General features: G+C 72.8%; 49 protein-coding genes (2 of these 49 cut by a window edge). 30 read left to right on the top strand and 19 right to left on the bottom strand.

The genetic code is table 11. The annotated features are described in order from the left end of the window. Positions 1-570 carry the 3' portion of a hypothetical protein gene (locus tag ACWDRB_RS28590; protein ID WP_449898657.1) on the top strand. 261 nt of this gene lie to the left of the window's left edge, so the window shows 570 of its 831 coding nt (coding positions 262-831); the start codon falls outside the window, past its left edge; the stop codon is at positions 568-570. Between the two features lie 97 nt (positions 571-667). Here ACWDRB_RS28590 and fabI read toward each other — a convergent pair whose 3' ends face one another. Both fabI and ACWDRB_RS28600 read right to left on the bottom strand, forming a co-directional pair. Beyond that, positions 668-1432, bottom strand: coding sequence for an enoyl-ACP reductase FabI (gene fabI / locus ACWDRB_RS28595; RefSeq protein ID WP_449898659.1), 765 nt, complete (start codon positions 1430-1432; stop codon positions 668-670). A gap of 1 nt (position 1433) precedes the next feature. Continuing rightward, the gene (locus ACWDRB_RS28600) at positions 1434-2129 is read right to left on the bottom strand and encodes a beta-ketoacyl-ACP reductase (RefSeq protein ID WP_350735304.1); all 696 of its coding nucleotides are present in this window, start codon (positions 2127-2129) and stop codon (positions 1434-1436) included. Positions 2130-2206: 77 nt separating this feature from the next. Between ACWDRB_RS28600 and ACWDRB_RS28605 the strand changes: the two genes are divergently transcribed. Together ACWDRB_RS28605 and ACWDRB_RS28610 are read left to right on the top strand one after the other, a co-directional pair. Beyond that, entirely contained in the window at positions 2207-3703 is a 1497-nt protein-coding gene (locus tag ACWDRB_RS28605; RefSeq protein WP_397370045.1) for a TldD/PmbA family protein, read from the top strand. Beyond that, entirely contained in the window at positions 3700-5070 is a 1371-nt protein-coding gene (locus ACWDRB_RS28610) for a metallopeptidase TldD-related protein (RefSeq protein ID WP_449898663.1), read from the top strand. Before ACWDRB_RS28605 ends, ACWDRB_RS28610 begins: the two co-directional genes overlap by 4 nt. Before the next feature lie 54 nt (positions 5071-5124). Here ACWDRB_RS28610 and ACWDRB_RS28615 read toward each other — a convergent pair whose 3' ends face one another. Together ACWDRB_RS28615 and ACWDRB_RS28620 are read right to left on the bottom strand one after the other, a co-directional pair. After that, positions 5125-5682, bottom strand: a complete 558-nt coding sequence (locus ACWDRB_RS28615; RefSeq protein ID WP_397370043.1) for an arsenate reductase/protein-tyrosine-phosphatase family protein — start codon at positions 5680-5682, stop codon at positions 5125-5127. Between the two features lie 124 nt (positions 5683-5806). Then, a complete protein-coding gene (locus tag ACWDRB_RS28620; RefSeq protein WP_350735297.1) occupies positions 5807-6019 on the bottom strand; it encodes a dodecin in 213 nt (70 codons plus the stop codon). A gap of 99 nt (positions 6020-6118) precedes the next feature. On the opposite strand from ACWDRB_RS28620, the gene ACWDRB_RS28625 reads away from it, so the two are divergent. Then, positions 6119-6433, top strand: a complete 315-nt coding sequence (locus ACWDRB_RS28625; protein WP_350735295.1) for a DUF3099 domain-containing protein — start codon at positions 6119-6121, stop codon at positions 6431-6433. 303 nt (positions 6434-6736) lie between these two features. Here ACWDRB_RS28625 and ACWDRB_RS28630 read toward each other — a convergent pair whose 3' ends face one another. From ACWDRB_RS28630 to ACWDRB_RS28640, 3 genes are all read right to left on the bottom strand, one after another. Next, entirely contained in the window at positions 6737-7714 is a 978-nt protein-coding gene (locus ACWDRB_RS28630; RefSeq protein ID WP_449898667.1) for an NTP transferase domain-containing protein, read from the bottom strand. A gap of 4 nt (positions 7715-7718) precedes the next feature. Next, the gene (gene moaA, locus ACWDRB_RS28635) at positions 7719-8708 is read right to left on the bottom strand and encodes a GTP 3',8-cyclase MoaA (protein WP_449898669.1); all 990 of its coding nucleotides are present in this window, start codon (positions 8706-8708) and stop codon (positions 7719-7721) included. Between the two features lie 166 nt (positions 8709-8874). Further along, the gene (locus ACWDRB_RS28640; RefSeq protein WP_449898672.1) at positions 8875-9243 is read right to left on the bottom strand and encodes a winged helix-turn-helix transcriptional regulator; all 369 of its coding nucleotides are present in this window, start codon (positions 9241-9243) and stop codon (positions 8875-8877) included. A gap of 105 nt (positions 9244-9348) precedes the next feature. Between ACWDRB_RS28640 and ACWDRB_RS28645 the strand changes: the two genes are divergently transcribed. Beyond that, on the top strand, positions 9349-10011 hold the full coding sequence (locus ACWDRB_RS28645) for an NAD(P)-dependent oxidoreductase (RefSeq protein ID WP_449898675.1): 663 nt from the start codon (positions 9349-9351) through the stop codon (positions 10009-10011). 325 nt (positions 10012-10336) lie between these two features. On the opposite strand, the gene ACWDRB_RS28650 is transcribed toward ACWDRB_RS28645, so the two are convergent. The 3 genes from ACWDRB_RS28650 to ACWDRB_RS28660 all read right to left on the bottom strand — a co-directional run bounded on the left by ACWDRB_RS28650 (position 10337) and on the right by ACWDRB_RS28660 (position 14132). Next, positions 10337-10825: a hypothetical protein gene (locus ACWDRB_RS28650; RefSeq protein WP_350735288.1), complete on the bottom strand. Its 489-nt coding sequence runs from the start codon at positions 10823-10825 to the stop codon at positions 10337-10339. Positions 10826-10977: 152 nt separating this feature from the next. Then, on the bottom strand, positions 10978-12186 hold the full coding sequence (locus ACWDRB_RS28655) for a hypothetical protein (protein ID WP_449898678.1): 1209 nt from the start codon (positions 12184-12186) through the stop codon (positions 10978-10980). A gap of 104 nt (positions 12187-12290) precedes the next feature. Continuing rightward, entirely contained in the window at positions 12291-14132 is a 1842-nt protein-coding gene (locus tag ACWDRB_RS28660) for an AMP-dependent synthetase/ligase (protein ID WP_449898681.1), read from the bottom strand. Positions 14133-14272: 140 nt separating this feature from the next. On the opposite strand from ACWDRB_RS28660, the gene ACWDRB_RS28665 reads away from it, so the two are divergent. Beyond that, complete coding sequence (locus ACWDRB_RS28665; RefSeq protein WP_449898684.1) at positions 14273-15730, top strand: peptide MFS transporter; 1458 nt, start codon at positions 14273-14275, stop codon at positions 15728-15730. Between the two features lie 10 nt (positions 15731-15740). Then, positions 15741-16349, top strand: coding sequence for a trimeric intracellular cation channel family protein (locus tag ACWDRB_RS28670; protein ID WP_449898686.1), 609 nt, complete (start codon positions 15741-15743; stop codon positions 16347-16349). 3 nt (positions 16350-16352) lie between these two features. On the opposite strand, the gene yczR is transcribed toward ACWDRB_RS28670, so the two are convergent. Continuing rightward, complete coding sequence (gene yczR, locus ACWDRB_RS28675) at positions 16353-17783, bottom strand: MocR-like transcription factor YczR (RefSeq protein ID WP_350735272.1); 1431 nt, start codon at positions 17781-17783, stop codon at positions 16353-16355. Between the two features lie 63 nt (positions 17784-17846). Here yczR and yczE point away from each other — a divergent pair, with 63 nt between their 5' ends. Next, positions 17847-18452 carry a membrane protein YczE gene (gene yczE / locus ACWDRB_RS28680; protein WP_449898689.1) on the top strand — a complete coding sequence of 202 codons (606 nt, stop codon included), beginning with the start codon at positions 17847-17849 and terminating at the stop codon, positions 18450-18452. 80 nt (positions 18453-18532) lie between these two features. After that, a complete protein-coding gene (locus tag ACWDRB_RS28685) occupies positions 18533-20287 on the top strand; it encodes a glycoside hydrolase family 15 protein (RefSeq protein WP_363969844.1) in 1755 nt (584 codons plus the stop codon). Positions 20288-20305: 18 nt separating this feature from the next. Here ACWDRB_RS28685 and ACWDRB_RS28690 read toward each other — a convergent pair whose 3' ends face one another. Together ACWDRB_RS28690 and ACWDRB_RS28695 are read right to left on the bottom strand one after the other, a co-directional pair. Then, positions 20306-21238: a transglycosylase SLT domain-containing protein gene (locus ACWDRB_RS28690; protein WP_449898691.1), complete on the bottom strand. Its 933-nt coding sequence runs from the start codon at positions 21236-21238 to the stop codon at positions 20306-20308. A 65-nt stretch (positions 21239-21303) separates the two neighbouring features. Then, a complete protein-coding gene (locus ACWDRB_RS28695) occupies positions 21304-22116 on the bottom strand; it encodes a helix-turn-helix transcriptional regulator (RefSeq protein ID WP_449898694.1) in 813 nt (270 codons plus the stop codon). A gap of 92 nt (positions 22117-22208) precedes the next feature. Here ACWDRB_RS28695 and ACWDRB_RS28700 point away from each other — a divergent pair, with 92 nt between their 5' ends. Genes ACWDRB_RS28700 through ACWDRB_RS28710 form a run of 3 tightly spaced genes read left to right on the top strand, consistent with a single transcriptional unit; the run spans position 22209 to position 25672 of the window. After that, positions 22209-23015 carry a phytanoyl-CoA dioxygenase family protein gene (locus ACWDRB_RS28700; protein ID WP_449898696.1) on the top strand — a complete coding sequence of 269 codons (807 nt, stop codon included), beginning with the start codon at positions 22209-22211 and terminating at the stop codon, positions 23013-23015. Then, positions 23012-23272 carry a hypothetical protein gene (locus tag ACWDRB_RS28705; protein ID WP_350735260.1) on the top strand — a complete coding sequence of 87 codons (261 nt, stop codon included), beginning with the start codon at positions 23012-23014 and terminating at the stop codon, positions 23270-23272. Before ACWDRB_RS28700 ends, ACWDRB_RS28705 begins: the two co-directional genes overlap by 4 nt. A gap of 57 nt (positions 23273-23329) precedes the next feature. Beyond that, positions 23330-25672, top strand: a complete 2343-nt coding sequence (locus tag ACWDRB_RS28710) for a protein kinase domain-containing protein (RefSeq protein WP_449898699.1) — start codon at positions 23330-23332, stop codon at positions 25670-25672. Between the two features lie 203 nt (positions 25673-25875). Here ACWDRB_RS28710 and ACWDRB_RS28715 read toward each other — a convergent pair whose 3' ends face one another. From ACWDRB_RS28715 to ACWDRB_RS28725, 3 genes are all read right to left on the bottom strand, one after another. Further along, a complete protein-coding gene (locus ACWDRB_RS28715) occupies positions 25876-29181 on the bottom strand; it encodes a PQQ-dependent sugar dehydrogenase (RefSeq protein WP_449898702.1) in 3306 nt (1101 codons plus the stop codon). A 100-nt stretch (positions 29182-29281) separates the two neighbouring features. Further along, a complete protein-coding gene (locus ACWDRB_RS28720) occupies positions 29282-30409 on the bottom strand; it encodes a sugar phosphate isomerase/epimerase family protein (RefSeq protein ID WP_449898704.1) in 1128 nt (375 codons plus the stop codon). Positions 30410-30537: 128 nt separating this feature from the next. After that, entirely contained in the window at positions 30538-31716 is a 1179-nt protein-coding gene (locus ACWDRB_RS28725; RefSeq protein WP_350735253.1) for an ROK family transcriptional regulator, read from the bottom strand. Between the two features lie 667 nt (positions 31717-32383). On the opposite strand from ACWDRB_RS28725, the gene ACWDRB_RS28730 reads away from it, so the two are divergent. Genes ACWDRB_RS28730 through ACWDRB_RS28760 form a run of 7 tightly spaced genes read left to right on the top strand, consistent with a single transcriptional unit; the run spans position 32384 to position 38909 of the window. Continuing rightward, the gene (locus ACWDRB_RS28730; RefSeq protein WP_355200773.1) at positions 32384-33061 is read left to right on the top strand and encodes a hypothetical protein; all 678 of its coding nucleotides are present in this window, start codon (positions 32384-32386) and stop codon (positions 33059-33061) included. A 3-nt stretch (positions 33062-33064) separates the two neighbouring features. Continuing rightward, positions 33065-33841 carry a glycosyltransferase family 2 protein gene (locus tag ACWDRB_RS28735; protein ID WP_449898708.1) on the top strand — a complete coding sequence of 259 codons (777 nt, stop codon included), beginning with the start codon at positions 33065-33067 and terminating at the stop codon, positions 33839-33841. Next, positions 33838-34962: a 2-phospho-L-lactate transferase CofD family protein gene (locus tag ACWDRB_RS28740; protein ID WP_449898711.1), complete on the top strand. Its 1125-nt coding sequence runs from the start codon at positions 33838-33840 to the stop codon at positions 34960-34962. The genes ACWDRB_RS28735 and ACWDRB_RS28740 overlap by 4 nt, the downstream gene beginning before the upstream one ends. Beyond that, a complete protein-coding gene (locus ACWDRB_RS28745) occupies positions 34959-35708 on the top strand; it encodes an HAD family hydrolase (RefSeq protein ID WP_449898714.1) in 750 nt (249 codons plus the stop codon). Before ACWDRB_RS28740 ends, ACWDRB_RS28745 begins: the two co-directional genes overlap by 4 nt. Further along, positions 35705-36451, top strand: a complete 747-nt coding sequence (locus ACWDRB_RS28750) for an NTP transferase domain-containing protein (RefSeq protein ID WP_449898716.1) — start codon at positions 35705-35707, stop codon at positions 36449-36451. Before ACWDRB_RS28745 ends, ACWDRB_RS28750 begins: the two co-directional genes overlap by 4 nt. Further along, complete coding sequence (locus ACWDRB_RS28755; RefSeq protein WP_449898718.1) at positions 36439-37677, top strand: lipopolysaccharide biosynthesis protein; 1239 nt, start codon at positions 36439-36441, stop codon at positions 37675-37677. The genes ACWDRB_RS28750 and ACWDRB_RS28755 overlap by 13 nt, the downstream gene beginning before the upstream one ends. Then, entirely contained in the window at positions 37674-38909 is a 1236-nt protein-coding gene (locus tag ACWDRB_RS28760) for a glycosyltransferase family 4 protein (RefSeq protein ID WP_449898721.1), read from the top strand. The genes ACWDRB_RS28755 and ACWDRB_RS28760 overlap by 4 nt, the downstream gene beginning before the upstream one ends. 40 nt (positions 38910-38949) lie before the next feature. Here ACWDRB_RS28760 and ACWDRB_RS28765 read toward each other — a convergent pair whose 3' ends face one another. The 3 genes from ACWDRB_RS28765 to ACWDRB_RS28775 form a co-directional block, all read right to left on the bottom strand. Then, the gene (locus ACWDRB_RS28765; RefSeq protein WP_449898723.1) at positions 38950-39921 is read right to left on the bottom strand and encodes a glycosyltransferase family 2 protein; all 972 of its coding nucleotides are present in this window, start codon (positions 39919-39921) and stop codon (positions 38950-38952) included. A 66-nt stretch (positions 39922-39987) separates the two neighbouring features. Further along, a complete protein-coding gene (locus ACWDRB_RS28770; protein ID WP_449898726.1) occupies positions 39988-41547 on the bottom strand; it encodes a carboxylesterase/lipase family protein in 1560 nt (519 codons plus the stop codon). Then, entirely contained in the window at positions 41544-44030 is a 2487-nt protein-coding gene (locus ACWDRB_RS28775; RefSeq protein WP_449898728.1) for a beta-glucosidase, read from the bottom strand. The genes ACWDRB_RS28770 and ACWDRB_RS28775 overlap by 4 nt, the downstream gene beginning before the upstream one ends. A gap of 265 nt (positions 44031-44295) precedes the next feature. Here ACWDRB_RS28775 and ACWDRB_RS28780 point away from each other — a divergent pair, with 265 nt between their 5' ends. The 11 genes from ACWDRB_RS28780 to ACWDRB_RS28830 all read left to right on the top strand — a co-directional run. Then, positions 44296-45171 carry an IclR family transcriptional regulator gene (locus ACWDRB_RS28780; protein WP_449898730.1) on the top strand — a complete coding sequence of 292 codons (876 nt, stop codon included), beginning with the start codon at positions 44296-44298 and terminating at the stop codon, positions 45169-45171. Positions 45172-45243: 72 nt separating this feature from the next. Then, on the top strand, positions 45244-47022 hold the full coding sequence (locus tag ACWDRB_RS28785; RefSeq protein ID WP_449898732.1) for an aldehyde ferredoxin oxidoreductase C-terminal domain-containing protein: 1779 nt from the start codon (positions 45244-45246) through the stop codon (positions 47020-47022). Positions 47023-47109: 87 nt separating this feature from the next. Beyond that, entirely contained in the window at positions 47110-47868 is a 759-nt protein-coding gene (locus tag ACWDRB_RS28790; RefSeq protein ID WP_449898734.1) for an SDR family NAD(P)-dependent oxidoreductase, read from the top strand. 2 nt (positions 47869-47870) lie between these two features. Next, a complete protein-coding gene (locus ACWDRB_RS28795; RefSeq protein WP_355200749.1) occupies positions 47871-49211 on the top strand; it encodes a class-II fumarase/aspartase family protein in 1341 nt (446 codons plus the stop codon). Next, positions 49204-50151 (top strand): thiamine pyrophosphate-dependent dehydrogenase E1 component subunit alpha, encoded by a 948-nt coding sequence (locus tag ACWDRB_RS28800; protein ID WP_355200747.1) that lies wholly within the window; start codon positions 49204-49206, stop codon positions 50149-50151. Before ACWDRB_RS28795 ends, ACWDRB_RS28800 begins: the two co-directional genes overlap by 8 nt. Continuing rightward, positions 50144-51127, top strand: coding sequence for an alpha-ketoacid dehydrogenase subunit beta (locus ACWDRB_RS28805; protein WP_449898738.1), 984 nt, complete (start codon positions 50144-50146; stop codon positions 51125-51127). The genes ACWDRB_RS28800 and ACWDRB_RS28805 overlap by 8 nt, the downstream gene beginning before the upstream one ends. Next, positions 51124-52092, top strand: a complete 969-nt coding sequence (locus ACWDRB_RS28810) for a sugar ABC transporter substrate-binding protein (RefSeq protein WP_449898740.1) — start codon at positions 51124-51126, stop codon at positions 52090-52092. Before ACWDRB_RS28805 ends, ACWDRB_RS28810 begins: the two co-directional genes overlap by 4 nt. Then, complete coding sequence (locus ACWDRB_RS28815; RefSeq protein WP_449898742.1) at positions 52074-53621, top strand: sugar ABC transporter ATP-binding protein; 1548 nt, start codon at positions 52074-52076, stop codon at positions 53619-53621. The genes ACWDRB_RS28810 and ACWDRB_RS28815 overlap by 19 nt, the downstream gene beginning before the upstream one ends. Further along, a complete protein-coding gene (locus ACWDRB_RS28820; RefSeq protein ID WP_449898745.1) occupies positions 53608-54804 on the top strand; it encodes an ABC transporter permease in 1197 nt (398 codons plus the stop codon). Before ACWDRB_RS28815 ends, ACWDRB_RS28820 begins: the two co-directional genes overlap by 14 nt. Next, complete coding sequence (locus tag ACWDRB_RS28825) at positions 54801-55262, top strand: VOC family protein (protein ID WP_449898747.1); 462 nt, start codon at positions 54801-54803, stop codon at positions 55260-55262. The genes ACWDRB_RS28820 and ACWDRB_RS28825 overlap by 4 nt, the downstream gene beginning before the upstream one ends. 40 nt (positions 55263-55302) lie before the next feature. Continuing rightward, on the top strand, positions 55303-55907 hold the 5' portion of the coding sequence (locus ACWDRB_RS28830) for an amidohydrolase family protein (protein ID WP_449898750.1). 244 nt of this gene lie beyond the right edge of the window; 605 of the gene's 849 nt are visible here — the first part of the coding sequence; its start codon is at positions 55303-55305; its stop codon lies off the right edge, out of view.

Raw genomic sequence — 55907 nt, forward strand, 5'->3', positions numbered from 1 at the left:
GCGCCGACCACCAAGGCCACGCCTGACACCAAGTCCTCGGCGTCGCCCTCCACCCCCGGGACGGGGCAGGAGGACGACCCTCAGGACAGCGCCTGCCGGCCGGGGCAGGCCTGCGTGGACGAGGAGGACATGCAGAAGCTCTCCCCCTCACCCGTCCCCTCTCCCTCGCGTACGTCGCGGCCCCGCGAATGGGGCGTGGAATCCCTGCCCAGCAAGAGGCCCACGGCGCCGGAGCAGCGCCCGCAGACCGTGGACACGGGGCGGCCGGTGATCGAGAAGGAGACGAAGGCCGACACGGACGAGCCGCGGGTGGACCTGCTGTGGCCCAATCCGTTCGCCCATGAGCTGACCCTGCCGATGCAGGACAAGCGGGTGGTACGGCCCAGCCCGCCCGCCTCGGACGTGCTGGGGACGGCGCTGACGATCGCGCTGCTGGGGTCGGCGGTGCTGGCCACGCGGATCGTCCAGCAGCGGCGCCAGCGCACGGAGCCGGTGGAGTCGATCCCCTTCGAACCGGCGCGCGCCGGCAGCGGCCCCGGCGCCGGCAACGGCCGTCACCGCGTGGCCTGAGCGGCCGCGCACCCAAGAGCGGGCCCGCGCCCGGTGGAACCCCCGCGCATCGAAAAGCGGGGCCCCGCGACCCGCGAGACCCCGCAACAGCCTCGGATCAGGAGCCGACGGCGTGGACGCCGCCGTCCACGTGGACGATGTCGCCGGTGGTCGCCGGGAACCAGTCCGACATGAGCGCCACGCACGCCTTGGCCGCCGGAATCGTGTCCGACAGGTCCCAGCCCAGCGGGGCCTTCGCCGGCCAGCTGTCCTCGAACTCCTTGAAGCCCGGGATCGACTTGGCCGCCATGGTGCGCAGCGGACCGGCCGCCACCAGGTTGACGCGGATGTTGTGCGGCCCCAGGTCGCGGGCGAGATAGCGGCTGCACGACTCCAGGCCCGCCTTGGCCACGCCCATCCAGTCGTAGACGGGCCACGCCTTCGTGGCGTCGAAGTCGAGGCCCACGACCGCCCCGCCCTCCTTCATGAGGGGCAGGCAGGCCACGGCGAGGGACTTGAACGAGTAGGTCGACACGTGCAGGGCCGTGGCGACGTCCTCCCACGTGGTGTTGAGGAAGTTGCCGCCCAGCGCCGTCTGCGGGGCGAAGCCGATCGAGTGGACCACGCCGTCGAGGCCGTCCACGTGCTCGCCCACCCGCGCCGCGAGCGTGTCGAGCTGCTCGTTGTTCTGGACGTCGAGCTCCAGCACCGGCGCCGGCTCCGGCAGCCGCTTGGCGATGCGCTCGACCAGGCTCAGCCGGCCGAACCCGGTGAGCACCACCGTGGCGCCCTCCTCCTGGGCCAGCTTGGCCACCGAGAAGGCGATCGAGGCGTCGGTGAGCACGCCCGTCACGAGGATCCGCTTGCCTTCGAGAATTCCCACGTCAGTGCCCCATTCCGAGTCCGCCGTCGACCGGGATCACGGCCCCGGTGATGTAAGAGGCGTCGTCGCCGGCCAGGAAGCGTACGACGCGTGCCACCTCCTCGGGCGCCGCCTGGCGGCCGAGGGGGATGCGGGAGACGATCGCCTCCTGGTCGAGGTCGGCCGTCATGTCGGTGGCCACGAAGCCGGGCGCGACCACGTTGACCGTGATGTTGCGCGAGCCGTACTCGCGGGCCAGGGAGCGGGCGAAGCCGACCAGCCCGGCCTTGGAGGCGGCGTAGTTGGCCTGGCCGGCCTGGCCGGACAGGCCGACCACCGAGGAGATGAGGACGATCCGGCCGCGCTTGAGCTTCATCATCGGGCGGATGGCCCGCTTGGCCACGCGGTAGGCGCCCGTCAGGTTGGCGTCGATGACGTCGGTGAAGGTGTCTTCCTTCATCATCGCCAGCAGCGTGTCCTTGGTGATGCCGGCGTTGGAGACGAGGACCTCGACCGGGCCCTGCTCCGCCTCGACCTTGTCGAACGCGGCCTCGACGTCGGCCATGCTGGTGACGTCGCAGCGCACGCCGAACAGGCCCTCGGGCGGCTCCCCCGATCGGTAGGTGACCGCGACGGCGTCGCCGGCCGCGGCGAGTTCACGGGCGATCGCGAGGCCTATGCCGCGATTGCCCCCGGTGACGAGTACAGAGCGTGCCATGGCACCAGACGCTATCTCCTACCGGCGGGTATGCGGTTGTCCGGGTGGCACAAGATCACAGGGTTAGGATCGTGGACATGCGCCAGATCGATCCCGACTTCCTGGAGCTGCCGCTGCGGCAGCTGGCGGACGCCGCCCTGCAACGCGCCCGCGAACTCGGCGCCGAGCACGCCGACTTCCGGCTCGAACGCGTCAGAGCCGAGACGCTCAGCCTTTATGACGCCCGGCTCGAAGGCGCCATGGACGCCGACGACCTGGGCTACGCCGTGCGTGTCGTCAAGGGCGGCACGTGGGGGTTCGCGGCGGGCATCCACCTGACGCCGCAGGCCGCCGCGGCCGTGGCCGAGCAGGCCGTGCGGGTGGCGGAGGTGAGTGCCCCGATCAACCGCGAGCCCATCGAGCTGGCGCCCGAGCCGGTGCACGCCGAGGCCGTGTGGGTGTCAGAGTACGACGTCGACCCGTTCGAGGTCTCCTCGGCCGACAAGGTGAGCCTGCTGGCCGACTGGTCGGCCGGCCTGCTGAAGGGCGCCGACCACGTGTCGGCGCGGCTGCTGCAGGTCAAGGAGCAGAAGTTCTACGCCGACACGGCCGGCACGGTCACCACGCAGCAGCGGGTGCGGGTGCACCCGAAGCTCAACGCGATGAAGGCGCACGAGAGCGGCTTCGACGACATGTCGACGCTCGCGCCGCCGGTCGGGCGCGGCTACGAATACCTGACGGGCACGGGCTGGGACTGGCAGGGCGAGCTGGCCAGGCTGCCCGAGCTGCTGGCCGAGAAGCTGGCGGCGCCCTCCGTCGAGGCGGGCGACTACGACCTGGTCATCGACCCGTCCAACCTGTGGCTGACGATCCACGAGTCGATCGGCCACGCGACCGAGCTGGACCGGGCGCTCGGCTACGAGGCGGCCTACGCGGGCACCAGCTTCGCCACGTTCGACCAGCTGGGCGAGCTGGTCTACGGCTCGCCGCTGATGAACGTGACCGGCGACCGCACGGTCACGCACGGCCTGTCCACGATCGGCTACGACGACGAGGGCGTGCAGGGGCAGAGCTTCGACATCGTCAAGGACGGCATCCTGGTCGGCTACCAGCTCGACCGGCGGATGGCTCTGATGAAGGGGCTCGGGCGGTCCAACGGGTGCGCGTTCGCCGACTCGCCGGGGCACATGCCGATCCAGCGCATGGCCAACGTGTCGCTGGCGCCCGCGCCGGACGGGCCCTCCACCGACGAGCTGATCTCGGGCGTCGAGCGGGGCGTCTACATCGTCGGCGACAAGAGCTGGTCGATCGACATGCAGCGCTACAACTTCCAGTTCACCGGGCAGCGGGCGTACCGGATCTCCCACGGGAAGCTGGCCGGGCAGGTCAGGGACTTCGCCTACCAGGCGACCACGACGGACTTCTGGCAGTCGATGGAGGCCGTCGGCGGGCCTCAGACGTACGTGCTCGGGGGCGCCTTCAACTGCGGCAAGGGTCAGCCGGGCCAGGTCGCGCCGGTCAGCCACGGCTGCCCGTCGGCGCTGTTCAGGGGCGTGCGGATCCTCAACACCGTTCAGGAGGGTGGCAAAGCATGAGGCCGCAGGAGATGGTCGAGAAGGCTCTGGAGCTCTCGGCGAACGACGACTGCGTGGTGCTGGTGGACGAGGAGTCCACGGCCAACCTGCGGTTCGCGGGCAACACGCTCACCACGAACGGCGTCGCCCGCTCCGCCCGGCTGACCGTGATCTCGATCGCGGGGCAGAGCGTCGGGGTCGTGTCGCGGGCCGCCGTACGCGAGGATCAGCTCGCGGACGTGGTGGCGGCGGCCGACGCGGCCGCGCGGGAGGCCCAGCCCGCGGAGGACGCCCGCTCCCTCGTCGAGGGCGTGCCGCAGTCGCCGCACTGGGGCTCCGCCGTCGAGCCGACCGACATCGGGGTGTTCGAGGGGTTCGCGCCCGCGCTCGGCGACGCGTTCGCGGCGGCGGAGGCGGGCGGCAGGAAGCTGTACGGGTTCGCGGAGCACTCGCTGACCTCGACGTTCCTCGGCACGTCCGCGGGCCTGCGGCTGCGCCACGACCAGCCGACCGGGCGCCTGGAGCTCAACGCCAAGTCGGCCGACCTGAAGCGCTCGGCGTGGACGGGCGTGTCCACCGAGGACTTCAGAGACGTGGACGTCGCGGCGCTCGACGCCTCGCTGACGCAGCGGCTGGAGTGGGCCAAGACCCGGGTCGACCTGCCGGCCGGGCGCTACGAGACGCTCCTGCCGCCGAGCGCGGTGGCCGACCTGATGATCTACCTGTTCTGGTCGGCGGGGGCCAGGGACGCGCTCGACGGGCGCTCGGTGTTCTCCAAGCCCGGCGGCGGCACGCGGGTGGGCGAGCGGCTGGGCACGCTGCCCGTCACGCTGTCGAGCGACCCGTCGGCGCCGGGCATCGCGTGCGCGCCGTTCGTCACGGCGCACGCCTCCAGCCGGGAGAGCTCGGTCTTCGACAACGGGCTCCCGCTGGGGCCGACCGGCTGGATCAAGGACGGGACCCTGGAGGCCCTGCTGCAGACCCGCTACTCGGCGGAGCTGAGCGGCCTGCCGGTGACGCCCGGGATCTCCAACCTGATCATGTCGGGCCCCGAGGGCGGCCGGTCCATGGAGGAGATGATCGCCTCCACGGAGCGCGGTCTCCTCGTCACCTGCCTGTGGTACATCCGCGAGGTCGACCCGCAGACGCTGCTGGTGACCGGGTTGACCCGGGACGGGGTCTACCTGGTCGAGCACGGGGAGGTCGTGGGCGAGGTGAACAACTTCCGCTTCAACGAGAGCCCGGTAGACCTGCTCGGGCGGTTGACGGAGGTGGGCGCCACCGGGCGCACGCTGCCCCGGGAGTGGAACGACTACTTCCAGCGCACGATCATGCCGGCGGTGCGGGTGCCGGACTTCAACATGTCCACGGTCAGCCAGGCCAGCTGACCTTCCCGATGGCCGCGCCCAATCCCGGGCGCGGCCCCCATGATCAGCCCGTGATCAGCGGGGGCCCAGGAGTGCGCCCAGGGCGTGGCTGAGAGCCTCGCCGAGGGTCTTGGTGCACGCCTCGTAGCCTTCGTACGGGCCGCCGTACGGGTCGTACACCTCGGGCGCCCGCCGCGCGTCGCGCCGTTCGGCGGCCGACTCGACGATCGCCCGCGCCCGTTCGGCCGTGTCCGAGCGATAACGGCGGTGCCCCGCCCCGGTCGCCAGTTCGGCGAACTCCGGCAGCGTGAACGTCCTGCGCTCCGCCTCGGGGGCGATCCCGACGGCCACGGCCCGGTGCCCGGCCTCCATCGTCAGCAGCAGATCGGCCGAGCTGACCAGGTCGTGGTCCAGCATCCGGGCACGGTGCGCCCGGCCGTCCAGGCCCAGCCGGTCGAGGGCCGTGATCGCGTGGGGGGCCATCGGCCGGCCGACCAGCGCGCGAACCCCCGCGCTCCCCGTCGCCACGGGCAGGTGCGCGGAGTTGAGCATCGCCTCGGCGATCACCTGCGCCATGGCGGAACGGCAGATGTTCGCCGTGCACACCAGCAGGATCCGGAACTCAACACTCACACCGGCCAATCTAACCTCTCACCTCCGGCGAGGGGCGGGCGGACGGCTCTCCGATCCCCGGGGCCTGCACGGGCCCCCTACGGCCGTCAGGGAGCCGTACGCGGCCCGTTGAGGTGTTTTCGAGTCAGGCGTCCTCGAGGCGGAAGCCCACCTTCATGCCGACCTGGAAGTGCGCGACCTCTCCCGCGTCGATGTACCCGCGAATCTCCGTCACCTCGAACCAGTCGAGGTGACGGAGCGTCTGCGAGGCCCGTCTGATGCCGTTGCGGATGGCCTCGTCGACGCTCTCCCCCGACGTTCCGACGATCTCGGTCACCCGGTACGTTCGATCCGTCATCTCCACATCCTCCTTACTCAAAGGCCATGATCGCATGACCCCTGTTCCCGCACCGGGGCGCTGTCGCACCCGGCCTGTTCCAGGTCTACGGTGGAAGACATGAAGGGGTGGCGCAGGAGACCAGACGTCCACCAGGTCACGGACGCCAAGCCGTCGCTGACGGACGACATCCGCAAGCGCGAGATCGGCTACCTCATCAAGATGGGCATCCGGACGATCTGCCTGATCCTGGCGGTCGTGGTGCCGGTGCCGTGGCCGTACCGGCTGCTGTTCATCGCCGCTGCAGTCTTTTTGCCATACATAGCCGTAATCGGGGCCAATGAGAGAGGGAAGGCTGCCCCTCCGCCTACCTTTGACACCCCTGAAGCTAACCAAACCGAGATACCGCTGCATCGACGCGAGATCGGGTCGTGACTAAGTCTTGACGCATCCCACGGGTTGTAGGTGTACGCTTTAGGCAAGCGCTCCGGTCCCCCGTCGGAGTGCTGGTGCCGGCGTTCCGGGCCCCCGTCGGAACGCCGATGACGCGACGCCGGGTGGTTTGCCCCCGTAACCACCCGGCGTCGCCCTTTCCCGGAAGTTTTTGATCAGCTGGCGACGCCGACCGCAGTCGGATAGGGCCGCTTTCCCGAAACCGTTTGCACTCCCTCCCGCCTCGTTATTCACAGGAAATCTTCAGGCGGGAGGGCGGCTTGACTTCAAGAGTTCGTTCGAGTGTCAGCTGTCTGTCAGCGTCTCGGCTGTGGCCTGTCCCCAGTTCTTCGCCAATGTGATCAATTTCGCCGCCGCGTCGTCGGGGGCGGTCCCGGCGCCCTGGGCGAGGCCGAGCAGATACGCCGTCAGGGGCGCGGCCGGTCTCGCGACGCCGTGGGCGACCTCCTTGGTGAGATCGAGAATCAGGTCGCGGTCCACGGTGGCCGGGTCGATGCCCAGCTCCTCGCAGGCCAGGACAGTCCATTCGTTGAGCACGTTCATACGAGCCTCCTCCAGGTCGTCCATTGTGTCGCAGTCGAACCACGGCCTTCCCGGCAACGCCAGCCGTACGGCCGTGAGGGGGCCGAGCAGGCCCTTGAGCGAGCGGCCCGGGTAGGCGGCCAGGGCCCGCTTGAGCCGCGCCGTCGGCCACACCCCGGCCAGCCACTGCTCCCGCCCGCCGTCATCCACCATCACCACCCCACCGACCTGCCCCTCCTCGGGGGCCGGTTCCCGGGCATCTCCGGACGCCGACGCCACGACACCCCGCGACGTCGGCCGTGCGGGGGCGGCGGGCGGCTGGGGCGCTGGGTCTCCGGCCGTGGCGGTCGGCGGGGCGGGGTCGGCCGTGGTGTTGGGTGGCTGGGTTGTGGCGGCGTTCAGGAGGGCTGTGACGTGGGGGGCGGTGATGAGCGGCAGGTCGCCCGCGAGCAGGACCACCCATGGGGCGGTGACCCCGTTCAGTCCTGCCGCCAGAGCCGGGACGGGGCCGCTTCTCGGCGGGTCCTCGCGGACGAACACCACGCCGGGGATCGGGCGCTCGGGGCCGACGACGATCGTCGTGCGGGCGTCCGCGACGGCCGTCACCACGTGCTCGACCAGGGATCTGCCGCCCACGGTGAGGCCGGGTTTGTCCGCCCCGCCGAGCCGGCGCGCCTCTCCCCCGGCCAGGATCACCGCGTCGAAGGCCGGCTGACCCGGGCTCTCGGCCGAGGGCGCCACGCCGTCAGCCGCCGATGGCGGACATGGGCCGGGCCGGCTGGAGGAAGGACGGGTCGTCGATGCCGTGGCCGGCGCGCTTGCCTGCCACGGCGGCGACCCAGCGTTCGGCCAGTTCCTCGTCGGAGGCCCCCTCGCGCATGCGCGTCTTCAGATCTGACTCCTCCCTCGCGAAGAGGCAGTTGCGCACCTGGCCGTCGGCGGTGAGCCGTACCCGATCGCAGGACCCGCAGAACGGGCGCGTCACCGACCCGATCACCCCGACCCGGCCGGGCCCCCCGTCCACGAGGAACCGCTCGGCCGGCGCGCTGCCGCGCTCCTCCTGGTCGTCCACCGTGAGGTCGAACCCGCCCGACAACCGGTCGAGGATCTCGTCGGCGGTGACCATGCCCTCGCGGGTCCAGCCGTGCTGGGCGTCGAGGGGCATCTGCTCGATGAAGCGCAGCTCGTAGCCCCGGTCGAGGCACCACTGCAGCAGAGGTACGGCCTCGTGGTCGTTGAGGTCGCGCATGAGCACTGCGTTGACCTTGACGGGACGCAGGCCCGCGTCGTCGGCGGCGGCGAGACCGGCGATCACGTCGGCGTGCCGGTCCCGGTGGGCGAGCCGCTTGAACGTGTCGCGGTCGAGCGTGTCGAGCGAGACGTTGACCCGGTCCAGCCCGGCGGCGGCCAGCGGCTCGGCCAGCCGGGCCAGCCCGATGCCGTTGGTCGTCAGCGAGACCTGCGGCCTGGGGCTCAGGGCGGTGGTACGGGCGACGATGTCGACCAGCTCGCGCCTGATGAGCGGTTCGCCGCCGGTGTAGCGGACTTCGGTGATGCCCAGGCGTTCGACGCCTATGGTCACGAGGCGGACGATCTCGTCGGCGGTGAGGAGCTGCGCGTTGGGGAGCCAGTCGAGGCCCTCGGGCGGCATGCAGTACGTGCAGCGCAGATTGCACTTGTCCGTGAGGGACACCCGCAGATCCGTCGCCACCCGTCCGAACGAGTCTCGCAACATGGGGCGTCACCTCCTGTTCGTTCGCCAGAGGGCCAGACTACGACGCCTGTCCGGCGACGCTCAAAATCACTCCTTCACCGCACGACAACACTTTGCGCCCTAGATCGATTCCACACGAACAGGCCAGAACCGCGAGAAACGCCGCACGCGGTCGGTGTCAGCGGGGTCATCCCGCCGCCTCGTACCATGCCTCGCGGGCGTTCATCAGTTCGGCCAGGTGGTTCCTCGACCACTCGCAGCCGGCGTTCATGGGTTCGATGAGGCTGCGGCCGAGCTCGGTCAGCTCGTACTCGACGCGCGGCGGGATCTCGTCGTACGCGGTGCGGGTGAGGAAGCCGTCGCGCTCCATGGCGCGCAGGGACTCGGTGAGGACCTTCGGGGTGATGCCGCGCAGCGTGACCTGGAGTTCCTTGAAGCGGCGCGGGCCCGATTCCAGGCAGCGGATGAGCTTCGCGGTCCACTTGTCGCCGATGCGGATCGGCGCGACTACCGGAGGACATCCGGTGAACATGTCCGGATCGAGTGGCTCGGCCATCCCGACATCGTAGGTAACTATCGTTGCGGAAAGCGATATCTCGCCCTTTACCGTCTCCGCTGAGTGGCCGGAGATGCCGGCCCAGGCAGAAGGGGTGTGGTGAAGGTGAGCAAGATCGTGGTGTTCGGCGCCGGTGGGCGGGCCGGGGTGCGGGTGGTCGCGGAGGCGGTCGGGCGGGGGCACGAGGTGACGGCCGTCGTCCGGGATCCCGGGAAGTACGCGGGTGTGTGGGGGTCTTCCGGGGCGAGTTCGTCCGGGGCGCGGGTGCGGGTGGTGGCCGGGGATGTCACCGACCTTGCGGGCGTGGCGGAGGTCGCGGCGGGGCACGACGCGGCCGTTCAGGTGGCGGCGCGGCTGGACATGTCGTCGGAGGAGTTCTACACGGCGGCGGCTCGGGCGCTGGTCGGCGGGCTGGGGCAGGCCGGGGTGTCCCGGCTGGTGGCGGTCGGGATAGGGAGCCTGCTGGAGGTCTCGCCGGGGGTGCGCCTCGTGGACACGCCGGACTTCCCGGCCGAGGCGCGGGCGTTCTCACTGGGGCATGCGGCGGAGTTGGAGGTGTTCGAGAAGTCGGGGCTCGACTGGGTGGTGCTCGCGCCGCCGCCCGTGCTCCTCGACGAGTCGGCGTCCCGGACCGGGCGTTATCGGATCGGGGGCGGGGAGGTGCCGGCGTTGGAGCCCGCGTTCTCGTTCGCCGATCTGGGGGTGGCGGTGGTGGACGAGGTCGAGCGGCCCCGGCACCACCGCGTCCAGGTTGCCGTGTCGTACTAGCCGCCGCCGGGTTGTCGTGCTTCCGGGACGTCTTCGCCGCGCCGCCGCTTACGGAACGCGCGGGTGGTGGGGCGTCCTGGGACAGCCCCGGGCGATGGAGCGTTCTGGGGACGTGAGGTGCGGCACGTGTGGCATGCAGGACAGGCTCGGGCACACGGCGCACGCTGGGCGTCGGGTGCGCCGGGCGCTGGGTGCCGCCGGGCTCAGGGCGCGGGAGGTGAGGCGTGCCCGGGACGTGAGGTCTTGCGGCGGGGAGTGTGGGGCGGTGGGAGGTTGGGGAAATGGGAAACGCCCGGCCGGGAAAGGCCGGGCGTTTCGGGGTGGATCAGCGGCGGCCGACGACCTTGACCCAGTCCTTGCCCTCCGCCGGGGAGAGCGAGCGGGAGCCCTCGAAGACCGCGCGCCACGTACCCGACGTACGGGCCGGAACCCGCGTCGAGAAGTAGCCCTTGCCGCTGGTCCTGATGGTGTCCACGTACTCCCAGCGGCCGCTGCCGTCAGGCTGGAAGAGGATCACGATCCGCTTCCAGGCAAGACGGTGCCAGCGCTCCGAGTCCTTGCAGTAGTCGGCCTTGTGCACCGACACGAAGCCACTGATGTAGTCCTCGTCGCACTGCACGGAGAGCTTGCCCTCGAGAGTGATGGGCCGGCCCCGCCACGCGGGCTCGGGGTTCGCGTCGAACTGCAGGCTCGTGTAGCCCGCGACATCCGGGTCCAGGCCCGGGTCCGGGTCCGCGAGCGCGGGCGAGGCGGCGGTCGCCACCATCGTCGCGCCCAGGGCGGCAGCCGCCAGGCCGGCGGCTAGACGTCGCATCTTCAAAATGGAATTCCTTCCCCGTCTCGGACACGGCCCCAAGCCGGGGCCATGTCAACGCCAATGACGCGTAAGGGTAAGGAAAAGTTGTAGTAAAGCTGATCACAATTCCGCAACGGCGGTTTAAGGCCGTGCTATAGGCATCTTTTCGGCTATTGCGTAATTTGTCGGGACTTGGAGGCGTCTGAGGCGTAGTGTCCCGTTCCGGGATAGCGGACGCGCCAGAGGCCACCCGAGCGGCCCGCGACCGTCGCCTCGAAGGTCCCAGAGGCGTCCGTCGTCGTCTGCCCGATTCGCTCCCAGGCCGTGGACTCGTCGCCGCGCCACAGGATCTCCAGCCCCTGCCTGGCGAACGGGCCGTAGTCGGTGTAGCCGCGCGGGTCCACCCGCCTGAGCGAGCCGCGCAGGCGTACCAGGTCGGAGCCCTCCAGCTTGTCGGCCCGGACCGACGAGAGCTTCGTGTCCCGCCTGAACTGGAACGACGCGTACTCGGTGACCGTCGTCCCGCCTGCCCCCCTGGCGGTGGCGGTGATCGTCCAGGTGCCGGTCGGGTAGTAGCGGTTCAGCTGCTTGTCGGGGAGGAAGCGCCAGGTCTCCCAGCCGTTCGCCATGCGGGCCGGCGAGCCGGATCCCGGTCCCGCGGTGCGCCAGGTCAGCTGCGGAGGGGTTCCCTCCAGAGCGTCCTCGGCCAGTTGCGGTGGTTGCGCCGCCGGAGCGACAGCGGGCGCCTGAACGGGAGCGGGTGCGGGGGCCTGAACGGGTGCAGGGGCCTGAACGGGTGCGGGCGCCGGGGCGGGTGCCACGGGCCGGGCGCCCGGTCGGGGCTGGTTCGGCAGTGCGGGCCGGATGCCCGGTCGGGGCTGGTTCGGCAGTGCGGGCCGGACGCCTGGCCGGGGCTGGTTCGGCAGTGCGGGCCGGGCCACCGGTGCCGGACGGGGCGCCGTGCCCGGTGCGGGCCGGGCCACCGGTGCCGGACGGGGGGCGGTGCCCGGTGCGGGGCGGGTGCCGACGGAGCCGCTGGTGGGGGCGGGGCCGGAGCCCACTGAGCCGGGGGCGGGGGCGGGGGCCGGTGCCGGTGCCGGTGCCGGTGCCGGTGCCGGTGCCGGTGCCGGGATCGGTAGCTTGTCGGTCAGTACGGGGCCAGGTGGGGCGCCGGGTTCGACTTTGACGGTGACGCCGCCCTGGCCGCGCACGCCTTTGGCGACGACGTCGACCACCAGGCGTACAGAGTCGTTCGCCCCCACGATGGGTTCGGCCGGACGGACGGTGATCGCGCGGATGACAGGCTCGGTCGCGACCGGGGGGGCGGGCACGGTGAGCGGCCCGGCCGCGAGCGAGACGAGAAGAAGGCTTCTGGTCATGATCGAGACGGTAGGAACCGCCCGGTAATGGCCAGGACCTCGACACACGCCACGAATGGCAAAACCGGGATCAGCCGGAGCAGGCGAACCCCACCAAAAGTGCCCTAACGCGGCCCGCTGTAAAGGCCCTCGATGACGTCGGCGTATTTCGCGTGGATGATCCGCCGCTTGAGCTTCAGGCTCGGGGTGAGCTCCTCGGTCTCGGCCGTCCACTCGGTGCCCAGCAGCGCCCACTTCTTCACCTGCTGCACCCTGGCCAGCTTGGCGTTGGCGGCCTCGACCGCCGCCTCCACCTCCTTCATCACCTCCGGGTGCTCGGCCAGCTCCGCCAGCGAGGCGAACGCGATGCCGCGCGCCTGCGCCCAGCCCGGCGCCACCTCCCCGTCGAGCGTCAGCAGGGCCACCGGGTGCGGCCGGTTGTCGCCGTAGGCGAGGGCCTGGCCGACGAGCCTGTGCTCCTTGAGGTGGTTCTCGATCTCGGCCGGGGAGATGTTCTCGCCGCCCGCCGTGATGATCAGCTCCTTCTTCCGGTCGACCACCCGGTAGAAGCCGTCCTCGTCGACCGTGCCGATGTCGCCGGTGTGCAGCCAGCCGCCGTCGTCGATGAGCTCGGCGGTGGCCTCGGGCCGGTTGACGTAGCCGCGGGTGTTGAGCGGGCTGCGGGTGAGGATCTCGCCGTCCTCGGCGATGCGGATCTCGACGCCGGGCTCGGCCCTGCCGACGGTGCCCAGGCGGTAGCAGGAGGGGCTGTTGCCGGTGAACGCGCCGGTCGTCTCCGTCATGCCGTACACGTCGATGACCTTGAGCCCGAGCCCGGCGTAGAAGTGCTGCACCTCGGCGGGCAGCGGCGCGGCGCCCGTGGCGGTCCACTCGGCGCGGTCGAAGCCGATCATGCCGCGGATGATCGACAGCAGGGACGCGTCCGCCTGCTCGTAGGCCGCCTGGATCTCGGGGGTGATCGTGCGCCCGTACTGGCCGGCCTCCACGTACGCGGCGCCCGCCCGCATCGCCTGGCGTACGGCGGCCTGCTGCTCCTCCGGCTGGGTGGCGAGCACGGCGAGCAGGCGGGCCATCATCTTCTCCCACACGCGCGGCACCCCGAAGAACATCATCGGCCTGACCTGCCCCAGCGTCTTGCCCAGGTTGGCCAGGTCGGTGCAGAAGTGCACGTGGGAGACCTTGACCAGGGGCAGGTAGAGGCTGAGGATGCGCTCGGCGATGTGCGCGTACGTGAGGTAGGAGATCTGCGTGCCCCGGACGGGCAGGTTCGTGATGCGGTCGGTGGCGGCGACCTCGTAGAAGACGTTCGCGTGGGTGAGGGGGACGCCCTTGGGCATGCCGGTGGTGCCCGAGGTGTAGAGGACGGTGACCATGTCGCCGGGGGTGACCGCGCTCATGCGGGCCTCGACCTCGGCCGGGGCCGCGGCCAGGCGCGTGCGGCCCAGCTCCAGGAAGTCCTCCCACGACATGAACCGGTCGTCCGCGGGCGTCCCCTCCAGCATGATGATCCTGCGGAGCCCGTCGAGCCGGGACAGGACGGGCTGCCAGCGGGCCAGCTCGGCCGGGCCGCCCAGCACCGCGTACCTGGCGGCCACGTCCCCGGCCACGAACGCGATCTGCTCGGGCGCGAACGTCGAGTACACCGTGCAGCCGACCCCGCCGGCGTGCACGGCCCCCAGGTCGGCGAGCACGTGCTCGCTGCGGTTGACCATCATCACCGCCACCGACTCCCCGGGTTCCAGCCCGAGCGCGACGAAACCCGCGGCGATCTCCAGGACCCGCTGCCGCGCCTGCGCGTAGGTCAGCGTGGTCCAGCCGTCCCCGTCGGGGTCGGAGTAGGCGGGGGCGTCGGGGTGCTGCTCGGCGGCGTGCCTGAGCCGTTCGCAGACGGTACGGCCGGCGATCTGCCGCTCGATCTCGGCCCGGACTTCGAGGTCTTCGGCCATGGCACGCGCCTCCAGTCAGTGTTCACTTGCGTGAGTGGCCTGCATCGCACCACACCAAGGGGGTAGCGGCAAGAGCCTGAGGAGAAAGACCCGCGTCCTTCACGTAGAGTAATCGACCGGGTGCACAGAGGGGGCGGCACATGAGCGGCAGGACGTTCTTCGGGCATCCCTGGGCACTGGCCACGCTGTTCGGCACCGAGATGTGGGAGCGGTTCAGCTGGTACGGGCTGCGGGCGATCCTCGCCACGTTCCTGGCCGCGTCCCCGGCGCAGCACGGCCTGGGCCTGTCGCAGGAGACGGCGCAGGCGGTCGTCGGCGTCTACGGCGCGCTCATCTACCTGGTGGCGCTGCCCGGCGGGTGGATCGCGGACCGGATCCTGGGGGCGCGCAGGTCGGTGTTCTGGGGCGGGTTCGTCATCATGCTGGGGCACATCAGCATGGCCCTCCCGGTGTCGTCGCCGTACTTCGTGTGGCAGGGCCTGCTGCTGATCATCGCCGGCACCGGCCTGCTCAAGCCGAACATGTCCGTCATGGTCGGACGGCTCTACCCCGAGGGGGACGACGCGCGCAGGGACGCCGGATTCTCCCTGTTCTACATGAGCATCAACCTGGGCGCGTTCTTCGCGCCCATCGTGGTCGGCTGGCTGGCCACCGGCGACCGGTGGCACCTGGGGTTCGGCGCGGCGGCCGTCGGGATGGCGTTCGGCCTGGCCCAGTACATCCGGGGCGGCCGCCACCTGCGGGGCATCGGTGAGCGGCCGGTCCACGTGCAGCACCGCCTGTTCTGGCGGGGGGCGGGGATCGCGGCGGCGGCGGCGATCGCGCTGGGCGCGTGGGCGGCGACCGGCACGCTCACGGTCGACCGGCTCACCGTGGCGATCACCGTGCTCATCCTCATCGTGCCGGTGGCGTACTTCGCCTACCTCCTGCTCGGCAGCCACGACCTGACCGAGGACGAGCGGATCCGGATGAAGGCCTACATCTGGCTGTTCGTGGCCGCGTCCGTCTTCTGGATGATCTACGACCTGGCGCCGAGCAAGCTGCTGTTCTTCGCCAGGGACCACACCGACCTGTCGTTGTTCGGCATCCCGATCCAGCCGGCCACGACGCAGTCCTTCAACCCGCTGTTCATCATGATCTTCGTGCCGGTCTTCGCCGCGTTGTGGGTGCGGCTCGGGACGCGGGTGAGCACGCCGCAGAAGTTCGCGTTCGCGCTGATCGTCATAGGGTTGAGCTTCGTGGTCATGGCCGTCGCGGCGGCGCTGGCGGGGCCCGGCAGGGTGTCGGTGTGGTGGCTGGTGCTCGTCTACCTCATCCAGGTGTTCGGGGAGCTGTCGCTGAGCCCGGTCGGGCTGTCGGTGACGACGAAGCTGGCGCCCGAGGCGTTCAAGGGGCAGATGCTCGGGGTCTGGTTCATCTCGCTGTCGGTGGGCGACGCGGTCGGCGGGCAGACGGGGCGGCTCGGCCGGGTGCTGTCGGATCCGATGTACTACCTGGTGCTGGCGGCGATGGCGATCGTGGCCGGGATCGCGTTGTTCATGTTCGCGCGGAGGTTGCGGGTGATGATGGCCGAGCATCACGAACCGGTCATACGGTAAATATTCCGACGTGTCTGAAATTCTCGACCTTGTCGGCATCTTCGTCTTCGCGTTGACGGGCGCGCTCATGGGCGTGCGCAAACGGCTCGACGTGGTCGGGATGGTGGTGCTGGCCGAGATGACCGCCCTGGGCGGCGGCGTCGTACGCGACCTGATCCTCAACGTCCGGCCCGCCGCCTTCCAGAGCCTCGGGTACGTGCTGGTGCCGGTGGTCGCGACGGTGATCGTGTTCTTCTGGCATCCGCACGTGGCGCGGGTGATGCCGCTCATCCTGGTGCTGGACGCGGCGGGGCTCGGGCTGTTCTGCGCGGTGGGGACGGAGAAGGCCCTGGAGTACGGCCTCGCCCCGCTGCACGCGGCGCTGCTGGGGGTGGTGACGGGCATCGGCGGCGGCATGCTGCGCGACGTGCTGGCCGGGGAGATCCCGACCTTGCTGTACGACCGCCAGCTGTACGCGGTGCCCGCGCTGCTGGGGTCGGGGGTGATGGCGGCGCTGTCGGCGTACGGGCTGCACGGCTGGCCGGCCACGCTGGCGGCGGCGGTGCTGGCGTTCGGGCTGCGGATCATGGCGATGCGCCGCAAATGGCGCGCCCCCTTGGCCCGCGGCTCCGGCGAATGACCCTCACACCATCGCGATGAGCGCGTCCACGGGGCGGCGGGGGCCGGTGGGGCCGTGGTCGCGGGCGGCGCGGATGCGGGTGAGCGCTTCCGTAAGGACCTGGGGCGGCTGGGTGTAGGGCAGGCGGAGGTAGCCCTCCAGGGTGCCCTCCAGGCCGAACCACGGGCCGGGCGCGAGGCGTACGCCGTGGTGGGCGGCCGCCTCCGCGAGCGGCGTGGCGCCCGGGCCGTTCAGGCGCACCCACAGGGTGCCGCCCCCACGCGGCACCGTGAACGTCCACTCGGGCAGGTGCTCGCGCAGCCCCGACACCAGCGCGTCGCGTGAGGCGCGCAGCGTGCGGCGGCGCTCGGCGCGCGTCTCCTCCAGCCGGTCGAACAGCCGCGCCACCACGAGCTGTTCCAGCACCGGGCTGGCGATGTCCACGGCCGCCCGGAACATCGCCAGCCGCCGGGCCAGCGCGGCGGTGGTGCGGACCCAGCCGATGCGCAGCCCGCCCCACCACAGCTTGGAGGCCGAGCCGATGCTGATCACCCGGCTGTCGGTGTCGAACGCCGCCGCCGGCGAGGTCCGGGGCACCTCGTCCAGCGCCAGCTCCGACCAGGTCTCGTCCACCAGCAGCACCGTGTCCGTACGCCGGGCCGCGCCCACGACGGCGGCGCGGGTGGCGTCGTCCATGAGGGCGCCGGTCGGGTTCTGGAAGTCGGGCATGAGGTACGCCAGCCGGGCCCCCGACTGGCGCATGGCCCCCGTCACCAGGTCGGCCTGCCAGCCCTCGTGCGAGATGCCGACCGGGACGATCCTGGCGCCACGCTGCCGGGCCACGTCGATGGCGTGCGGGTACGTCGGCGACTCCACGAGCACCGGGTCGCCCGCGCCGACGAGCAGGCCGAGCACGAGCTGGATGGCGTGCTGGGAGCCGGTCGTGACGAGGATCTGCTCGGGCCGGGTGGCCAGGCCCCTGGCGGTGTAGTGGGCGGCGATGCGCTCCCTGAGCACGGGCAGGCCGATGGGGTCGTAGCCGTTGCCCATGCCGTACACGGACAGGTCGTCCACCGCCTCCAGCATCGCCTGGCGCAGGGCCGACGGCGCGGGCGGGGCGGCGCACTGGAGCTGGACGAGGCCGTCGCCGTCGGTGCTGAGCCACGGGTTGTCGGCCGTGGTGGCCGGGTCCGGCAGGGCGGTCCAGCTGCCGGAGCCCTGGCGGCTCTCCAGGTAGCCGCGTTCGCGCAGCAGGTCGTAGGCCGAGGTCACGGTGGTGCGGCTGACCTTGAGGGTCTCGGCCAGGTGGCGTTCGGCGGGCATGCGGACGCGTACCGGGATCTGGCCGTCCATGATGAGGACGCGCACGCCGTCGGCGAGCGCGCGGTAGTACGGACGCGCCGCCGGGTCGATCTTGATGAGCCGCGCCACCTGGGCCGCCGACAGATGCCTCATAAGGCCACTTTTCGTGATTGGCTCTGTTTTGGCAAGTCGGTTGGATGCCAATCTGTGGCCACTATGAGTGAAGCGACCGTCCCCCGGCTCAGTTCGTCCCTTCCCGCGCGCCTCGTCAGGCTGTACGGCGGGCTCGCGCTCTACGGCGCCGGCATCGGCCTCCAGGTCGAGTCCGGGCTGGGCAACGACCCGTGGGACGTGTTCCACCAGGGCCTGGCCCTGCGGACCGATCTGTCCATCGGGACCGTCATCATCGGCATCGGCGCCCTGGTGCTGCTGCTGTGGATCCCGCTGAAGCAGAAGCCCGGACTGGGCACGGTCAGCAACGTCGTCTTCCTGGGCCTGTTCGCCGACGGCGCGATCTTCCTGCTGCCCACCCCGTCGCACCTGGTCCTGCAGGCCCTGTACGTGGTGCTCGGCGTCGTCGCCATCGCCCTGGCCACCGTGCTCTACATCGGCGCCGGGATGGGCCCGGGCCCCCGCGACGGCATCATGACCGGGCTGATGCGGCTCGGCCTGTCGGTGCGGCTGGGCCGGTTCCTCATCGAAATCACGGTCCTGGCCGCCGGCTGGCTGCTCGGCGGCACCGTGGGCGTGGGAACGCTGGTGTTCGCGCTGGCCATCGGGCCGTTGACCCAGCTGTTCACCCGCTGGTTCCCCCTGACGTGATCCCGTGAGGGGGTCCGGGCATGACGCGACATGATCGGACCCCCTCACGGGATCACCCCTGATCCGAGTAGCGTCTAGGCATGCGGATCGAGGACTACGCCCTCATCGGGGACATGCAGTCGGCGGCTCTGGTGGGCCGCGACGGTTCGATCGACTGGCTGTGCCTGCCCAGATTCGACTCTCCGTCCTGTTTCGCGTCGCTGCTCGGCAGCGAGCGCAACGGACACTGGTGGCTCGGCCCCACGGGCCGCAGACCGGCCACCCGCCGCCGCTACCGGCCCGAGACGCTCATTCTGGAGAGTGAGTGGGACACCCCGACGGGCACGGTCCGCGTGATCGACTTCATGCCGCCGCGCGACCGCAACCCCGACGTCGTGCGCATCGTGGAGGGCGTCTCCGGGACCGTGGAGATGTCCACGCAGCTGCGGGTGCGCTTCGACTACGGCCGGATCGTGCCGTGGGTGCGCCAGAGCGACGGCCACCTGCAGGCCATCGGCGGGCCCGACTCGGTGTGGCTGCACTCCCCCGTGCCGCTGAAGGGCGGCGACTACGCGCACCGGGCCACGTTCACGGTCAAGGAGGGCGACCGGTTTCCGTTCGTCTTCACCTGGCACCCCTCGCACGAGCCGATGCCGCCGCAGATCGAGGCCGACACCCAGCTGCGCGAGAGCGAGGCCATGTGGGCGGAGTGGGTCGCGCGGTGCACCTACCAGGGCCCGTACCGGGACGCCGTGGTGCGGTCGCTGATCACGCTCAAGGGCCTCACCTACGCCCCCACCGGCGGCATCGTCGCCGCGCCCACCACGTCGCTCCCCGAGGACGTGGGCGGGGTGCGCAACTGGGACTACCGCTTCTGCTGGCTGCGCGACGCGACGCTGACGCTCGACGCGCTGATCAGCTCCGGCTACCTGGAGGAGGCCGCCGACTGGCGCGCGTGGCTGCTGCGGGCCATCGCGGGCCGGCCCCAGGACCTGCAGATCATGTACGGCGTCGCGGGCGAGCGCCGGCTGCCCGAGCTGCGCCTCGACTGGCTCGACGGCTACGAGGACTCCCGGCCCGTCCGCATCGGGAACGAGGCCGTCAAGCAGCTCCAGCTCGACGTGTACGGCGAGGTGATGAACTGCCTGTTCGTCTCGCGCACGCGCGGCCTGTCACCCGACGACCGCGCGTGGACCATCCAGCGGGAGCTCCTCGACTACGTGGAGGACCACTGGGACGAGCCCGACGAGGGCCTGTGGGAGGTGCGCGGGCCCCGGCGGCACTTCGTGCACTCGAAGGTGATGTGCTGGGCGGCGCTGGACCGGGCGGTCAAGTACGTGGAACGGTTCGGCCGCACCGGCCCGGTCGACAAGTGGCGCACGCTGCGCGACGTCGTCCGCGCCGAGATCCTCTCGAAGGGCTACGACGCGCGGCGCAACACCTTCACGCAGTCGTACGGGTCGTCGGAGCTGGACGCGTCGCTGCTGATGATCCCCATGGTCGGCTTCCTGCCGGCCGACGACCCCCGGGTGGTGGGGACGGTGGCGGCCATCGAGAAGGAGCTCATGTCGGACGGGTTCGTGCTGCGCTACCCGCTGGCCGCGGACAACGACGTGGACGGCCTGCCCGGCGGGGAGGGGGCCTTCCTGGCGTGCAGCTTCTGGCTGGTGGAGGTGATGGCGATGCAGGGCCGCAAGGAGGAGGCGAAGACGCTGTTCGAGCGGCTGCTGGCATTGCGCAACGACGTGGGGCTGCTGGCCGAGGAGTACGACCCCCGCTACAACCGGCTGGTCGGCAACTTCCCGCAGGCCTTCAGCCACGTCCCCCTGATCCACGCCGCGCGCGCCCTGTCATAGCGGGGGTCGTGGCGGGGCCTACGGGCCGGTGAGGCGCCGCTCGCCGGCCGTGGTGATCACGAACACCTGCCAGTTGTAGTAGGCGTAGTAGTTCCTCGGGTCCCGCTTCATCTGGCGGGCGTGCAGGAGGATGGCGTTCACGTACGCCTGGGAATGGTTGTACGCGTACAGCGCCCGCCGGTAGTCGCGGGGCGCCCCCGAGGCGCGCAGGTAGTTGGCGGCGCCCATGACGGCGTCGCGCGGGTCCTGCACGTCGCCGCCCATGCCGTACGCCTTCCAGGTCCCGGGCATGAACTGCATGGGCCCCTGGGCGCCGACGTGGCTGTCCGACTTCACCCGGCCGAACTTGGTCTCCGCGAACATCACCGCCGCCAGCACCTCCCACTCCACCCCGAACTTGCGTTCGGCCTTCTTGAAGTGGCCGAGCAGCTCGGCGGCGGGCGGGGCGGGCTGGACCTTGAACGTGGCCGAGGGCTTGATCGGGTGGGCCAGGGAGAGCAGCTCGCGGATGGCGGCGGTGTTGTCCTTGGCCTGGGCGGCCAGCCCGGACGGCAGGCGGGCGAAGGCCCGGGCGGCCACCTCGGGGTGGCGGGCGGTGTAGCGGTAGGCGCGCTGCTGGTGAAGGGCCAGGAGCTCGACGTCCCGGGGCGGCTTGCCGGTCTTCGGCCAGGCGTCGATCGCGGCGTTGAGCGCGGCGCTGGTCCCCTTGAGCGCGGCGGCCAGCCGGGCGGGGTCGCCGGGGATCTTCTGGTCGGGCGCGGGCAGCGTCCCGCCCGCCGGCGGGGTGGACCCGGACGGGCTCGGCGCAGTCGGGCTCGGCGCGGGTTGCCGGCCGGCCGCCGAGGCCGCCGGGGCCGGGTCGCCGCAGGCGGCCGTGCCGAGGAGGGCGGCGAGCGCCATCGCGGCCAGGGCACGGGCGGGGCGGCGGTGATGATCGTGGCGTTCCTCCATGGTCGGCCAACCTACCGGGTACGGCCCGCCCCCGGCGCCAGGCGGGCCCGGACACGGCCCCGGCCTCACCGCCGATCGGGTCCACTCGCCGCAGGTGGCGGCTTACCCGCGCCGTGGTCGGGGCCGCTCGCGCGCAGGGCCCGGGGTGAGGCGCCCAGCTCGCGTCTGCAGGCCTTGTTGAACGCCTGCAGGTCCGGGATGCCCACCGCCGCCGCGATCGCCGGGATCGCCAGGGTCGACTCGCGCAGCAGGTGCAGCGCGCGGGACAACCTCCTGCGGCGGATGTACGCGACCACCGTGTGCCCCGTCTGGGCCCGGAACAGCCGGGTGAGGTGGTTGTGCGACACCCCGGCGGCGCGGGCGATGCCGGGGACGGTCAGCGGCGCGGCCAGGTCCGCGTCGATGTGCTCCATGGCGGCCGCCACGACGGCGTGCGCGCTGCCGGCGACGGGCAGGTTCGCGATCCGCCAGAGCACCGTCCACACCTCGGCCGACGCCCTGGCCCTGGTGTCGGGGACCGCCGCGATGGCCTGCCGCAGGGAGGCGGCGATGAGCGGCGCCTGGTCCCCCGCGTCCCGCATGACGGGCACGACCCGCCGCTCGGCGCCGCCGGGCAGCCTGAAGTGCGCGTACAGGTGCTCCGACCTGCCCCGGTAGTGGTAGTGGACCTCGGCGCCCGGCGGGATCAGGCTGACGTGGCCGGGCTTGATCGCGTGCACGGTGCCGTCGAGCACCAGCTCGGCGGCGTAGCCGTACAGGTGGAGCTGCCACAGGTCGGGCAGCCGGAACACGTCGTGGGCGCTGACCACGCCGTGCACCGCCGCCCCCGCGCCGGCCACCGCCGGCGGGTCGGAGAGCGTGATCGTCACCTGCCGCACAGGGATCTGTTCTATCGCAGCGGGGGAAAATGGACCAGTAGTTGATGATTACAACCCACGACATAGCGGGTGTCCGGTTCTAACTTCGAGGCATGCGAACCACTTTGCTGACCTCCGCGCAGGTCGCCGGATTCGTGGCCGCCGGCTATCTGCGGCTCGACGGGATCGTCCCGGACGAGCTCAACGACCAGGCGATCGACGTGCTGGAGGCGGGCATCCCGCGACCGCCGTACGGCACTCCGGTCACCCAGGCCTACCCCGAGGGATCGTTCGCCCGCCGCCTGATCGAGCTGCCCGCCGTCGCGGGCGCGCTGCACTCGCTCGTCGGCCCCGACCCGACCGTCGACCACCACGCCGTGCACGTCCGCGAGCCGCACAACGGCAACGCCCAGCCGCTGCATGCCGACGCCATCATCGACACCCGCATGGACGCCTTCGACGTGCAGCTCATGTACTACCCGCGCGAGGTGACGGCCGACATGGGCGGCACCCTCGTGGTGCCGGGCAGCCACCTGCGCCGGATCAACGAGAGCGACACCGGCCGCTACCAGAACCTGCGCGGCCAGACCCGGCTCACCTGCCCCGCCGGGACCGTGATGCTGCTCCACCACGGCATCTGGCACGGCGGGCGGCGCAACGACAGCGACGTCCGCAGGTACATGTTCAAGATCCGCTTCAACCCGACCGTGCCGCAGGTGCGGCTCTGGGACACCTCCGACCTGGACGATCCCGCCGTCCTGGCCGAGCTGGGCCGGCGTTTCCCCTGGTACGAGCAGGCGACCGGGCGGTTGGAGGTCCACAACCGGGTGCGGATGTGGCGGGCCCTGACCAACGATCCGTCGTTCGACGTCGAATACTGGACGACTCGCGTGAACAACCGCCCCGGGAGGGTCGCATGAAGCAGCAGGTGCTCGTTCTCTACCTGGCCACCTCCGCGCTCGACGCCCAGGTGGTGGGCTGGTCGCGCTACGACGGCACCGGGCGCACCGAACCGACCGCCGGTGACGGGGACGAGCCGCCGTACGAGACGGGGGTGGAGGCGTTGCGCGACGGGTGGCGGCTGTTCCAGGCGTCTCAGCTCATCCCGCCGTATCCCGGGCACGAATATGACACGTCGTTCATGAAGCACGAGTTCTTCTTCGAGAAGATGTCGTAAATCCGGACGTACGGCCTTATCGTGTGATCGCTCGATCTGGCCCGAGGAAGGAGCGGGATGCCGGACCTGCGCCCGCTCCGGCCGAGCGATCCCGAGCGGATCGGCTCGTACCGGCTCGTCGGCGTGCTCGGCTCCGGTGGACAGGGCGTGGTCTACCGGGGCGTCGGCGACGACGGGCGCGAGGTCGCCGTCAAGGTCCTGCATCTCGCCCACGAGGAACACGAGGACGTCACCAAGGGCTTCCTGCGGGAGGTGGAGGCGGCGCGGCGGGTGGCCGCCTTCTGCACGGCCGCGGTGCTGGACGCCGGGATGGCGGACGAGCGGCCGTACATCGTGAGCGAGTACGTGCCAGGGGACACGCTCCAGACGCTGGTCCGGGCGTCGGGGCCGCGGTCGGGCGGGGCGCTGGACCGGCTGGCCATCTCCACGCTGACCGCCCTGGCGGCCATCCACCAGGCGGGGATCGTGCACCGGGACTTCAAGCCGGGCAACGTGCTGATGGGGCCGGACGGGCCGATCGTCATCGACTTCGGCATCGCCAAGGCCCTCGACGCGACGACCCGGACGTCGGTGCCGGTGGGGACGCCCGCGTACATGTCGCCGGAGCAGTTCAGGGGCGAGCGGGTGGGACCCGCGTCGGACGTGTTCAGCTGGGCGGGGACGATGGTGTTCGCGGCCACCGGGCACACGCCTTTCGCGGGGGAGACGCTGGCGGCGGTGGTGAACGGCGTCCTGAGCAGTACCCCGGACCTCACGGGGGTGCCGCCGCACCTGCTGGGGGCGATCGCGGCGTGCCTGTCCAAGGACCCGTCCACCCGCCCGGACCCGACGACCCTGCTCCAGCAGCTCATCCGCCAGGCCGGCCCGCCGGCCCGCGTCCCCGGCCCCGCCACACCCCCCGCCGGCCCGCCCACCGGTCCGGCCCAGCCCGCGCCCGCCGGCCCACCCGCCGGGGCGGGGCAGCCCGGTGTCGCCTGGGCGCCGCCCGCTGGAGCGGTCCCGTCCGGTTCGGCTCCTTCGGGGGCGGTGTCTCCGCCCGGTGGGGCAGCGCACGCCGGGCCGCCGCCTCCTCCCCATGGGGTGTGGTCTCCTTCCGGCGCTGCCCCCGTCTCCGGTTCCTCGGCCGTCCGGACGGAACCCCCTGCCGGGAATGCCGTTCAGACGGGGCCCGATGCCCGGAGCGGCGTTCAGACGGGGCCCCGCGCCGGGGCAGGGCCGGTGGCGGCCGCGGATACGGAGACCGGGCGGGGCCGGTCGGTCAGCCGGCGGGCCGTGTTCGGCGGAGCCGCGGCGGCGGCCGCCCTCGCGGTGTCCGCCTTCACCGTCCTGCGCCCCAGGAACGACCCCCTCGACCCGGACGACCGGCGTACGGAGCAGCCGCTCACCGGAAGCCCGTCCCCGACACCCACGCCGACGCCGTCCGCCGAGCCCTTCGGGACGCAGGTCGCGGTGCCCGCGCCCCTGCCCAAAGCGGACGGCGCGATCACGGCACTCGCCGCCGCGGGGAGCACCGTCGTGTGCGGGACCGCCAAAGGGGCGGTGTTCACGTGGGGCCTGGACCGGGCGGCCACCCGGCTCGGCGACGGCGGGGCCACGACGACGGAGGTGGCCGTCGGCGAGGTCGGCGGCACGCCGGTGATCGCCTCCGGGCACACCGACGGGCGGATGCGGCTGTGGAGCCCGACCGGCGAGAGCCTCTCCTCGCACAAGGTGAGCGACCCCGTCATCGCGGTCACCGTCACGGGCGCGGGCAAGGCGGTGGCGGTGTCGCAGAAGTACGGCTCCATGAAGGACCTCCGCAGCGTCGTGCGGCTGTGGGACATCTCCACCGGCAAGCAGATCGGCCCCACGATCACCGATCACTTCCAGGGCATCAGAGGGCTGGCGTTCGGCCGGCTGGGCAAGGACGACGTGCTCGTCACGGGCGACGGCGGGGAGCGGGTCCGGGTGTGGCGGCTGTCGAACGGGCGGATGACGCACTCGTTCAGCACCGGGGAGATCGGCGGGATCGAGCGGCTGGCCTGCGGCGAGATCAAGGGCAAGCCCGTCCTCGTCTCGACCCACCTGGACGCGACCCTGCGCGTGTACGACCTGGCCACGGGCAAGCGCAGGAAGAAGTGGGAGTTCAGCGACCAGAGCCCGGACGACCGGGGCACCGTGGCTCTGGTCACCGGACGGTGGGGAGACGTGCCCATAGCCGTCGTCGCCCACGGTCCGTGGAACGACGAGTACATCACCCGGGTCTGGAACCTGGACGACGGCGACACCATAGGAGCGCTCGACCTGGATCCCGGCGGAACGATCCCCACGCTGGCACTGGCCGAACGGGGCGGCCACCCGGTGGTCGCCGACACGGGCGGAGAGCGTACCGTCCGGGCCTGGAGCCTCGGCCCCGCCTGACCGCCGCCTCACCCCGCCCCCGCCGGAAACCCGGAAATCCGGAAACCGGCGCGCGCAAGGACGCGCCGCACGCCCTCCCGCCGCACCGGCGCCCGAACCTCCGGCGGGCCCGCCCGCTGTGCGCCCGCCGTACCGGTGTTCCGGCCTCCGGCGGGTGCGGAGGCCGGAACACGGGCGGGGCCAGGCACTGCCCGTGCGGGGTGTTACGGGTTGGTGAGGCGGTTGATGAGGGCCTGGGCGTCGCGGGTCAGGATCGTGCGGGACGTGGAGTCGGGGACGTTGGCGTGCTTGCCCGCGGCCCTGATGAAGCGCTTCAGCGCCTCGATCGCCTGCCCCGGCCTGCCGCGCTTCTCGTGCCACTCCGCCGCGTCGAGCTGCTCCAGCAGTTCCCGAGCGCCTGCGGCGGTCACCGTGCGCGCCTTCTTGAAGTGCGCGATCAGCGCGCGCACGTCACCGTACGAGGTCGTCGTCGAGAACGTGACGGTCGAGGTCACCGTCCGCCCCGCCCGGTCCGTCGCCGTGGCGACGAGGGAGTGGTCGCCGAGGGGCAGGGTCCAGAGGCGTACGGGCGCGCCCGAGGGAACCGCGGTTCCGTCGAGCTTGGCCGTGGCGCCCTCCACCCCCGAGACCGCGTCCGTCGCCGTCAGGACCGGGGTGACGGTGCCCGAGTCGCCGTACGGCTTGGCCTCCACGCCGGTGACCGTCAGCGCCGGGTCCGATTTGTCGATCTTCACGGTGACCGTGCCGACCTGGGAGACGTTGCCGCCGTTGTCGGTCGCGCGGTAGCGGACCTCCTTGGCGCCCTCCGCGCTGAGCGTCACCGGGTTGGCGGCGTTCGCCCAGGTGGTGCCGCCGTCGAGCGAGTACTGGCGGGAGGCCACCGTGCCGTTGTCGGTCGCGGTGACGGTGAGCGTGACGTTGCGGGTGTACCAGCCGTTCGCGCCGTCGGGCGAGGCAGGGTTGAGCGTGGCCGTGACGGTGGGCGGGCTGGTGTCCGCGACGCCCCCGCCCTGGAAGGTGAACGCGTCCACGTCCACGCCGCCGGTCGAGGTGACGTACAGCCGGCCGGTTCCCGCGGGCGGGTCGGCGAGCGCGGTGGTGATCGTCTGCCAGCCGTCGCCCGGCGGGACCGTCACCGTCGCGAACGGCGCGGCGGTGGGCGACTTCCAGCGCAGGGAGAGCGTCCCCGCGCCCGAGGCCTTGGTCTGGACCCCGGTGATGCCGGTGAAGTTGACCGGGTCGTAGGCGAGCCAGTCCCCCGCGTCGAACGAGGTGATCTTGAACTTGCCCGACGCCCCGTCGTCGGCGGTCCTGGTCACGCCGCTGCTCTGGTCGGCGTGCTCGGCCTGCGCGAGCTTCGGGTTGAGGGTGAGCGCGGCCTCGCCGAGCGCGCCGGGGATGCCGTTGGCGCCGTTGTCGCGGTAGTTCACGACGACCACGCCGTAGATGTTCTCCGTCTCGCCGTGCTCGGGCGCGTTCGCGGGCGTCGGCCAGGCGCCGGTGCAGCCGGTGCCGGTGGTCTCGGGGTGGGCGTGCACGTCGTGACCGAGGCCGAACGTCCACTGCATGCGCGTGCACACCGGGCTGTCGCCGTCCTCGGCATCACGCACGGCGATCTTGTACGGCACCGCGTTCCCCCAGTCGAAGAACCCGCCGTCCGGCGGCGTCTGGACGCTGACCTCGGGAGCGGTGTTGCCGACGGTGATCTCGGCCGAGGTGAGGCCCGCCCGGCCGCCGGAGTCGGTGACGCGCAGCCGCGCCACGTACTGCCCCAGCTCGGTGTAGGTGTGCGTGGCCGTCGCCCCGGTGGCGTCGAACGTGCCGTTCCCGTCGAAGTCCCACTCGTACGTCAGCGTCCCCGGCTCGGTGTCCCTGGACGACGACGCGTCGAAGGCGACCGTGAGCGGCGCCTGGCCGCTGGACGTCCTGTCCATGGTCATCTTGGCCTGGGGCGTCTTGTTGTCCGGGGTGTAGTCGATCCGGTAGAGCCCGGCGTCGGGGTTCGCGCGGAAGAACCCGTCGCCGTACTCCAGCACGTACAGCGACCCGTCCGGTCCGAACTCGATGTCCATCGGGCTGTCCGTGATGGGCTGCGCGGCGTCCCGCAGCTCGGCGTTGGGCAGGAAGTGCTCCAGCTTGGTGACCGGCCCGTCCGGGTACGTCACGGTGAACGCCGCCAGGTAGTCCTGCGAGAACTCGGCGAAGAACGCCTTGCCGTCCCAGTACGCGGGCAGCTTGCCGGGCGCCGGGTTGTCCGGGTCGTAGTGGTAGATCGGCCCGCCCATCGGCCCCTGGCCGCCCTGCGGGTCGAAGTCCACGAGCCCGGCCCACTCGGCCGGCTGGTGGGTGTTGTTGTCGCCGTAGTAGAGGTCGGCGGGGACCGCCGGCGGGAGCCGGTCGATGCCGGTGTTCCAGCGCGAGGTGTTCAGCGGCCCGGCCGCGCAGTCGAACCACGGCCCCGGCTGGGCGGTCTCGAAGTCCCAGTCGTTGTAGTTGAAGTTGTCGCCCGTGCAGTACGGCCAGCCGCTGTTCATGGGCTTGGTGAGCGGGGTGATGTTCCACTCGACGTAGCCGAGCGGGCCCCGGTTCGGGTCGGGGGTGCCGGCGTCGGGGCCGTAGTCGGCCCACGACAGGGTGCCCGTCTCCCCGTCCACGTCCATCCGGAACGGGTTGCGCACCCCGGTCACGAAGATCTCCGGCCGCGTCTTGGCCGTACCCGGCGGGAACAGGTTGCCCTGGGGGATCGTGTACGTGCCGTCGTCCGCGACCTTGATCCGCAGGATCTTGCCGCGCAGGTCGTCGCTGCTGCCCGCGCCGCGCCGGGAGTCGAAGCCCGGGTTCATGCCGGGCGCGTCGTTGTTGGGCGCGTACCCGTTGGCGCCCGGCGCGCCCGCCGGGGTGTTGTCGCCGGTGGCGAGGTAGAGGTTGCCGTCGGCGTCCCAGTCCACGTCGCCGGCCACGTGGCAACACTGCCCGCGCTGCGTCTCGACCTTGATGATGACCTGCTCGGTGGACAGGTCGAGCGCGTTGCCGGTCCACTTGAAGCGGGAGAGCTGGTTGTAGCCCTTCCACTGGTTCCAGTACGTCTCGTCGGCCCCGGCGGGCAGCGAGTTGGGCGCCGAACCGGTCGGCGTCGTCTCCGGGTACGGCGCCGACATGGTCCTGGGCGCGTAGTAGAGGTAGACCCAGTGGTTCTCGTCGAAGCGGGGGTCGAGGGAGACCGTCTGCAGGCCGTCCTCGGAGTTGTTGTAGACCGGGACGGTGTTGACGATCTTCGTGACGCCGCTGGCCGGGTCGGTCAGCCTGATGTCGCCGTTGCGCGCGGTGTGCAGGACCCGCCGGTCGGGCAGGACGGCCAGGTCGATCGGCTCGCCCACGTTCTTGGTCAGCGTGATCTTCTCGTAGCTCGACCACTCGGTGGCCGGTTCGTGTGCCTGGGCGGGGCCGGGTAAGACGAGTGCGGTGGCGGCGAGGAAGAAGCCGCCGAGCACCGCGAGGGTACGCTGCATGGTGATGCCGCTCCTAGGACGAGGAGTGTCATGATCCGGGCCGCCACGCCTGCCGCTGCAACGGCAGGGATCGCGTGGCGGTCCGGCGTCGTGGTGGGGGTCAGCCGCGCAGGGCGGCCATGTTGCGGTAGCTGAGCTCGGCGTACTGCAGCGACTGGCCCGGGTCCGTGCCGGGCGCGTTGTCCTGCTCGTACATCGGGTTGTGCAGGCCCCTGGAGCGGAGCCGGCCGAAGAAGCGGGAGTAGTCGATGTCCCCGGCCCCGAACGGCACCATGTCGTAGCCGTTGGCGGTGCCCGGGTTGGCGGTGCCGTCCTTGGCGTGGAACAGCGGGAACCGCTTCTCCTGCGCCAGCACGGTGGCGAGCGGGTCGAAGACGTCGGTCTGCGCCGAGCCGTCGGGCGCGGTGTACGTACGGTGCTTGAACTGGGCCACGTGCGCCCAGAAGATGTCCATCTCGAAGTAGACCCGCCTGGGGTCGCTGATCCCGAAGAAGTACTCCAGCTTGCGGATGCCCGAGGAGCGGGTGGGCCGGCCCTGGTCGTCGAGCGGGCCGCTGTCGAGCAGGAACGCGTACGCCGCGTCGTGGTTGTGCGTGTAGAGCTTGACCCCGGCCCGGCAGGCGAGCTCGCCGAGCGCGTTCCACTTCTCCGCCGCCACGTCCCAGTCGGCCTTGTACGCGCTGCCCGTCGGGTCGGAGCCGGTGCCCACGTGGTCCAGGCCGAGGATGTTCGCGATCTCCAGGACCTGCTTGAACCGGTCGAGGTCGGCGGTGCTCAGCGGCCACGAGGCCGGGATGAAGCCGTGGTTGCCCTCGGCCCGCAGCCCGTTGTCGTCGAGCCAGCTCCGCAGCAGCCGGGCGCCCTCGACGGTCTCCAGGTTCGCGCCGCCCTCGGCGTTGGCGTGCTGCCGGTACCCGGCGAACTCGACCTGCTGGTAGCCGATGCGCGCGAGCGCCTCGAACACGCGGCGGAAGCCGGACGGCAGGGTCGTGGACGCCGGGTCGCGGCCGATCGCGTCGCGGACGGTGTAGAGGATGATGCCGCGCTTGCCCGGCGGGATCAGCGGCCGGTTCCACCCGCCCTGGGCCTGCACGGGGTCGGCGGCGGCAGGCTGGGCGAGGGGGACGGCGGCCGCGGCGGCGATGCCGGCGGTGGCCGCGAGGAGGCGGCGGCGGCTCAGGCCGAACGTGCGGCGGAGCGCCTCTTCCTGCTCATGGAGCTGGCTCACGCGTGTTTCCCTTTCTCGAGGGACGCGTGCGCCGACCACGTCACGGCGTAACTGTGCCCGGCTCCACGAACATGCCACCGCGCGGGGAGCCTGCGACGATCAATTGTTACTACGCCGCGCAGAAGCGGTCAATGGTGCCCGAAAGCCTGATCGATGGCGTCCGGCGCGAGCACGTGGTCGACGACCATGACGGCGGCTCCGACGACGCCCGCCCGGTCGCCGAGCCGGCTCGACCTGATGCCGAGGTGCTGGGTGGCCAGCGGGAGCGACCGGCTGTAGATCGTCTCCCTGACCCCCGCCAGCACCTGCTCGCCCGCCTCGGCGACGTCCCCGCCGATGACGATGAGCGAGGGGTTGAAGAAGTTCACGATCGAGGCCATCACGGCGCCGACCTCGCGGCCGGCCTGCCTGACGAGCCGCGTGGCGCGCAGGTCGCCCGCGCGCATCAGCGCCACCACGTCCCGGCTGCCGTGTGCGTCGACCCCGGCGGCGCGCAGCTGCGCCGCCATGGACGCGCCGCCCGCGACCGCCTCCAGGCAGCCGGTGTTCCCGCACCTGCAGGGCGCCTCGGACGCCGGGACCCGGATGTGGCCGACGTCCCCCGCGGCGCCCTGCGCGCCCCGATGCAGCCGGCCGCCGGAGATGATGCCGCAGCCGATCCCGGTGCCGATCTTGATGAAGATCAGGTGGTCGATCTCGGGTCCGGCGGCCCAGTGCTCGCCGAGCGCCATGATGTTCACGTCGTTGTCGGCCAGCACCGGCGCGCCGAGCCGCGACCCGAGCCAGCCGGGCACGTCGAAGCCGTCCCAGCCGGGCATGATCGGCGGGTTCACCGGCCGTCCCGACGCGTGCTCCACCGGTCCGGGCAGCCCGACGCCGACCCCGCACACCTGGTCGAGGTCATACCCGGCGTCGGCCAGCAGCTCGCGAAAGGCGGTGGCGACCCACTCCAGGGTGGGCTCGGGCCCCCGGTCGACGGGCAGGTCTGCGGCCCGTTCGGCGAGGACGGTCATGCCGAGGTCGAGCACGGCCAGGCGGGCGCGGGTGGCGCCCAGGTCGGCCGCGAGCACCACCCGCGCGCCCTCGTTGAACGCGAACACGGCCGCCGGGCGGCCCCCGGAGGAGATCGAGTCGTCGGCGGCCACCACCCAGCTCCCGGCGATCAGCGCGTCGAGCCGCTGCGACACGGTGGACCTGGACAGGCCGGTGAGCTGGGCCAGCTCGCCGCGGGTGCGCGCCCGCCCGTCCCGGAGGATCGCCAGCAGCGCCCCCGCTCCGGCGCTCTGGCCGTTGGATCCCGTTGTCATGGGTACTACCTTACTTCGATGATCGACCGACTTATGTTGACAGAAACGAAAAGCCCGATCTATCGTCGCGAAATATGTCGGACATATGTGGGCAACAGCCCACATATCGTGAGATCGTCCGGCAATTCCCGAGCTCCGGCCCGGGATCAACGCTCTACGCCTTGGAGGATTCGGTCCGGCCCTCGCCCGCCGTCGCGCCGAGACGCGGGCACCGCAGGGATGCCACCCGGCCGGATCCTCCACAGGGCCTGGTTCCGGCGATCCGGAAACCAGTGTTTCGGGCCCAGAATGCGAACCAGGCGCGGGAGCGCTCCCAAGCCTACCAGACCCCGCTTGAACTGCACACATGCCGATAAACTCTGGAATTTGCCCAATTGATGAGCGGCTAACGGCCGGCGCAATCACGTCGAGAGCAAGGGCTTGACATCCCAGGCAGGCCCGCTCGTGCCGGTTCGCGAGTAAAACGTTCCAGATTTCCAGATACCTTGCAGCAAGGGGGATGAACTGGGCTTTTACCCCTTCACTACGGTTAGTCAATAGGCCAGACAATTCCGGCGGGTCCGATATTTGGTATTGAGGCCACCATTGCGGGCGTAGGTGCCATACTGCGTTTGGGAGCGCTCCCGCGAGCGCGTTCCCCCATGACGCCCCTCCACGAGGACCGGCAGTGAACCATCCCGACCCCCTTCTCGACGCCCGGCGCCCATGGGCCGCGCACATCTGGTGGATCGCCCTGGCCATCGGGGCGGCCGGCTTCGCCTTCGTCTGGCTGGCCACCCCGCACGCCCGGGAGATCGGCGCCGCCTGGCAGCTCGTGGCCAAGCTGCTCGCCTTCGCCTTCCTGTGCTGCGCGATCGCGTTCTTCCCGTGGGTGTCGCCACGCCTGCACTGGCTGCTGTACGCCCCGTTCGTCTTCCTGACCGGCTACCTGATCCCGCGGATCAGCTGGTTCTACTACGGCGACGGCGCGCGGGCGTACGGCGACGGCTTCTACACCCATCTCTACCTGCTGCTCTACCCGGGGATCGTGCTCACCGCCGCCGCCGCGTACCGGATCGGCGGCGGCTCCCCCGGCCGCTGCCTGAAGATCATGGCCACGGGGGTGCTGATCGTGTTCTCGGGCTTCCTGGACGTGATGTGGCAGGTGGTCAACCCGGTGCCGATCCCCGAGCGCATCGACGCCCCGCACATCAACCTGTTCACCGGCGGGCCGATCACGTTCGGCGCGGCGATCTGGTTCACGCTGGCGCACGTCCCGCTGATCGTGGGCGTCAACCTGCTTCCCCTTGACCGCTGGATCGCGCGCCTGACGGGAGCCGGCGCGGATGCCACCCGGAGGAGGTGACCCTTGCCGAACGCGCCTGCCGCGGCGCCCCTCATCGACATCTCGGTGGCGGCGCCCGCGTACAACGAGGCGGACAACATCGCGGCCGCGGTGACGGAATGGCGGGACTACCTGGAGCGTAACCCGGCGATCGGCGCCTGGGAGATCGTCGTGTGCGACGACGGCAGCGCCGACGCGACCGGGAGGATCCTGGAGGGCCTGCGGGCGGAGTGCCCGCGGCTCGTCGTCGTCACGTTCGAGCGCAACCGGGGCGCGGGTGCCGCCATCGCGGCCGCGATCGCGCGTACCCGGATGGACTGGGTCGTACTGCTCGACTCCGACGGCCAGTTCCCGATCGCGAACCTGGACCGCTTCATCGAGCGCATCCGGGCCGGGGCGGGGCTCGCGTTCTCGGGCGCCCGGATCAGGAAGGCCGACAGCCTGCCGTACCGGTGGGGGTCGGCGGCCAGCGGCGCGGTCAGCAACCTGCTGCACCGCACCCGCTACCGCGACTTCAACTCGATCTTCAAGGTGGTGCACGGGCCGCTGTTCCGCGCGCTGCCGCTGGAGTCGGCCGGGATGAACTGCTCGACCGAGATCACCGCCCGCGTCGCCGAGCTGGGCCACGCGTGGGTGGAGCTGCCGATCGAGCACCGCGAGCGGGGCGGCGGCAGCCGGGGCTGGCGGTTCTGGCGGGGGGCGCGCGACCGGGCCCTGTTCGTCGGTTACCTCGGGCTGCGCCACTGGCTGCTGCGGCGCGGCGTGCTGCGGGTCCCCGCGAGCCACGAGGAGGTCCCGTGAGGGTCGCCATGTTCAGCGGCGGGCGGGGCGCGGCGGGGATCGCCCGAGCCCTGCTGCGGGTGCCGGGGCTGGAGCTGTCCCTGCTGATCAACGGGTACGACAACGGGCTGTCCACCGGCGCGCTGCGCCGCTACCTGCCGGGCATGCTCGGCCCTTCGGACTTCCGCAAGAACCTCCTGCTCCACCTGGACCCCGGCGACCCCCGGCGCGAGCTGCTCGAACGCCGCCTGCCAGCCGGGACCACGGCCGCGGACCTGGCGCGGCTGGCCGGCGGGCCGCTGGACTACCGGATCGCGCGGGAGCTGCGGGTGTTCGCCGGGCGGCTGCGCGCCGAGCCGGACGGGCTCGACCTGGCCGGCTGCGCGCTGGGTAACCTGGTGCTCGCGGGGGCGTACCTGCGCCTGGGCGAGGACTTCAACGCGGCGGTACGCGCGTGCGCGCACACGTTCGGGTCGCCGGCGCGGCTGCTCAACGTGACGGGCGGCGAGAACGCGTTCCTGGTCGCGCTCAAGGAGAACGGGCGGGTGCTGGCCGACGAGGCCGACATCGTCGCGCCGCAGGACGCGGTGGCCATCACCGGGCTGTTCCTGCTGCGCGAGCCGCCCGGCCCGGACGAGCTCTCCGGGTCGCCGGAGCTGCTCGCGCGGCGCGCCGCCACGGTCACGCCCAGCCCCGAGGCGCTGGCGGCCGTCCGGGACAGCGACCTCATCGTGTACGGCCCGGGCACGCCGCACTCGTCGCTGCTGCCCAGCTACCTGACGCCGGGGCTGGCCGGGGCGGTCGCGGAGAGCCGGGCCGCGGCCAGGGTGTTCGTCGTCAACCTCGGGGGCGATCACGACATCCAGGGGCTGACGGCCACCGACCTGGTGGACCGCACGCTGGCGTACCTGGGCGACCCGGGCAACGAACGGCGCACGATCACGCACGTGCTCAGCCGCCGGGGCGGGTCCGGGGGTCCCGCCGTGCCGCTCGGGGTCGTGGAGCGCGGCTGCTGGGCGGGGGCGCGCTGGATCGGCGCGGACGTCGAGGACGCCGGGCGTCCCGGCACGCACGACGGCCCGCGCACGGCCGAGGCGCTGCGGGCCGTGCTCGGCGAGATCCCGCTGGCGCGCGCCGGATGAGCGGCCCCACGGGCGCCGCACCCGGTGCCGTCCAGAAGGCCGCCTCGCCCGGCGCCGCCCGGGGAAGCGCCGTCGGCGCCGGTGCGCCGGTCGCGGGGCCGGTCGCGGGGCTGGTGGCCGGGCGGCGGGTGTGGTTGTGCGATCTCGACGGGACGCTCGTGGACTCCTTCCCCGCGCACGAGGCCGCGTTCCGGCAGTCCGTCGCCGAGCTCGTACCGGCCGCCCTCCCGTCCTTCCGGTACGCCGATCACGCGGGCGCGAGCACCGCCGAGGTCGCCGCGCTCCTCACCGGGGACCGGGACGTGGCGGCCCGGCTGGCGCGGCGCAAGCAGGCGCTCTACCGGGAGTTCGTCGCGGCGGGCCGGGTCCGGCCGTTCCCGGGGGCGCGCCGGCTGCTCGACCGGCTGGCGGCGCGGGGACGGGTGGCGTACCTGGTCACCGCCGGCAGCCGGGGGTCGGTGGAGCGGGTGCTGGCGGGCTCGTCGCTGGGGGCGTGCTTCCGCGACGTGCTCACCGCCGACGACGTGCCGGTGAGCAAGCCGGACCCGGAGTTCTACGGCCTGGCCTGCCGCCGCTGGGGCGTCGATCCGGCCGAGGCCTTGGTGCTGGAGGACTCCGCCCACGGGGTGGCCTCCGCCGTCGGCGCCGGCCTGGTGACGCTGCACGTCCACACCACCGAGCCCGCCCCCGGCGCGGTCGCGGTGCGCGGGCTGGAGGACATCGTGTCCCTGCTGGAGGACAAGTGACTGTTTGTGCGGTGATCCCGGCGGCGGGGCGGGGGACGCGGCTGGGCCAGGGGGTTCCGAAGATCATGATCGAGGTGGCCGAGGGCGTCACCGTGTGGCACCTGCTGCTGCGCCGGCTGCGGCCGTGGACGCGGCACGTGCACGTCGTCGTCTCCCCCGACGGCGAGGGCCCGTTCCGGGAGCTCGCCGCCGGGGAGATCGCCGCGGGCGCGGTGTCGGTGAGCGTGCAGGAGCGGCCTACCGGCATGGGGGACGCGATCTTCGGCGCCGCCGCGCACTGGGCGGCGTACGAGACGATCCTGGTGGTCTGGGGCGACCAGGCCAACCTCTCCCCCGCGACCGTGCGCGACGTCCTGGCCGCCCACCCGGGCGAGGGGCTGACGCTGCCGCTGGTGCCGATGGCCGATCCGTACGTGGAGTACGAGCTGGACGGGGACGGGCTCGTACGCGTGCGGCAGTCCCGCGAGGGCGACGAGTGCCGTCCCGGCGGGCTCAGCGACGTCGGCGTGTTCTGCCTGGCCACCGGCGGGCTGCGGCAGGCGTGGGAGCGGTACGCGGCCGGGGCGGCGGCGGGCGCGGCCACCGGCGAGGTGAACTTCCTGCCGTTCCTGACGCACCTGTCGCGGGCCGAAGGGCGGCCGGTGACGGTCGTGCCGGCGACGGACGCGGCCGAGGCGCGCGGGATCAACACCCCGGAGGACCTGGAGTTCGCGCGGCGGGCGTACCAGCGGTGCGGCTCCTGAAGTCCCGCACGGCGCGCCTGCGCCCGGTGGCGGGGCCGACGCTGGTGAGCACGGTGGCCAGCGGCACGGCGGCGGCGACCACGCTGGTCATCGCGCGGGGCGCGGGGGCGAGCGCGTTCGGCCAGTTCACGGTGGTGCTGTCGATCGCGCTGATCGTCACCGTCGGGATGCTGACGAGCCTGCACTACGTGATGCTGCAGGAGCTGCCCAGGGCCGAGCCGGGGCGGCGGGCCGAGCTGGTGGCGACGGCGCTGCCGGCCACGCTGGCGGTCAGCGCCGGGCTGGCCGCGCTGGGCCTGCTGGCGGCGCCGCTGCTCACGGCCGCGCTGAACGTGGACACGCGCACGCTCGCCTTCGGGCTGGCGCTGGCGGCGTCGATGACGGTGAACCAGCTCACCGAGAGCTTCCTGCGCGGGCTGAAGCGCTTCGCCTTCGTGGCGGGGCTCAAGCTGGCCATCGCGGTCGTGTACCTGGGCGCCGCTTCCTACTGCCTGCTGGTGCTGGGGATCAGGGAGGCCGAGCCGTACCTGGTCGCGCTGATCGCCACGAACGTGGCGTTCGCCGTGGCGGCGCTGGCGGCGGTGCGGGTGCGGCCGGGGCTCTGGTCGGCGCGGCTGGCCCGGTCGCTGTACCGGCACGGCATGTACGTGACCGTCATCGCCGCGCTCACCGGCGTGCTCTTCGGCGTCGACGTGATCTTCCTGAACCACTGGGCGGGCCCGGCCGAGGTCGGCGTGTACTCGGTCTACAACGGCTTCCCCAAGCGGCTGCTGGGCGTGGTATTCACCGACGGGGTCGGGCTGGTGCTGCTGCCGGTGATGGCCACCATGGACAAGGCGCTGCTGATGCGGCGGATCGCCCGGCTGGTCCCGGCGGTCGCCGGGGTCGCGGCGGTGTTCTCGTTCGCCGCGAGCACGGTGTTCTTCCGGGTGATGGGCGGCGAGTACCCGTACTCGCTCGGCCTGATGGCGCTGTCGGCGCTGGGCATCGGCGCGCACACGGCGTTCAACCTGTACTCGGTCGCCCTGTCCATGGACGGGGTGCGCGGGGCCAGGGTGCTCATCGGCTGCCTGGCCGCGGGGACGCCGCCCGCCCTGGCCGTGCTGGCGGCCTGCATCCACCGGCAGGGGCTGGCGGGCGGGCTCGCCGGCTTCGCGCTGGCCAACCTCGTCCTGCTGGCCGTCGTGGCCGTGGCGGCCGCCCGCGTCTACCGGAGCCCCCCATGAGAATCGCCTGCGTCGTCAACCAGTTCCCGCCGAACGTCACCGCCGGGCTGGGCAGGTACGCCGAGCTGATCACCCCGTACCTGGCCCGCGGCCACGAGCTGACCGTGTACACGCCGAACGACGGCCGCCTGCCGGTGGACGAGATCGTGGACGGCGTCCGCGTGCACCGCCCGCGCGGCTCCCTGCTCGGGGGAAGGCGGCTCAACCGCACCAGGCGCTCGGAGTTCCTGCTGCTCGCGCTGAACGTCGTGGTCAGCAACTGGCGCTACTTCCTGCGGCTGCGCCGCCGCCGGGAGCGGCCCGACCTGGTCGCCGTGCACGACTCGACGAACTTCCTGTCGGGCCTGCTCTGCCACTACGTGCTGCGGCTGCCGGTGGTCTTCCACGTGCACACCACGGAGTACGGCGTCGCGCCGCAGCGCAGCATCTCCGACCCGCTGAAGGTGTTCGCGGCGCTGGAGCGGTGGCTGGCCCGGGTCGCCCGGCGGGTGGTGGTGGCCACGCCGGAGGTGCGCGACCAGCTCGTGGCCGCCGGCTGGGCCCGGACGCCCATCGACGTGGTGCCGCTGGGCGGGACGTACGAGGCGGTGCTCCCGTCGCTGGACCGCGACGCGCTGCGGGCCGGGGCGGCGGCCCTGCGCGGGCGGCTGGGGCTGGCGGAAGGGGATCCGGTGCTGCTGTTCGTGGGCAGGATCGAGCGGCAGAAGGGCGTCTACCAGCTGCTGGAGGCGATGCGGGCGGCCGCCGGGGCGGTGCCGGGGCTGCGGCTGGTGATCCTCGGCGAGGGGGACGTCGAGGGCGTCGAGCGGATCGTCGCCGCGACGGGGCTGCGGGGGCGGGTGCTGGTCCCGGGGCGGTTCGTCGGGGGGCGGGAGCTGCTGGAGTACTACGAGCTGGCCGCGGCGTGCGTGTTCCCGTCGCTGTTCGAGCCGTTCGGGCTGGTGGCGACCGAGGCGATGGCGATGGGCCGGGCGACGATCCTGGGGGACGGCTTCTCCCGGGTCTTCCTCGGCCCGGACCCGGACCGGCCCGCGGCGTACGTCGTGCGGGCGGGCGAGCCCGCCGACATCGCGCGGGGCGTGATCGAGGTGATGTCCGACGCGGCACTGCGCCGGGGGCTGGCCGAGCGGGGCGAGCGGTTCGTCAGGGAGAGCCTCGGCTGGTCGCGCGCCGCCGCCGGGACGGCCGAGGTCTACCGGACGGCGGTGAAGGCCGGGCGGCAGCTCCGCTGACCACGTGTGCCGGGCGGCCGGGTCAGGCGGGTCATGCGGGTCATGCGGGGGCTCCCTTGAGCACGCGCAGGGAGCCCACGGCGAGGCCGGTGACGAGCACCACGTGGACCGCCAGGTGGACGGCCATGAAGTAGGCGGTGAAGGCCGCCCCCCGCTCCCGGTGCACGAACCGCAGCAGCCGCGGATCGGCCACCACGAACCACCCCACCAGCGCGACCGGCACCGCGAACAGGCCGGGATGCACCAGCCCCAGCGGCAGGGACGCCAGCGCGAGCGCGCAGGCGAGGATGCCGGCCCGGCTGTTGGCGTTCTCGGGCTTGGCCGCGCCGCGCCTGGCCGTGGCCAGGGCGAGCGGGATCAGCGGCAGCGCGCGCCGCCACTGCTCGGCGAGCACCGGCAGGAACCGGTGCCCCTCGTCGTGGCGGCCCATCACCGCGTCGGTCAGCAGGATCCTGGTGCGCACGGCCAGGCGGCTGCTGTACTCCACGTCCTCGCTGTCGCGCAGGCCCTCGTCGAGCCGGCCCGCCTCCAGCCACACCGAGCGGCGGATCGCGGCCAGCGCGAACACGACGCTGTTGACCTCGCCGAGGTGCCTGCGCCGCCAGTGGACCTGGTGGAGCAGGCGATACCACTCGACCGGGCCGTCGTCGATGAGCGGCTCGGTGTCGTAGACGCCGTGGACGCAGCCGACCCCGGGATCCTCCTCCAGGATCCGGACGGCGCCCGCGACCGCGTCCGGGCGTAACGCCACGTCGCTGTCGAGGAAGAAGATCACGTCGCCGGTGGTGCTCTCCACCCCGGCGTTCCTGGCCGCCGAGACGCCGCGGTTGTCGGGGAGCCGGACGACCCGGCAGCCCAGCTCCTCGGCGATGGCCGGGGAGCCGTCGCCGCTGGCGTCGTCCACCACGACGATCTCGTCGGGCGGCCGGGTCTGGGACAGCGCCGACTCCAGGCACAGGCGCAGGGTCCTGGCCGCGTTGTAGCACGGCACGATCAGGGAAACTCTCGTCACGGGGGCCGCCCTTCGCGAGTCCTGGGACTTCCATGATCTCGCGGCCGGCCCCCGCGGCGCATCATCTCAGCCGGCCTCCCACAGGTCGCAGTTGTGCTCGGCGAGCATCGTGGCCAGCGGGACCGGCGTGGACTTCCCGCCCGCCCTCAGGGACATGACGAGGGAGGTCCCGTTGAAGGCCGGCCAGCGCGCCGAGTACGCGGCCCGCGGCTGCCCGCCGATCGTGAACGACCCCCAGTAGTGCACCATGTCGCGGGCCAGCCGCCGCTCCGAGGCGTCGAACGTCGGCGCGATCGGGGTGCCGTTGTCGAAGCTCGGCCACAGGTAGGCCAGCTCGGCGGCGTGCCCCGCGCCCCACTCGTAGCCGGCCGGCTCGGGGCTCAGCCCGGGGCCGGTGCGGTGGTCGAAGCGGTAGCCGTACACGCGGGTGTGGGTGGACAGGGCCTCGATGAAGCGCAGCGTCGGGCAGCCGCCGAGGCCGGCCAGGAAGCCGGAGTCGGTGAAGACGGCCGCCGCCAGGTACGCCGAGGTGAACTGGTCGGACTGCGCTGGCCACGGATACCTGGCCAGGACGGCGTCGGCGCGGTCGGGGAAGAGGCCGCGCATCCAGCCCTCGTACTGCTCCTTGGTCCAGCCGCGGGCGCCCTGCAGGAACGTGCGTCCCTCGTCGCGGTTGGCGCCGACGACCAGGGGGACCCGCTGGAAGCGGCCCGCCCGGACGGCGGTGTCGGGGTTCTCCGGCAGGGCGGGCGTGCCGTACAGGAACGAGGCGAACTGCGGCCCGTCGACCAGCTTGGCCGCGCTCAGCCCGCGCAGGCAGGCCAGGTCGGAGCAGCCGAGCGCGGTGGCGATGGAGGCGCCGGCCTGCTCGCCGTCCGCGTACGGGCGGCTGGTGCAGGACCCGCTCTGGATGATCGCGCGGGCGAACAGCCCGGCCGAGGCGGGCGAGGCGAGGTTGGCGCAGACGGAGAAGCCGCCGGCCGACTCGCCGTCGATGGTGACCTGGCGGGGGTCGCCGCCGAACGCGGCGATGTTGCGGTGCACCCAGCGCAGCGCGGCCTGCTGGTCGGCCAGGCCGTAGTTGCCGGACGTGCCCGCTTCCGTGCCCGATTCTGCGGCCAGCAGCGGGTGGGCCAGGTAGCCGAACACGCCGAGCCGGTAGTTGACGCTCACCACGACGACGTTCTCGAGCTGGGCGATCAGGGTGCCGTCGTGCTGGTTGGCCGAGCCGTTCTGCAGGCCGCCGCCATGGATCCAGAACAGCACGGGCAGCCGCTGCCCGGCCTTCGTGCCGGCGGGGCGGAACACGTTGAGGTAGAGGCAGTCCTCGGTCTCGGAGCGGGGGCCGTTGGTGCTGGCGGCGGCGGGGCAGCGGTTGCCCCACTGGGACGCGTCGCGCACGCCCTGCCAGGCGGGCGCCGGCCGGGGTGCCCGCCAGCGCAGGTCGCCGGTGGGCGGGGCGGCGTACGGGAGGGCGAGGAAGCGGTCGACGCCGTCCGCGCGGGCCCCGCGTACGAAGCCGGTGTCGGTACGCGCCGTCGGCCGGTCGCCGCCGGACGCGGCGGCGGGCACGGGGACGGCGGCGGCCAGGGCCGCCGCGGCGAGCGCGATCAGTAATCGTCTCATCGGACTGTGACCTCCTGACGTAGACGCAGGTCCCTGGAGGAGGACCCGACGTGGACGGTACGGCGGCCCCTCGCGAGGGTCCACCCGCCGTCCGACCAGTACTGCAGTGCGCGCAGCGGCACCGTCACGGTGACGCGGCGCCGCTCGCCGGGCGACAGCGGCACCCGGGCGAACCCGGCGAGCGCGCGGGGCGGCATCGGGACCGGCGGGCTTGACGGCGAGCCGAGATACACCTGCGGCACCTCCACCCCGGCGCGCCGGCCGGTGTTGGCGACCGTGAAGGACACGCTGAGCCCGCCGCCCGCGGCCCGCACCGACAGGCCGTCGTACTCGAAGCGGGTGTAGGACAGGCCGTGCCCGAAGGGGAACAGCGGCTCGATGCCGTGCGCGTCGTAGTGCCGGTAGCCGACGAGCACGCCCTCGCTGTAGTCCGCGACCCCGCCCACGCCCGGGTAGCGCTCGGGCTGCGCGGTCGGCACGTCCTCGGCCCGCACGGGGAACGTCACCGGCAGCTTGCCGCCCGGGCTGGCGCCGCCGAGCAGGAGTGTGGCGGTGGCGTCGGCGCCCTCCTGGCCCGGGTACCACATCTGCAGGATCGAGGACACGTTCCGCGCCCACGGCATGAGCACCGGGTCGCCGGTGTTGAGCACGACCGCGGTGCGGGCGTTGGCGGCGGCGACGGCCCCGATGACCGGGTCCTGGCCGCTCGGGAGGGCGAGGGCGGCGCGGTCGGCGCCCTCGGTGCCCTCGTTGAAGGCGAACACGAGCGCCGCCCGCGCCCCCTTGGCCAGCGCGGCGGCCTCGCGCAGCGCCTCCTGGCGGCGCTGCGGGGTGACCCAGGCCAGCCTGACCTGCAGCGGCGTGCCGGCGATGCCGGTGGCCGCGACGGTGACGGGCTTGGCCACCCCGGCTTCGAGGCGGACGGTCGCGCCGGCGTTCGTCAGGCCGCCGGAGGTCGCGATGAGGCTGCTGTTGCCGCCGATGAGGGCGCCGACCGAGCCGATCCTGACACCGTCGAGGGTCAGCGAGATCGAGCCGTTGAACGACGGCACTCCGCCCGCGCCCTGGATGCGCAGGTCGTAGTCGCCGGTCGCGGGCGCGGTGAGCGTGCCCGTCCACGTCCACGACGAGCCGGCGGGCAGGGCGTCCGCGCCGGTGTGGTCGACCTGGGCGGCGGCCTGCGGGGTGCCGCCCTGCTGGGCGCGCTGGAGCACCAGCGCGGAGGCGGGCACCGGGACCCCTTCCAGGTCCACGCCCGTGGCCCAGCGGATGCGGCTGCCCGGGCCGGCCTGGCGGCGCAGGGCGGTCAGCGGGCTCTCGGCGTTCGCGGGGATCACCCTGGCGCTTCCTCCGCCGCCCACCAGGGGGCTGGCCGCGGTGGGGCCGATGACGACCAGGTCGGCCAGGTCGGCGCGGCCCAGCGGCAGCAGGTCCCGTTCGTTGCGCAGCAGCACGGCGCCGGCCAGCGCGATCTCCTTCGCGGTGCGGGCGCCGCCCGCCGGGTCCGGGGAGGGCCGCGGCCGACCGCCGCCGAGCAGGCCGAACCGGTCGAGCTGGACGAGGACGCGGCGCACCGCGGTGTCCACCACCGACTCGGCCAGCTGCCCGGAGGCGACGGCGGCGGCCAGGCCCCCGTAGTTGACGCCGAAGGGCATCTCCATGTCCATCCCGGCGGTGAGCGCGGGCGCGCCGCTGTGCGTGGCGAACCAGTCGGACATCACCCAGCCGCCGAAGTGCCATTCGTCGCGCAGGATCCCGGTCAGCAGGTGCGGGTGCTCGGCGGCGTACACGCCGTTGACGTGGTTGTAGGCGGCCATGACGGCGCCCACGCCCGCCTGCACGGCGGCCTCGAAGGCCGGCAGGTAGATCTCGCGCAGGGTCCGCTCGTCCACCTTGACGTCGATCGTCTGGCGGGCGTTCTCGAAGTTGTTGGCCGCGTAGTGCTTGACGGTGGCGATGAGGCCCTCGCCCTGGATGCCGCGGATCTCGCCGGCGACGAGCGCGGCGGCCAGCAGCGGGTCCTCCCCGAGCGTCTCGAAGTTCCGGCCCGCCTGCGGCACCCGGACGATGTTGGTCATCGGCGACAGCAGGACGTCCATACCCAGCGCGCGGCCCTCCCTGCCGATGACCGCGCCGAACCGCCGGGCGAGGTCGGGGGCGAACGTCGAGGCGAGCGCCACCGGCGCGGGCAGGGCGGTGGCGTTCGCCGTGACGCGCACGCCGGCGGGCCCGTCGGCCAGGCGGATCTCGGGGATGCCGAGGCGGGGCACGCCGGGCACGTACCCGGCCTGGCCCTTGGAGGCGGGGTCGGTGCCGCCGTGCAGCAGCGAGACCTTCTCCTCCAGCGTCAGCTGCCGCAGGAGCGCGTCGACATCCGTGCGGCGGGCGGTCCACCGTGAGGGGACCGCGGCGACGGCGGCGGCCGCGCCGAGCAGCCGGGCCGCGTCGCGGCGGGTCAGCGACGGGTTGAGCGCTTCAGCCATGTGAACAGCTCCTTCGCGGAACGGGCCGACCGGCTGGGGTCGCGCCCGCAACATATGAGCCGCGGAGAGGTTGCGTAACCGCGTTCTCCGTTGAACGGAAGACTTTTCAGAACGTCGTTCGGTGTGTTTCTGGATTGTTACCCATCGCAACAAACTCTGGGGCTTCGAGGGCTGGACCCGCAGGCAGCACGGGTTTACGTTGCCGCAAACAACATAAAAACCGGAACATCGCGGGGTGACAGGTCCGAACCGGGAGGCGGCGACCATGACCACAACCGACGACGGCCCGGCCGCGGCCACGATGCGCCGCGGCGTGCACGCGCCCGGCAGTGTCAAACAGCCGGCCAAGCAGCCGGCGGGCCGGACGGCTTCCGGAAGCGCGCGGCGGCCCGCCGGCCGGACCGTGACGAGCCGGGTCCTCAGCGTGCTCAGCGCGTTCTCCGGCGAGTGCCCCAGGCTGAGCCTGTCCGACATCAGCCGCCGCGCCTCGATGCCGTTGACGACGGCGCACCGGCTGGTCAGCGAGCTGATGTCGTGGGGCGCGCTGGAACGCGACCGCGACGGCCGCTACCAGATCGGGCTGCATTTGTGGGAGGTGGGCGCGCTGGCCCCGCGCGGGCTGGGCCTGCGCGAGGTCGCCATGCCGTTCCTGGAGGACCTGTACGAGGTCACCCACCAGCACGCCCAGCTCGCCGTCCTGGACGCGCCCGATGTGCTCTACCTGGAGCGGATCTCCGGCCGGGACGCGGTCGGCGTGCGCAGCCGGGTGGGCGGGCGCTTCCCGGCGCACGCCACGGGCGTCGGGCTGGCGCTGCTGGCCCACACGCCGCCCGCGACGCAGGAGGCGTACCTGGCCGGGCCGCTGGCGGCCTTCACCGACCGGACCATCGCGAACCCCGGCCGGCTGCGGGGGGTGCTGGCCGAGGTGCGGCGACACGGGTACGTCATCAGCGACCGGCAGGTCACGCTGGACGCGGTGTCGGTGGCGGCCCCCGTGCGGGACGCGGCGGACGAGGTGATCGCCGCGCTGTCGGTCGTGGTGCGGGTGGGCGAGCAGCAGCCGGGCGCGCTCGTGCCGGCCGTCGTCGGCGCCGCCCGCGGGCTGTCGCGCTGGCTGCAGTCGCACCCGGGGCGGCCCTGACGGGGTTGCCTTTCGCGGGTGTTGTGTGATGTGGTGCGGCTCGCTTTCCTCTTTCGCTCTGGAGGCTTGACCGTGCCGTTCATTGTGGATCTGACCAGCGGGAACGTGGAGAAGGAGCAGCACCCGGGCGAGATCGGCGGGTCCGTGCTCGGGCTGCGGCTGATGGCCGGGCGCACGCCCGCCGGGCTCGATCCGTACGATCCGCGGGCGCTGCTGTACGTGGCGGCCGGGGTGCTGGGCGGGACGGCGGCGCCGGGGCTGGCCAAGGCGGTGTTCCTGGCGAAGTCGCCGCTGACGGGGGTGGCCGGGGAGTCCCACGCGCTCGGGCCGTTCGCGGCGGGCCTGCGCGGGGCGGGCGCCAAGGCGCTGTCCGTCACGGGGCGGGCCGCGCGGCCGTCCTACCTGCTCGTCCAGGACGGACAGGTGACCCTGCACGACGCCTCGGAGCTGCGCGGGCTGGGCACGGCCGCGACGACGGACGCGCTGCGGGCGCGGCACGGCCAGGGCGCGCACGTGGCCGCGATCGGGCCGGCCGGGGAGAACTTGGTGCGGTACGCGAGCGTGGTGACCGACTACGCCTACGCCGCCGGACGGTACGGGCTCGGCGCGGTCTTCGGGGCCAAGAACCTCAAGGCCGTCGTGTGCGTCGGCGAGGCCCCGACGGAGAGCGCGACGGAGGTCGCCGACCCCGGCGCGATCGCCGGGCTGGCCGCCTACTACCGCGACTCGCTGGCCACGAACCCGCTGGCGGCAATCCAGGCAGGGATGCCCGGGTTCGCCGGATGGGTGGGCGATCCGCCCGCCCCCGGGTACGCGGCGGTGCGCAACTTCTCGGTGACCGGCGCGCACGGGCTGCGGGTCCCGTCCGCGGCCGACTACGACGGGCGCGCGGTGGCGACCACCGGGGCCTGCCCCGGCTGCCCCAACGACTGCCTCAAGGTGTACGCGCCACCGGGGCTCGCCGAGCGGCGGACCGGCGGGCTGGGGCAGGAGGCGTTCCTGTCGCTCGGCTGGAACCTCGGGATCGACGACCTCGACACCGTGCTGGCCGCCAACGCCCGCTGCAACGACCTCGGGCTGGACCCGGTCTCCCTCGGCGGCACGCTCGCGTTCGCCATGGAGTGCGCCGAGCGCGGGCTGCTCCCCGGCGGGCCCGTGTTCGGCGATCCGGCGGCGTTGCCCGGGCTGATCGACGACGTGGCGGGGCGTACGGGCGAGATGGGCGACCTGCTGGCCGAGGGCGCGGCGCGGGCGGCCGCGAAGCTCGGGCCGGCCGCGGCCCCGTACGCCATGACCGTCAAGGGCGCCGAGCTGCCCTGCTTCGACCCGCGTGTCCAGCCGGGCATCGGCCTCGGGTACGCGATCGCCCCCGGCGGGCCGCGCTACGACGCGCTGGAGCACGACCTCGACTTCGACCCCGTGGCCGGGCTGGCCTACAGCTTCAGCGAGGCCCGGCGGATCGGGGCGGAGCCCGCGCCGGTCGCCGGGCTCGACGCCGAGCGGGGCCGGCGCACCGCCCGGCTGCTGCGGCTGTGGAGCGGGCTCGACGCGCTCAACCTGTGCGTCTTCGCCTCCTCCCCCACCCGCCCGCTGACCCTCGACCACCTGAGCGCCCTGGTCACCGCCGTCCTCGGGCGGGAGTTCACCCTGGACGACCTGCTGGCGGCCGGTCAGGCGCGGCTCGACGCGATGCGCGCGTACGCGATCCGTGAGGGCGGCGGTCCCGACGAGCTGCCGGCCCGGATGCACGAGGAGCCCGTCGCGGTGGGTCCCCACGAGGGCGCGGTGCTGGACCGCGCCTCGTTCGAGCTCGCCCGGGCCGCCTTCTACGAGGAGCTCGGCTGGCGCTGATTTCCCGAAAAACGCTCTTGTCCGGTTTGTGCGGTTCGCGTTATGGTCTGGTCAATCGTTTGAACGAGAGACGGGAGACCATCGGGGATGGCTGTCACGATCGACCTGGGCGGGCGGACGGCGCTCGTCACGGGCGGCGCGGGAGGGCTCGGGTTCGCGTGCGCCCGCGCGCTGGCCGACGCCGGAGCGGACGTCGTGCTCTCCGACCTGGAGGGCCCGCGGCTGAGCGAGGCGGCGGCCGAGCTGGGCGCCGAGGCCCGGCCGGCCGACCTCACCGACCCGGCGCAGGCGGCGGCGCTGGCGGGCGCCCGCGACCGGATCGACGTGCTGGTGAACTGCGCCGGGATCATGCGCACCACCCCGCTGCTCGACATCGAGCCCGGCGAGTGGCTGCGGATCGTGGACGTCAACCTCAACGCCACGTTCTGGCTCACCCAGGCCGTCGGGCGCGGGATGGCCGAGCGGGGCGGCGGCTCGATCGTGACGCTGGCCTCGGTGGCCGCCCGCTCGGGCCGCCCCAACGCCGCCCACTACTCCGCCACCAAGACGGCCCTGCTCTCCCTGACGAAGTCGGCGGCCGAGGCGCTGGCCCCCGTGCGGGTGAACGCCGTGTGCCCCGGCGTCTTCCTCACCCCCATGTGGGACGAGATCATCGCCGACCGCGACCGGCGGTTCGGCCCCGACGCGGGCGCCGGCTACCTGAAGGAGGTCAGCGGGCGCTCCCCGCTGCGCCGCCCCGGACGTCCCGAGGAGGTCGCCTCCGCGGTGCTCTTCCTGGCCAGCGACCTGGCGTCGTTCGTGACGGGCCAGGCTCTCAACGTCGACGGCGGACTGGAGATGAACTGACCGTGCGCCAGACGTTCAAGCTGCTGCCCGAGTTGTTCGGCGACGGCGCGATGACCGAGATCTTCTCCGCCGAGCGGACCGTGCTCGCCTGGCTGCGCACGGAGGCCGCGCTGGCCCGCGCCCAGGCCGAGGAGGGCGTGATCTCCGAGGCCGACGCGCGGGCCATCGAGGCGGCCTGCGTGCCGGCCAACATCGACGTCCGGCGCCTCTGGTCGGAGGCGGTCAACGTGGGCTACCCGATCCTGCCCCTCGTACGGATGATCTCCGCCGCGCTCCCCGAGGGGCCCAACGGCCGCGTCCACTACGGCGCGACCACGCAGGACATCATGGACACCGGCCTGGCCCTGCAGATGGGCGAGGCCCTCGACCACCTACGGGCGCTGCTCGGCTCGTTCGGCGGCGCGCTGGCCCGGCTGGTGGCCGAGCACGCCGGCACCGTCGTCGCCGCCCGCACGCACGCCCAGCAGGCGGTGCCCACGACGTTCGGGGCGAAGATGGCGGTGCTGCTGGCGGAGGTGACGCGCCAGCGCGACCGGGTGGGCGAGGCGGCGCGGCGGGTGCGGGTCGTGTCGCTGTTCGGCGCGGGCGGCACGTCCGCCGCGATGGGCGAGCGCTCCAGCCAGGTGCGCGAGCGCATGGCCGGGGTGCTCGGCCTCGGCACCACCGAGGTCCCCTGGCACGTGGCCAGGGACGGCGTCGCCGAGTTCGGCGTGACCTGCGCGAGCCTGGCGGCCACCGCGGCCCGCTTCGCCCGCGAGGTCGTGGACCTGTCCAGGACCGAGGTCGGCGAGGTGCGCGAGGCGGGCGGACACCACCGTGGCGCGTCCTCCACGATGCCGCAGAAGGCCAACCCGATCGGCTGCGAGGCCGTCATCGGCATGTCCGGCACGGCGGGCGCGCTCAGCTCGGGCCTGTTCCGCGCGATGGAGGCCGGCCACGAGCGGGCCGCCGGCGAGTGGCAGGTCGAGTGGTACGTGGTGCCGCTCCTGGCCGAGCTGGCCGCGGGCGCGCTGGCCACGGCCGCAGAGGTCGCCGCCGGGCTGCGGGTCTACCCGGAGGCCATGCGGGCCAACCTGGGCGCCGAGGGCGGGCTGATCATGGCGGAGGCGTACATGATGCGGCTGGCCCCGGCGCTGGGCCGGGAACGGGCGCACGACCTGGTCTACAAGGCGGCGCACGAGGCCCGCGAGCGCGGGCGGGCGCTGGCCGACGCGCTGCGCGACGTGGCGGGACCGGACGATCTGGCGAGCCTGGGCGCGCTGCCCATCCCGCCCGAGTCCTACATCGGCGACGCCGAGGCGATCTGCGCCGCGGCGCTCGAAGCCTGGAGATGTGATGAGTGAACGCAGGCTCGCGGATTTGCTGGCCATGTGGCGGATCCGCGCGTTCGAGGAGAAGGTGCGCGACCTGCGAGCGGAAGGTCCGATCGTCGGCTCGGTGCATCTGTGCATCGGGCAGGAGGCCGTCCCGGTGGGCGCGTGCGACGTGCTGGAGCCGCACGACGCGCTGTTCGCGACCTACCGCGGCCACGGCTGGGCGCTGGCCAGGGGCGTGCCCGCGCAGGCGCTGTTCGCCGAGCTGGCGGGCCGGGCGACCGGCGTGAACGGCGGCCGGGGCGGCTCGGCGTACTTCACCGCGGCCGAGTACGGCTTCCACGGCGAGAACTCGATCGTGGGCGCGGGCGCGCCGATCGCGTGCGGGGCGGCGCTGGCCGGCCGGCACGACGGCTCGAACCGGGTGGCCGTGAGCGTCTTCGGCGACGGCGCGATGAACCAGGGCGCGGTGCACGAGGCGATGAACTTCGCCGCCGCGTTCTCCCTGCCCGTGGTGTTCGTCTGCGAGAACAACCGCTACTCCGAGCTGACCCCGATCGCCGACATGGTGCACAACCCGCGCCTGGCCGACCGCGCCGCCGCGTACGGGATGCCGGGCCACCGCGTCGACGGCAACGACGTGGAGGCCGTGCGCTTCCACGTGCGCGACGCGCTGGAGGTGGCCCGCGAGGGCGGCGGGCCGACGCTGCTGGAGTGCATGACCGAGCGCCTGGTCGGCCACTACATCGGCGACGCGGAGACCTACCGGCAGCCCGGCGAGCTGGAGCGGATCGGCAGGCGCGAGCCGATCGCCCGGCTGCGCGAGGGCCTGCTCGCCGACGGGGTGCCGGCCGCCGACCTGGACGCCGTGGAGCGCGGGGCGCGGGCCGAGATGGCCTCCGCCGCCGAGCGCGCGCTGGCCGCGCCCCTCGCCGACCCCGCCACCGCAAGGGAGCACCTGTATGCCTGACCTGTCCTACGGCGAGGCCGTGAACGCGGCCCTGCACCGCCTCATGGAGGAGCTGCCGGAGACGCTGGTGTACGGCGAGGACGTCGCCGTGCCCGGCGGCGTGTTCGGCGTGACCAGGGGCCTGCGCAAGCAGTACGGCGACCGCGTGTTCGACACCCCGATCAGCGAGTCGGCGATCCTCGGCAGCGCGGTGGGCGCGGCGATGTTCGGCCGCCGCCCGATCGTCGAGATCATGTGGGCCGACTTCTCCCTGGTGGCGCTGGACCAGATCGTCAACCAGGCGGCCAACGTCCGCTACGTGTCGGGCGGGCGGCTGCGGGCCCCGCTGACCATCCGCACCCAGCAGGGCAACGCGCCGGGCGCGTGCGCGCAGCACTCGCAGTGCCTGGAGGCGCTCTTCCTGCACGTGCCGGGGTTGCGGGTGTGCATGCCGAGCACGCCGCAGGACGCCTACGACCTGCTGGTGACGGCCGTGCACGGCGACGACCCGGTGCTGGTGATCGAGAACCGCACGCTGTACTTCGGCCCGAAGGAGCCGGTCAGGACGGACGGCCCGGTCCAGCCGATGGGCGGGGCGCGCACCCGCCGCGCGGGCTCCGACGTCACGGTCGTCACCTGGGGCGCGATGACGCACCGGGTGCTCGAGGCGGCCGAGGCCCTGGCCGGCGAGGGGGTCGAGGCCGAGGTGCTGGAGACGCCGTGGCTCAACCCGTTCGACACCGGGGCCGTGATCGAGAGCGCGCGCCGCACCCGCAGGCTGGCCGTCGTCCACGAGGCGAACGTCACCGGCGGCTTCGGCGCCGAGGTCGTCGCCCGGGTCGCGGGCGCCGGGGTGGCGCTGGCCGCGCCGCCGATCCGGATCGGCGCGCCCGACGTGCGGATGCCCGCGGCGCCGGTCCTCGCGCAGGCCCTGATCCCCGACGCCACGCGGATCATTCACGAAGTCAAACGTTTGACCGAAGCAGGAGCACCATGAAGAAGTCATTCCTCGTCGCCGCCGCCCTGATCGCCGGCGCGACGGCCTGCGGCGGCGGTTCCACCGGTGCGACGGGCACGAAGGAGTACACGATCGGCGTCTCCAACCTGGGCCTGAGCTTCCCCTTCCCGGCCGCCATCGGCAAGGGCGTCAAGGAGGAGGCCGCCAGGCTCGGCGTGCGGATCGTCGAGCTGGACGCGCAGGGCAAGGCCGACAAGCAGAGCAACGACGTCCAAGACCTCATCGCCCAGCAGCCCGACGGCGTGCTCATGCTGCCGGTGGACTCCGGCGTCGCCCAGGGGCTGGCCGACCGGCTCAAGGCCGCGAACATCCCCACCGTGGCCGTGGCCTCCCAGGTCGGCGACCCCAAGGCGCGCAAGCTCAAGGACGTCTACCCCGGCCTGGTGGCGCTGGTCACCCAGGACGAGTACGCCGCGGGCGGCAAGGCGGGCGAGATCGCGGCCGGCGTCGTGCCTGGCGGCGGCAAGCTCGCGGTCGTGGAGGGCCAGGCCGGGTTCGCCGAGGTGGTCAACCGCTTCCAGGAGTTCCCCACGTCGGCCGCGGCCAAGGGCGCCACGTACGAGGTCGTGGCCCGCCAGCCGGGCGACTGGGTGCAGGACAAGGCCCAGTCGGCCTGCCAGAACATGCTCTCCTCCCACCCCGACACCCAGCTCTTCTACGCCCAGTCCGACGACATGGCCGTGGGCTGCGCCAAGGCGGTGTCGGCGGCCGGCTCCAAGGCCAAGATCGTCGGCATCGGCGGCAGCAAGCTCGGCATCGACGCCGTGCGGTCGGGCGCCATCTCCGGCACCGTCTGCTACAAGCCGGAGGACCTCGGCAAGCTCGCCCTCGACACCCTCTACAAGCACCTGACCGGGGAGAAGAAGCAGGACGCGGCCTTCGTCACGTACGACACCCCGGCCATCACCAAGGACAACCTCGCCGATTGCACGCCGCAATGGTGAGCCTGCTGTCGCTGGAGGGCATCGGCAAGGAGTTCCCCAACGGGACGGTCGCGCTGCGGGACGCCCGCCTCACCGTGCACGCGGGCAGCGTGCACGGCCTGGTCGGGGCCAACGGCGCGGGGAAGTCCACGATGATCAAGGTCATCGCGGGCGCGCACCCGCCGACCTCGGGGGACGTGCGCTGGAAGGGCGAGCGGGTCGTCTGGCGCACCCCGGGCGCCGCGCGGAAGGCGGGCGTGGCGACGATCATGCAGCACGTCCCGCTCGCCCCCACCCTCACCGTGCTGGAGAACGTCTTCCTCGGCGCGCCCGGACCCTGGCGGCTGCCGCGGTCGAGGCGCGCGGAGTTCGCCCGGCTGCTGGAGCGGGTCGGCTACGCCATCGACCCGGACGCGGAGGTCGCCGGCCTCGCGATCGGCGAGCGGCAGATGGTGGCCGTCCTCCAGGCGCTGGCCACGGGCGCGGAGCTGGTCGTGATGGACGAGCCGACCGCCTCGCTCGCCGAGGGCGAGCGGCAGGTGGTGTTCGACGTGGTCCGCCGCCTGTCCGCGCAGGGCACGGCGTTCCTGTACGTCTCGCACTTCCTGGACGAGGTGCTGTCGCTGACCGACCGGGTCACGGTGCTGCGTGACGGCACGGTCGTGGACGAGGGCGCGACCGCCGACTACGACGAGGACCGGCTCGTCCAGGTCATCGTCGGCCGCGACCTCCTCGACGTGGAGCGGCGCAGCGCGGCCCCCGTGCCGCCGGACGCCCCCGTCCTGCTGTCGGTCCGCGGGCTCGGCTCGGCGACGGGCGTGCGCGACGTGTCGTTCGAGGTCAGGGCGGGCGAGGTGATCGGGCTCGCCGGGCTGCTGGGCTCGGGGCGCTCGGAGATCCTGCACGCGCTCTACGGCGCCGACCCCAGAGCGCACGGCGAGGTGCTGGTCGAGGACCGCCCGGTACGCCGAGGCCCGCGCGCCGCGGTGGCCGCCGGCATGGCGCTCGTGCCCGAGGACCGGGGCGCCCAGGGCCTGGTGGGCACGTTCCCCATCTGGAAGAACATCTCGCTGCCCGACCTGGCGGCCCTGTCGTCGGGTCGCTCGCTCCCGCGCGAGGCCGCCGAGACCGAGCGGGCCGGTCGGGCCATCGCCGACCTCGGCATCGTCTGCCCCGGCCCGGACGCCCTGCCGGGCGAGCTGTCCGGCGGAAACGCGCAGAAGGTCGTGTTCGGCAAGTGGCTGTACGGCGGCGCGCGGGTGTTCCTGCTCGACGAGCCCACCGCCGGGGTGGACGTCGGGGCCAAGGCGGACCTCCTCGAACTGGTCCGCCGCTTCGCCGCCGGCGGCGGCGCGGTGGTCGTCGTGAGCAGCGAGTTCGAGGAGATCCTCGCGGTGGCGAGCCGGGTGCTGGTCGTGCGCGAGGGCCGGATCGTCGCCGAACGACCGGCACACGAGACATCCGAGGAGGAGTTGCTGATGCTGGCGAACGGATTCAGCGGCGGATTCAGTGGCGAATTCGGCGAGGGAGGCGCCCATGATGCCGTCTGAGGCCCCCGGGCGCTCCCGGTGGGCGGCGGCCCTCAGGCCGGGCAACGCGGGAGTCGTCTACGCGCTCGTGCTGATCGTCGCCGTCCTGACGCTGCTGACCGCCCAGCTGGGCCGCCCGTCCTACCTGTCGCCGACGAACGTCATCAACGTCCTCGACCAGTCGTCCCTCATCGCGATCCTCGCCGTCTTCACCACGGTGGTCCTGATCAGCGGGAACTTCGACCTGTCGGTCGCCTCGGTGGCCGCGTTCTCGGCCGCGACCGTGCTCAGCCTGGTCGCCCCGCTCGGCCTGCCCGCCGCGATGGCGATCGCGCTCGGCGCCGGGCTGGTGTGCGGGGCGGTGAACGGGCTGATCGTGCAGCTCGTCGGCATCAACGCGTTCATCGTGACGCTGGGCACCATGACGGCGGTGCGCGGGCTGGTGCTCATCCTGACCGACGGCCGCACGATCACCGCCGAGGACCCGGACGCGCAGCGCTCGCTGATCGCGCTGCAGGCCGGTTACTGGACGGTCCCGCACGTCCTGGCGATCCTCGGGGCGGCGGCCGTGCTCGCCGGCGTGGTCCTGCTGGCGCGCCGGTCGGGCCGGGCCGGGGTGGTGACCGTCATCGCGGGCGTGGTGGCCGTCGCGCTCAGCCCGGTGCTCGGGTTCGAGCTGCGGCTGAGCAAGCCCACGTACTATCTGATCGTGATCGCCGGGGTGACCTGGGCGGTGCTGCGCTACACCGTGATCGGCCGCCGCCTGTACGCGGTGGGCGCCAACGCCGAGGCGGCCCGCCTGTCCGGCATCAACGTCAACCGCTACAAGATCGGCGCCTTCCTCCTGAACGGGCTCGGCTCCGGCTTCGTCGGCGTGCTGTTCGCCGCCAAGCTGCTGGCCATCAACCCGACGGGCCTGCAGGGCACCGAGCTGACCGTGCTCGCGGCGGCCATCCTCGGCGGCACCTCGCTGTTCGGCGGCCTGGGCAGCGTGCTGAAGTCCGTGGTGGGGGCGCTGATCCTGTTCACCCTGGACAACGGCTTCAACGTGGTCAACCTGGGCGCCAACTACCAGGGCGTCATCGTGGGAACGGTCGTGGTGGTGGCCGCCGCCATCTACACCGTGGCGGGCAGGCAGAGACAGGTGCGCCGCGTGCGCGACCCGAAACCGCGGCCGACCCTCAGACAGGAGGCGCTGCGATGAGAGGCGTCTGGCACTTCTCCTTCACGGTCTCCGACCTCGACAGGTCCGTGGAGTTCTACCGCGACCTGCTCGGGTTCGCGCTGGTGCACCGGCAGGAGCAGGACAACGACTACACCCGCCGGCTCGTCGGCTACCCCGACGCCGTGCTGCGCGTGGCCCAGCTCGCCGTGCCCGGCCAGCCCCGCGGCGTCTCCACGCACGACCTGGAGCTGGTCGAGTACGTACGGCCGAAGGGCGCCCCGCGCGACCCGGCCCGCCACCTGCCGGGCGCCGCGCACCTGGCGCTCACCGTCGAGGACGCCCCGGCCGAGCACACCCGGCTGGCGGCGGCCGGGGTGCGCTTCGTCAACCCGCCCGAGGCGATCACCGCGGGGGTGAACCGGGGCGGCTACGCCTGCTATTTCCTCGACCCCGACGACATCACCTTGGAGCTCGTACAACCGCCGGATAACCCCTAATATGTGCACGCTCAAACGATTGATCACGTGAGGAGGCTGGATGACCGTCGTCGACGCCCACCAGCACTTCTGGAACCTGGAGACGGGCTCGTACCCGTGGCTGACGCCCGAGCACGGGCCGATCCACCGCACGTTCGAGCCGGCGGAGCTCATCCCCCAGCTCGCGGCGGCCGGGGTCGGCCGCACGGTGCTGGTGCAGTCGATGGACTCCTACGCCGACACCGACGCCATGCTCGCGCAGGCCGACGCGCACGACTTCATCGGCGCGGTGGTGGGCTGGGTGCCGCTGCACCGGCCCGGCGAGGCGGCCGAAGCGCTGGAGCGGTACCGGCGGCATCCCAGGTTCGCGGGTGTGCGGCATCTCATCCACGACGAACCCGACCCCGACTGGGTGCTCCAGGACCCGGTGATCGAAGGGCTCGGGCTGCTGGCCGCGGCCGGGCTGCCGTTCGACGTGGTGGCGGTGCTGCCGCGGCACCTGGAGCACGTGCCGGTGCTGGCCGAGCGGGTGCCCGGGCTGCGGATGGTGATCGACCACCTGGCCAAGCCGCCGATCGGGGAGAAGGGCTGGGAGCCGTGGGCGTCCCTGCTCGCCCGCGCGGCCGAGTGCCCGGGCGTGTACGCCAAGGTGTCCGGCCTGAACAC

The organism is Nonomuraea sp. NPDC003707, from assembly GCF_053587055.1.

What these genes read in the sequence shown, in the direction of transcription:
- ACWDRB_RS28600 (WP_350735304.1), bottom strand. Translation starts at nt 2,129, where the DNA reads ATGGCACGCTCTGTACTCGTCACCGGGGGCAATCGCGGCATAGGCCTC.
- ACWDRB_RS28605 (WP_397370045.1), top strand. Translation starts at nt 2,207, where the DNA reads ATGCGCCAGATCGATCCCGACTTCCTGGAGCTGCCGCTGCGGCAGCTG.
- ACWDRB_RS28610 (WP_449898663.1), top strand. Translation starts at nt 3,700, where the DNA reads ATGAGGCCGCAGGAGATGGTCGAGAAGGCTCTGGAGCTCTCGGCGAAC.
- ACWDRB_RS28620 (WP_350735297.1), bottom strand. Translation starts at nt 6,019, where the DNA reads ATGACGGATCGAACGTACCGGGTGACCGAGATCGTCGGAACGTCGGGG.
- ACWDRB_RS28625 (WP_350735295.1), top strand. Translation starts at nt 6,119, where the DNA reads ATGAAGGGGTGGCGCAGGAGACCAGACGTCCACCAGGTCACGGACGCC.
- moaA (WP_449898669.1), bottom strand. Translation starts at nt 8,708, where the DNA reads ATGTTGCGAGACTCGTTCGGACGGGTGGCGACGGATCTGCGGGTGTCC.
- ACWDRB_RS28640 (WP_449898672.1), bottom strand. Translation starts at nt 9,243, where the DNA reads ATGGCCGAGCCACTCGATCCGGACATGTTCACCGGATGTCCTCCGGTA.
- ACWDRB_RS28650 (WP_350735288.1), bottom strand. Translation starts at nt 10,825, where the DNA reads ATGCGACGTCTAGCCGCCGGCCTGGCGGCTGCCGCCCTGGGCGCGACG.
- ACWDRB_RS28655 (WP_449898678.1), bottom strand. Translation starts at nt 12,186, where the DNA reads ATGACCAGAAGCCTTCTTCTCGTCTCGCTCGCGGCCGGGCCGCTCACC.
- ACWDRB_RS28660 (WP_449898681.1), bottom strand. Translation starts at nt 14,132, where the DNA reads ATGGCCGAAGACCTCGAAGTCCGGGCCGAGATCGAGCGGCAGATCGCC.
- ACWDRB_RS28665 (WP_449898684.1), top strand. Translation starts at nt 14,273, where the DNA reads ATGAGCGGCAGGACGTTCTTCGGGCATCCCTGGGCACTGGCCACGCTG.
- yczR (WP_350735272.1), bottom strand. Translation starts at nt 17,783, where the DNA reads ATGAGGCATCTGTCGGCGGCCCAGGTGGCGCGGCTCATCAAGATCGAC.
- yczE (WP_449898689.1), top strand. Translation starts at nt 17,847, where the DNA reads ATGAGTGAAGCGACCGTCCCCCGGCTCAGTTCGTCCCTTCCCGCGCGC.
- ACWDRB_RS28685 (WP_363969844.1), top strand. Translation starts at nt 18,533, where the DNA reads ATGCGGATCGAGGACTACGCCCTCATCGGGGACATGCAGTCGGCGGCT.
- ACWDRB_RS28690 (WP_449898691.1), bottom strand. Translation starts at nt 21,238, where the DNA reads ATGGAGGAACGCCACGATCATCACCGCCGCCCCGCCCGTGCCCTGGCC.
- ACWDRB_RS28700 (WP_449898696.1), top strand. Translation starts at nt 22,209, where the DNA reads ATGCGAACCACTTTGCTGACCTCCGCGCAGGTCGCCGGATTCGTGGCC.
- ACWDRB_RS28705 (WP_350735260.1), top strand. Translation starts at nt 23,012, where the DNA reads ATGAAGCAGCAGGTGCTCGTTCTCTACCTGGCCACCTCCGCGCTCGAC.
- ACWDRB_RS28710 (WP_449898699.1), top strand. Translation starts at nt 23,330, where the DNA reads ATGCCGGACCTGCGCCCGCTCCGGCCGAGCGATCCCGAGCGGATCGGC.
- ACWDRB_RS28715 (WP_449898702.1), bottom strand. Translation starts at nt 29,181, where the DNA reads ATGCAGCGTACCCTCGCGGTGCTCGGCGGCTTCTTCCTCGCCGCCACC.
- ACWDRB_RS28725 (WP_350735253.1), bottom strand. Translation starts at nt 31,716, where the DNA reads ATGACAACGGGATCCAACGGCCAGAGCGCCGGAGCGGGGGCGCTGCTG.
- ACWDRB_RS28745 (WP_449898714.1), top strand. Translation starts at nt 34,959, where the DNA reads ATGAGCGGCCCCACGGGCGCCGCACCCGGTGCCGTCCAGAAGGCCGCC.
- ACWDRB_RS28760 (WP_449898721.1), top strand. Translation starts at nt 37,674, where the DNA reads ATGAGAATCGCCTGCGTCGTCAACCAGTTCCCGCCGAACGTCACCGCC.
- ACWDRB_RS28770 (WP_449898726.1), bottom strand. Translation starts at nt 41,547, where the DNA reads ATGAGACGATTACTGATCGCGCTCGCCGCGGCGGCCCTGGCCGCCGCC.
- ACWDRB_RS28775 (WP_449898728.1), bottom strand. Translation starts at nt 44,030, where the DNA reads ATGGCTGAAGCGCTCAACCCGTCGCTGACCCGCCGCGACGCGGCCCGG.
- ACWDRB_RS28780 (WP_449898730.1), top strand. Translation starts at nt 44,296, where the DNA reads ATGACCACAACCGACGACGGCCCGGCCGCGGCCACGATGCGCCGCGGC.
- ACWDRB_RS28790 (WP_449898734.1), top strand. Translation starts at nt 47,110, where the DNA reads ATGGCTGTCACGATCGACCTGGGCGGGCGGACGGCGCTCGTCACGGGC.
- ACWDRB_RS28800 (WP_355200747.1), top strand. Translation starts at nt 49,204, where the DNA reads ATGAGTGAACGCAGGCTCGCGGATTTGCTGGCCATGTGGCGGATCCGC.
- ACWDRB_RS28805 (WP_449898738.1), top strand. Translation starts at nt 50,144, where the DNA reads ATGCCTGACCTGTCCTACGGCGAGGCCGTGAACGCGGCCCTGCACCGC.
- ACWDRB_RS28810 (WP_449898740.1), top strand. Translation starts at nt 51,124, where the DNA reads ATGAAGAAGTCATTCCTCGTCGCCGCCGCCCTGATCGCCGGCGCGACG.
- ACWDRB_RS28820 (WP_449898745.1), top strand. Translation starts at nt 53,608, where the DNA reads ATGATGCCGTCTGAGGCCCCCGGGCGCTCCCGGTGGGCGGCGGCCCTC.
- ACWDRB_RS28825 (WP_449898747.1), top strand. Translation starts at nt 54,801, where the DNA reads ATGAGAGGCGTCTGGCACTTCTCCTTCACGGTCTCCGACCTCGACAGG.